This is a genomic window from Stenotrophomonas maltophilia, from assembly GCF_023518235.1.
Lineage (GTDB): Bacteria > Pseudomonadota > Gammaproteobacteria > Xanthomonadales > Xanthomonadaceae > Stenotrophomonas.
In genome coordinates this window covers 3,084,982-3,141,309 of the sequence record NZ_CP090423.1, presented here as the reverse complement: position 1 = coordinate 3,141,309, position 56,328 = coordinate 3,084,982, and the positions used below count along the sequence as shown (strand labels likewise).

General features: G+C 67.7%; 50 protein-coding genes and 1 riboswitch (1 of these 51 only partly in view). Of the genes, 30 read left to right on the top strand and 20 right to left on the bottom strand.

Annotated features, from left to right (window positions below):
• The 6 genes from LZ605_RS14790 to LZ605_RS14765 all read left to right on the top strand — a co-directional run.
• Positions 1-3 carry the end of a hypothetical protein gene (locus tag LZ605_RS14790; protein ID WP_249842276.1) on the top strand. 1,374 nt of this gene lie to the left of the window's left edge, so only the last 3 of its 1,377 coding nucleotides appear in the window; its start codon lies off the left edge, out of view; the stop codon is at positions 1-3.
• 632 nt (positions 4-635) lie between these two features.
• Positions 636-1,211, top strand: coding sequence for an Ax21 family protein (locus LZ605_RS14785; RefSeq protein ID WP_057496450.1), 576 nt, complete (start codon positions 636-638; stop codon positions 1,209-1,211).
• Positions 1,212-1,369: 158 nt separating this feature from the next.
• Positions 1,370-1,693: a hypothetical protein gene (locus LZ605_RS14780; RefSeq protein WP_249842275.1), complete on the top strand. Its 324-nt coding sequence runs from the start codon at positions 1,370-1,372 to the stop codon at positions 1,691-1,693.
• Positions 1,694-1,807: 114 nt separating this feature from the next.
• Complete coding sequence (locus tag LZ605_RS14775) at positions 1,808-2,782, top strand: Dyp-type peroxidase (protein WP_249842274.1); 975 nt, start codon at positions 1,808-1,810, stop codon at positions 2,780-2,782.
• A 30-nt stretch (positions 2,783-2,812) separates the two neighbouring features.
• Complete coding sequence (locus LZ605_RS14770; protein WP_249842273.1) at positions 2,813-3,157, top strand: hypothetical protein; 345 nt, start codon at positions 2,813-2,815, stop codon at positions 3,155-3,157.
• Positions 3,158-3,276: 119 nt separating this feature from the next.
• Positions 3,277-3,690, top strand: a complete 414-nt coding sequence (locus tag LZ605_RS14765; protein WP_249842272.1) for a TonB C-terminal domain-containing protein — start codon at positions 3,277-3,279, stop codon at positions 3,688-3,690.
• Between the two features lie 106 nt (positions 3,691-3,796).
• Here the strand turns inward: LZ605_RS14765 and pnuC are convergent, their stop codons facing one another.
• From pnuC to LZ605_RS14740, 5 genes are all read right to left on the bottom strand, one after another.
• Positions 3,797-4,366: a nicotinamide riboside transporter PnuC gene (gene pnuC / locus LZ605_RS14760; protein WP_249842271.1), complete on the bottom strand. Its 570-nt coding sequence runs from the start codon at positions 4,364-4,366 to the stop codon at positions 3,797-3,799.
• A gap of 8 nt (positions 4,367-4,374) precedes the next feature.
• On the bottom strand, positions 4,375-6,564 hold the full coding sequence (locus tag LZ605_RS14755) for a TonB-dependent receptor (RefSeq protein ID WP_249842270.1): 2,190 nt from the start codon (positions 6,562-6,564) through the stop codon (positions 4,375-4,377).
• 70 nt (positions 6,565-6,634) lie between these two features.
• Positions 6,635-6,730: riboswitch (TPP riboswitch) on the bottom strand.
• A 112-nt stretch (positions 6,731-6,842) separates the two neighbouring features.
• A complete protein-coding gene (locus LZ605_RS14750; RefSeq protein WP_249842269.1) occupies positions 6,843-7,967 on the bottom strand; it encodes a phosphotransferase enzyme family protein in 1,125 nt (374 codons plus the stop codon).
• A 127-nt stretch (positions 7,968-8,094) separates the two neighbouring features.
• Positions 8,095-8,487 carry a glycine zipper 2TM domain-containing protein gene (locus tag LZ605_RS14745; RefSeq protein WP_249842268.1) on the bottom strand — a complete coding sequence of 131 codons (393 nt, stop codon included), beginning with the start codon at positions 8,485-8,487 and terminating at the stop codon, positions 8,095-8,097.
• 188 nt (positions 8,488-8,675) lie between these two features.
• Positions 8,676-9,314, bottom strand: a complete 639-nt coding sequence (locus LZ605_RS14740; RefSeq protein WP_249842267.1) for a response regulator transcription factor — start codon at positions 9,312-9,314, stop codon at positions 8,676-8,678.
• A 75-nt stretch (positions 9,315-9,389) separates the two neighbouring features.
• Here LZ605_RS14740 and LZ605_RS14735 point away from each other — a divergent pair, with 75 nt between their 5' ends.
• Positions 9,390-13,004 (top strand): ATP-binding protein, encoded by a 3,615-nt coding sequence (locus tag LZ605_RS14735; protein ID WP_249842266.1) that lies wholly within the window; start codon positions 9,390-9,392, stop codon positions 13,002-13,004.
• On the opposite strand, the gene LZ605_RS14730 is transcribed toward LZ605_RS14735, so the two are convergent.
• Both LZ605_RS14730 and LZ605_RS14725 read right to left on the bottom strand, forming a co-directional pair.
• Entirely contained in the window at positions 12,998-13,399 is a 402-nt protein-coding gene (locus tag LZ605_RS14730; protein WP_249842265.1) for a c-type cytochrome, read from the bottom strand. The two genes, LZ605_RS14735 and LZ605_RS14730, sit on opposite strands and share 7 nt — an antisense overlap.
• Before the next feature lie 65 nt (positions 13,400-13,464).
• Positions 13,465-15,141: an electron transfer flavoprotein-ubiquinone oxidoreductase gene (locus LZ605_RS14725; protein ID WP_249842264.1), complete on the bottom strand. Its 1,677-nt coding sequence runs from the start codon at positions 15,139-15,141 to the stop codon at positions 13,465-13,467.
• Between the two features lie 315 nt (positions 15,142-15,456).
• On the opposite strand from LZ605_RS14725, the gene LZ605_RS14720 reads away from it, so the two are divergent.
• A complete protein-coding gene (locus tag LZ605_RS14720; protein WP_249842263.1) occupies positions 15,457-16,620 on the top strand; it encodes an acyl-CoA dehydrogenase family protein in 1,164 nt (387 codons plus the stop codon).
• A 99-nt stretch (positions 16,621-16,719) separates the two neighbouring features.
• Here LZ605_RS14720 and LZ605_RS14715 read toward each other — a convergent pair whose 3' ends face one another.
• Together LZ605_RS14715 and LZ605_RS14710 are read right to left on the bottom strand one after the other, a co-directional pair.
• Complete coding sequence (locus LZ605_RS14715; RefSeq protein ID WP_005407625.1) at positions 16,720-17,199, bottom strand: tRNA (cytidine(34)-2'-O)-methyltransferase; 480 nt, start codon at positions 17,197-17,199, stop codon at positions 16,720-16,722.
• Between the two features lie 69 nt (positions 17,200-17,268).
• Positions 17,269-17,745: a hypothetical protein gene (locus LZ605_RS14710; RefSeq protein ID WP_249842262.1), complete on the bottom strand. Its 477-nt coding sequence runs from the start codon at positions 17,743-17,745 to the stop codon at positions 17,269-17,271.
• 416 nt (positions 17,746-18,161) lie between these two features.
• Between LZ605_RS14710 and LZ605_RS14705 the strand changes: the two genes are divergently transcribed.
• The 4 genes from LZ605_RS14705 (at position 18,162) to LZ605_RS14690 (ending at position 23,620) form a co-directional block, all read left to right on the top strand.
• On the top strand, positions 18,162-21,011 hold the full coding sequence (locus LZ605_RS14705; protein WP_249842261.1) for a M16 family metallopeptidase: 2,850 nt from the start codon (positions 18,162-18,164) through the stop codon (positions 21,009-21,011).
• Between the two features lie 143 nt (positions 21,012-21,154).
• Positions 21,155-21,472, top strand: a complete 318-nt coding sequence (locus tag LZ605_RS14700) for a DUF4156 domain-containing protein (protein WP_057496977.1) — start codon at positions 21,155-21,157, stop codon at positions 21,470-21,472.
• Positions 21,473-21,573: 101 nt separating this feature from the next.
• Positions 21,574-22,590 carry a 3-oxoacyl-ACP synthase III gene (locus LZ605_RS14695; RefSeq protein ID WP_057496978.1) on the top strand — a complete coding sequence of 339 codons (1,017 nt, stop codon included), beginning with the start codon at positions 21,574-21,576 and terminating at the stop codon, positions 22,588-22,590.
• 139 nt (positions 22,591-22,729) lie between these two features.
• Positions 22,730-23,620: an alpha/beta fold hydrolase gene (locus tag LZ605_RS14690; RefSeq protein ID WP_107231437.1), complete on the top strand. Its 891-nt coding sequence runs from the start codon at positions 22,730-22,732 to the stop codon at positions 23,618-23,620.
• A gap of 72 nt (positions 23,621-23,692) precedes the next feature.
• Here LZ605_RS14690 and LZ605_RS14685 read toward each other — a convergent pair whose 3' ends face one another.
• Positions 23,693-24,124: a YkgJ family cysteine cluster protein gene (locus LZ605_RS14685; protein WP_046985344.1), complete on the bottom strand. Its 432-nt coding sequence runs from the start codon at positions 24,122-24,124 to the stop codon at positions 23,693-23,695.
• 104 nt (positions 24,125-24,228) lie between these two features.
• Here LZ605_RS14685 and oleC point away from each other — a divergent pair, with 104 nt between their 5' ends.
• The 3 genes from oleC (at position 24,229) to LZ605_RS14670 (ending at position 27,114) form a co-directional block, all read left to right on the top strand.
• Positions 24,229-25,887, top strand: coding sequence for an olefin beta-lactone synthetase (gene oleC / locus LZ605_RS14680; protein WP_249842260.1), 1,659 nt, complete (start codon positions 24,229-24,231; stop codon positions 25,885-25,887).
• On the top strand, positions 25,884-26,876 hold the full coding sequence (gene oleD / locus LZ605_RS14675) for a 2-alkyl-3-oxoalkanoate reductase (RefSeq protein ID WP_249842259.1): 993 nt from the start codon (positions 25,884-25,886) through the stop codon (positions 26,874-26,876). Before oleC ends, oleD begins: the two co-directional genes overlap by 4 nt.
• Positions 26,877-26,958: 82 nt before the next feature.
• Positions 26,959-27,114 (top strand): DUF1328 domain-containing protein, encoded by a 156-nt coding sequence (locus tag LZ605_RS14670; protein WP_107231440.1) that lies wholly within the window; start codon positions 26,959-26,961, stop codon positions 27,112-27,114.
• A gap of 102 nt (positions 27,115-27,216) precedes the next feature.
• On the opposite strand, the gene ddlA is transcribed toward LZ605_RS14670, so the two are convergent.
• Positions 27,217-28,302 (bottom strand): D-alanine--D-alanine ligase, encoded by a 1,086-nt coding sequence (gene ddlA / locus LZ605_RS14665; RefSeq protein WP_249842258.1) that lies wholly within the window; start codon positions 28,300-28,302, stop codon positions 27,217-27,219.
• A gap of 470 nt (positions 28,303-28,772) precedes the next feature.
• On the opposite strand from ddlA, the gene LZ605_RS14660 reads away from it, so the two are divergent.
• The 4 genes from LZ605_RS14660 (at position 28,773) to LZ605_RS14645 (ending at position 32,476) form a co-directional block, all read left to right on the top strand.
• On the top strand, positions 28,773-29,408 hold the full coding sequence (locus LZ605_RS14660; RefSeq protein WP_249842257.1) for a ubiquinone biosynthesis accessory factor UbiJ: 636 nt from the start codon (positions 28,773-28,775) through the stop codon (positions 29,406-29,408).
• Positions 29,405-31,060 (top strand): ubiquinone biosynthesis regulatory protein kinase UbiB, encoded by a 1,656-nt coding sequence (ubiB, locus tag LZ605_RS14655; RefSeq protein WP_249842256.1) that lies wholly within the window; start codon positions 29,405-29,407, stop codon positions 31,058-31,060. Before LZ605_RS14660 ends, ubiB begins: the two co-directional genes overlap by 4 nt.
• Positions 31,061-31,065: 5 nt before the next feature.
• Positions 31,066-31,644: an O-methyltransferase gene (locus LZ605_RS14650; RefSeq protein WP_249844922.1), complete on the top strand. Its 579-nt coding sequence runs from the start codon at positions 31,066-31,068 to the stop codon at positions 31,642-31,644.
• A gap of 100 nt (positions 31,645-31,744) precedes the next feature.
• The gene (locus tag LZ605_RS14645; protein ID WP_249842255.1) at positions 31,745-32,476 is read left to right on the top strand and encodes a pseudouridine synthase; all 732 of its coding nucleotides are present in this window, start codon (positions 31,745-31,747) and stop codon (positions 32,474-32,476) included.
• A 63-nt stretch (positions 32,477-32,539) separates the two neighbouring features.
• On the opposite strand, the gene LZ605_RS14640 is transcribed toward LZ605_RS14645, so the two are convergent.
• Positions 32,540-33,067 (bottom strand): DUF2059 domain-containing protein, encoded by a 528-nt coding sequence (locus LZ605_RS14640; RefSeq protein ID WP_249842254.1) that lies wholly within the window; start codon positions 33,065-33,067, stop codon positions 32,540-32,542.
• 134 nt (positions 33,068-33,201) lie between these two features.
• Between LZ605_RS14640 and arfB the strand changes: the two genes are divergently transcribed.
• The 3 genes from arfB to dcp all read left to right on the top strand — a co-directional run bounded on the left by arfB (position 33,202) and on the right by dcp (position 36,508).
• Complete coding sequence (gene arfB / locus LZ605_RS14635) at positions 33,202-33,633, top strand: alternative ribosome rescue aminoacyl-tRNA hydrolase ArfB (RefSeq protein WP_107231447.1); 432 nt, start codon at positions 33,202-33,204, stop codon at positions 33,631-33,633.
• A gap of 46 nt (positions 33,634-33,679) precedes the next feature.
• The gene (locus tag LZ605_RS14630; RefSeq protein ID WP_224329368.1) at positions 33,680-34,240 is read left to right on the top strand and encodes a lysophospholipid acyltransferase family protein; all 561 of its coding nucleotides are present in this window, start codon (positions 33,680-33,682) and stop codon (positions 34,238-34,240) included.
• Between the two features lie 111 nt (positions 34,241-34,351).
• Positions 34,352-36,508, top strand: coding sequence for a peptidyl-dipeptidase Dcp (gene dcp, locus LZ605_RS14625; protein ID WP_249842253.1), 2,157 nt, complete (start codon positions 34,352-34,354; stop codon positions 36,506-36,508).
• 116 nt (positions 36,509-36,624) lie between these two features.
• Here the strand turns inward: dcp and LZ605_RS14620 are convergent, their stop codons facing one another.
• Complete coding sequence (locus tag LZ605_RS14620; RefSeq protein WP_004153636.1) at positions 36,625-37,071, bottom strand: 3-dehydroquinate dehydratase; 447 nt, start codon at positions 37,069-37,071, stop codon at positions 36,625-36,627.
• Between the two features lie 3 nt (positions 37,072-37,074).
• Positions 37,075-37,476: a hypothetical protein gene (locus LZ605_RS14615; RefSeq protein ID WP_249842252.1), complete on the bottom strand. Its 402-nt coding sequence runs from the start codon at positions 37,474-37,476 to the stop codon at positions 37,075-37,077.
• Positions 37,477-37,723: 247 nt separating this feature from the next.
• Between LZ605_RS14615 and lepB the strand changes: the two genes are divergently transcribed.
• Together lepB and LZ605_RS14605 are read left to right on the top strand one after the other, a co-directional pair.
• On the top strand, positions 37,724-38,350 hold the full coding sequence (gene lepB / locus LZ605_RS14610; protein WP_249842251.1) for a signal peptidase I: 627 nt from the start codon (positions 37,724-37,726) through the stop codon (positions 38,348-38,350).
• A gap of 121 nt (positions 38,351-38,471) precedes the next feature.
• Positions 38,472-39,728 carry an MFS transporter gene (locus LZ605_RS14605; RefSeq protein WP_249842250.1) on the top strand — a complete coding sequence of 419 codons (1,257 nt, stop codon included), beginning with the start codon at positions 38,472-38,474 and terminating at the stop codon, positions 39,726-39,728.
• An 82-nt stretch (positions 39,729-39,810) separates the two neighbouring features.
• On the opposite strand, the gene LZ605_RS14600 is transcribed toward LZ605_RS14605, so the two are convergent.
• Positions 39,811-40,719, bottom strand: coding sequence for a LysR family transcriptional regulator (locus tag LZ605_RS14600; protein ID WP_249842249.1), 909 nt, complete (start codon positions 40,717-40,719; stop codon positions 39,811-39,813).
• Between the two features lie 219 nt (positions 40,720-40,938).
• Complete coding sequence (locus LZ605_RS14595) at positions 40,939-41,907, bottom strand: LysR family transcriptional regulator (protein WP_249842248.1); 969 nt, start codon at positions 41,905-41,907, stop codon at positions 40,939-40,941.
• A gap of 109 nt (positions 41,908-42,016) precedes the next feature.
• Here LZ605_RS14595 and aceB point away from each other — a divergent pair, with 109 nt between their 5' ends.
• The 4 genes from aceB to LZ605_RS14575 all read left to right on the top strand — a co-directional run bounded on the left by aceB (position 42,017) and on the right by LZ605_RS14575 (position 49,038).
• Positions 42,017-43,654, top strand: coding sequence for a malate synthase A (gene aceB, locus LZ605_RS14590; protein ID WP_249842247.1), 1,638 nt, complete (start codon positions 42,017-42,019; stop codon positions 43,652-43,654).
• 64 nt (positions 43,655-43,718) lie between these two features.
• On the top strand, positions 43,719-45,020 hold the full coding sequence (gene aceA / locus LZ605_RS14585) for an isocitrate lyase (protein WP_249842246.1): 1,302 nt from the start codon (positions 43,719-43,721) through the stop codon (positions 45,018-45,020).
• Positions 45,021-45,465: 445 nt separating this feature from the next.
• Positions 45,466-46,509, top strand: a complete 1,044-nt coding sequence (locus LZ605_RS14580) for a GGDEF domain-containing protein (protein WP_249842245.1) — start codon at positions 45,466-45,468, stop codon at positions 46,507-46,509.
• 15 nt (positions 46,510-46,524) lie between these two features.
• Entirely contained in the window at positions 46,525-49,038 is a 2,514-nt protein-coding gene (locus LZ605_RS14575; RefSeq protein WP_249842244.1) for a putative peptide modification system cyclase, read from the top strand.
• Positions 49,039-49,045: 7 nt separating this feature from the next.
• On the opposite strand, the gene LZ605_RS14570 is transcribed toward LZ605_RS14575, so the two are convergent.
• Entirely contained in the window at positions 49,046-49,330 is a 285-nt protein-coding gene (locus LZ605_RS14570) for an NHLP-related RiPP peptide (protein WP_107231458.1), read from the bottom strand.
• Positions 49,331-49,449: 119 nt separating this feature from the next.
• Here LZ605_RS14570 and LZ605_RS14565 point away from each other — a divergent pair, with 119 nt between their 5' ends.
• The gene (locus LZ605_RS14565; RefSeq protein WP_249842243.1) at positions 49,450-50,613 is read left to right on the top strand and encodes a putative peptide maturation dehydrogenase; all 1,164 of its coding nucleotides are present in this window, start codon (positions 49,450-49,452) and stop codon (positions 50,611-50,613) included.
• A gap of 51 nt (positions 50,614-50,664) precedes the next feature.
• Here LZ605_RS14565 and LZ605_RS14560 read toward each other — a convergent pair whose 3' ends face one another.
• The 3 genes from LZ605_RS14560 to LZ605_RS14550 are packed head-to-tail and all read right to left on the bottom strand — an operon-like array spanning position 50,665 to position 55,473.
• Positions 50,665-52,680: an acetyl-CoA carboxylase biotin carboxylase subunit gene (locus LZ605_RS14560; RefSeq protein ID WP_423172564.1), complete on the bottom strand. Its 2,016-nt coding sequence runs from the start codon at positions 52,678-52,680 to the stop codon at positions 50,665-50,667.
• A gap of 8 nt (positions 52,681-52,688) precedes the next feature.
• Positions 52,689-54,299, bottom strand: coding sequence for a carboxyl transferase domain-containing protein (locus LZ605_RS14555; protein ID WP_249842241.1), 1,611 nt, complete (start codon positions 54,297-54,299; stop codon positions 52,689-52,691).
• Positions 54,300-54,309: 10 nt separating this feature from the next.
• A complete protein-coding gene (locus LZ605_RS14550; protein ID WP_107231462.1) occupies positions 54,310-55,473 on the bottom strand; it encodes an isovaleryl-CoA dehydrogenase in 1,164 nt (387 codons plus the stop codon).
• 159 nt (positions 55,474-55,632) lie between these two features.
• Between LZ605_RS14550 and LZ605_RS14545 the strand changes: the two genes are divergently transcribed.
• Positions 55,633-56,250, top strand: a complete 618-nt coding sequence (locus LZ605_RS14545; protein WP_249842240.1) for a TetR/AcrR family transcriptional regulator — start codon at positions 55,633-55,635, stop codon at positions 56,248-56,250.
• The last annotated feature ends 78 nt before the right edge of the window (positions 56,251-56,328 follow it).

Here is a 56,328-nt window from a genome sequence, read left to right as displayed (position 1 = left end):
TAGTAAAAGCTACCTGATGCGTATAGACCGCAGGTGCTCAGCAGAGGCTCTATCTGGCATCGAACTCAATTTCGGTCCGCGCCGCGCGGGTCCCGCTTTCGGCCAGGACCAGACATGGCCTAGCTGAAGGACACAGCTTACGCGGCAACAGGCCCAAGGCCCGTGCTCGGGCCGGCCGCCGGATCGGACAGCGCCCAATATCGTGGCTTCCTCTGAAGCCTGCTCGCGGGCGCTAGACCAACGCTAGCGCTGCCTCGACATCCAACAGTGCCTGTGCGCATCGTGGTGGTCCAACCGACGCTGCCCACAGTAGCTACCAGGCCCCTCGCCGGGTATCCCAGAATGGTCACTCAGCTAGGATTCTCACCGCTCAGGTCAGGCGAGCCAGTCTGTACACCATAGTTGTGCAGGTCTCCCGTCACCATAGTCCCTCCAAAACTGCACCAACTATGGTGTTCGCCCCAAGCGGCCCGCGAAGAGTTCCCTGAACGCCAGCCTTATTTATATACCAGTCAGTTCAATATTCAGGGTCGATTAGACCCCCTAACGGATAATTCACACCTGTCGACCGCCTCCTCTCTCTCCCCCTCCCGGGAGGCGGTCGGCGAAACCAAAATAATTAAAGGTGTGTCCCGATGAACAAGAATTCGCTGCTCGCCCTGGGTCTTCTGGCTGCTCTGCCGTTCGCTGCATCGGCAACCGACGGCCTGTCGTACAACTACGTTGAAGGCGGCTACGTGAACACCGATGCCAAGGGCGGCGACGCCGACGGCTGGAAGGTGAAGGGTTCGGTGGCGGTGCATCCGAACTTCCACGTCTTCGGCGACTACAGCGCCCAGGAGACCGACAAGTTCAAGAATGACGTCGACCAGTGGCGCCTGGGTGTCGGCTACAACTACGGCATCGCACCGAACACCGACCTGGTGGCCCGTGTTGCGTACCAGAAGTACGACGAAAAGCGTGGCCTGGACTTCAACGGCTACTCCACTGAAGTGGGCGTGCGCACCGCGTTCAATCCGTACGTGGAAGGCTATGTGCTGGCCGGCTACGAAGATTTCAGCAAGAAGCACGGCATCAACCCGGACGGCGAGTTCTACGGCCGCGTCGGCGCCACCGCCAAGTTCAACCAGAACTGGGGCCTGAGTGGCGAAGTGAAGCTGGCCAAGGCCGGCGACCGCGAGTGGTTCGTGGGCCCGCGCTTCACCTGGTAACAAACGCCTGTCGTTAGTGCGTGTTGTGCTGGCGTGTGACTCTCTCTCCCACACGCCAACCGAAGCCCGGCCTCGCGCCGGGCTTCACTTTTTCCGGGGCCACTGAGGCATCGCTCATGCGCGGGCATACTGTCAGCCCACCGGATAGCGGATTCCGCATGCAGACCTCCCTTTGCGCTTACGTGCAGCAGGCCGATGGCAACACCGTGCAGGTGGTGCTTGTGGACACCACCGCGCAGCCGGCGCTGGGTGCGCTTGGTCTTCAGGGCGTGCCGCCAATCCTGCATGCCTGTGTCGCCGACGATGCTGCCAAGGCCCGCATGTTCGTCGCGTTGCGTGATCTGGGTGTGGCCTTCTCGGCGGGACGCGAGTGGTGCCCGGCCGAGGTGTTCGCCTGGCTGCGCGAACGCGGCCTGCTGGAAGGCGCGTACCTGCGCATCGCCTGGACGGGCCCGCAGCAGTTCCAGTTGACCCGGGCGTAGTGCGGCGCTGCTGGCAGCGGAACGAGAACCGCTCCGGCCGCGCGCAGGTGGTTCGGCTATGATCGCCCGCACATCGCCACGCGATGCGCCCGCCTCAAGCCAGCAGGAACAGCCGTGAACTCCCAGCCCGCACCGATCACCGCCCTCAACCACACGCTCGACAACGAGCCGCAGCAGATCACTGCGCCGCTGACCCACTCGGCCGCGTTCCTGGTGCTGAAGGTGAAGGATGACGAGGCCTCGATCGCGAAGGCGCGCGAGGTGCTGGCCAGCACCGATGACCTGATCAAGAACACCGCCATCCGCGAGATCGAGCGCACCTTCACCTGCAACGTGGCCATTGGTCATCGCGTGTGGCAGCCGCTGGTGGGCACCACGCCGCCGCGCGAACTGCACCCGTTCCGCGAGATCAAGGGCGCCATCCACACCGCGGTGTCCACCCCGGGCGACCTGCTGTACCACATCCGGGCGCGCACCATGGACCTGATCGTGGCGTTCGAGCGCAACCTGCTGATGGCCTTCGGCGATGCGGTGGAGGCGGTGGATGACGTGGCCGGTTTCCGCTACTTCGATGGCCGCGACCTGCTCGACTTCGTCGATGGCACCGCCAATCCGGAAGGGCTGTCGCTGCCGGAGGCGACGATCGTCGGCGACGAGGATCCGGACCACGCCGGCGGCAGCTACGTGGTGGTGCAGAAGTACCTGCACAACCTCGATGCCTGGCGCGCGCAGAAGACCGAGGCACAGGAAGCGATCATCGGCCGCACCAAGCACGACAACATCGAACTGGACGACGCGCCAGCCGACGCGCAGAAGTCGCACAAGACGCTGTGCACCATCGAAGACGCCGACGGCGAGCACGAGATCCTGCGTGACAACATGCCGTTCGCCAACCCGGGCCGCGGTGAGTACGGCACCTACTTCATCGGTTACACGCGCCGCCTGTGGGTGATCGAGACGATGCTGGAGCGGATGTTCATCGGCAATCCAGCACCGCTGCACGACCGCATCCTCGACTTCTCCACTGCCGTGACCGGCGGAACCTTCTTCGCGCCGGCGCGCAAGGTGCTGGCCGACCTGGGCGAGTGATCCACGCACGCGTATGCATCTGGAGGACGTATGTCTGTATTGAGAGGCCCTTTCCTGGCGGCGTTGTTCATGGGTATTGCTGGCTGCTCGACAGCACCTGGTCTGCTTGAACAAGCACCCGAGTCATTTGATTCTTCGAAATCGGTGCAGCAGGTCACCGTGTGCCTGTCCCAGACGTGGACCCAGCGCAACAAGGTTGTGCGCGTCCTGCCCACCGAATCCGGGCAGCGCATTGTCATCGACAACCCTGTAAACCATGGGGTGATTGCCATTGTCGAGCTTGCCTCTGCCCCGGCCGGTACGTCTGCACGCTACTGGAAGGGCGCAGGTCTCACCGGCTGGACGCGCGATGATCTGAAGACCTGCCTGGACTGATCAAAGGCAACCCTCCTCCGTCGGGTAAGCTCGACGCGCCCCATCATCACGGCCCGCCATCTGCCTGTCATCTACCGCGCCGACCATGACGCGCTGGATGCGAGTGGAGGAGGCCGGCGATGGCTGCAGCAGGACACAGGAACGGCGCACGCCGCTGGTGGCGGCCGCTGGCTGCTTTGTTCGGTGCGCTGGCACTGGGCAGCGGCAGCGTGTCCGCGCAGGAGGCACCTGCGCACTGGATGGCCTATGCCGCTGCCGTAGGTGGGCAGCTGCAGCAGCGCCTGCAGCAGGAACAGGACTCGCAGGCGCAGCGTGTGCTGGCGTGGCTGCAGGCGCACCCGGACATGCCGGCACCGCTGCCGGTAAGCCTGTGGATCACCGCCGATGGGCGCATTTCGAAGCTGGCATTCGACAGCCTGGGTGATGCCCAGGTGGATGCCGATCTGCGCGCGACGCTGCAGGCCAGCCCGTTGCCGGCGCCACCGGCGGACATGCGCCAGCCGCTGCGCCTGGGCTTGGTGCTTACCCGGTAGATCCACGCCACGCGTGGATGTGCTGGGTAGATGCCGACCTTGGTCGGCACGCACGCCAACCAAGGTTGGCAACTACCGGTAAACCCCATCCACGCATGGCGTGGATCTACCGGGTTGCTGCCTGCGGTGCGCGTGCCGCCGCCTGCCACGCGCGCAGGCCGAACACGGCCAGGCCAAGGAAGAACACGTACAGCGCGGCGGTCACGTGCAGTGACTTGAACAGATAGGCACCCACATACACCACGTCCACCGCGATCCACACCCACCAGCAGGCGGCGTGCCGGCGCGCCTGCCACCACTGCCCGACCAGGCTCAGCCCGGTCAGCAGGGCATCCAGCCACGGCAGCGCGGCGTCGGTGAAGCTGTGCATGACCGCCCCCAGCGCCAGGCCGCCACCCACGCCGATGGCCAGGTCGCGCAGCAGTTTGCCGCGCGCCAGTGGCACGATGCGGATGCTGCCTTCGTCGGCCGCATGCTGGCGCCAGTTGATCCAGCCATAGACCAGGAAGCCGCCGAAGATCACCTGCAGCAAGGTGTCCGAGTAGAGCTTGGCCTCGGCGAACACCAGTCCGTACAGCGCCACCGACAGCAGGCCCACCGGCCACGCGGCAAGCTGACGCCGGGCCATCAGCCAGACGCCCAGCACGCTGCACAGCGCGGCGGTCCACTCGAGCACGGCGCCGCTCACAGCGCGAAGGTCACCGACAGGCGCGCCTGCCTCGGTGCGCCGGGGAACAGGTAGTAGTCACCGCCGCTGCTGCCGGTATCGCGCCAGTAGAAGCGGTTGAACACGTTGTCCACCGACAGGTTCCAGGTCACCGCACGTTCGTGCAGGCGATGCTGGAAGCGCAGTCCGGCATCGAACACCGAGTAGTCCGGTGCACGCACGCCGCCATCGGCGCGGGCCACGTTGGCACCGGCGTAGCGCCAGCCGCCGGTGACATCCAGGCCCTGCGCGAACGGCAGCGCGTAGGCCACATGCACGCTGGCACGCACCTTCGGCACATTCACCAGCTGATGGCCTTCATAGGCCGGCGTGCCGGTGTCGCGCGCGCGCGCCTGCAGCACGCTGGCACTGGCGACGATCTGCAATGCATCCGTCAGCTGGCCGTTGGCGGTCAGCTCCAGGCCGGTGTGGGTCTGGGTGCCTTCTTCGACGAAGGTGTAGCCCACGTCGCTGTTGTCGGGCTGGGCGTACTGGTACGGCTGCGAAATGCGGAACACCGCCGCGCCCAGCGTCAGTGCTTCGACCGGCACGTACTTCACGCCCACTTCCAGCTGCCGCGACTGCACCGACGGCAGGAAGGTGTCGGCATTGCTGGTCCAGAACGGCGCTTCCTGGCCCAGCGAAATGCCGCGCACGTAGCTGGCATAGGCGTTGAGCTGGTCGGTGGCCTTCCACACCACTGCGGTCTGCGGCAGGAAGCGCGACAGGCGACTGTGCCGCTGCGGGACGCCGCGCTTGTCGTAGGCACGCTCGTCCAGGCGCACGAAGCGGCCACCGGCCAGCCACTGCCAGTCATCGCCGAAGCTCATCCGGTCCAGCGCGAAGAACGCGGTCTGGCGGCTGTCCAGGCGCCGTGCGGACGGACCCGGCATCTTCGGCGACGGCTCGAACACCGGCACCTGTGCGTCGTGGATGTTGCTGGTGCCGACGTACTCGTTGACGCTCGGGCGCTTGTCCACGGTGCGGCGGAAGTAGTCGGCACCGACGGTCAGCTGGTGACCGACGCTGCCGGTCTCGAAGCGGCCGCGCAGCTCGGCACGCGCCTGCTGGTTGCGGCGGGTGTCGTCCGGGCTGCGGTAGTCGTAGACGTCGTAGTCGCCGTTGGGCGCGAAGTAGTTGCCCGGCACGCTGCCGTCGGCACACTGCACGGCGTAGTAGCAGCCGTAGGCGAAGGCGACGTTGTCATCGATCACCGAGCGGCTGTGGCCAACCGAGACGCGCGACTGCCAGGCGTCATTGAAATCGTAGGTGTGCAGGGCGGTGATGTTGGTGCTGGCGATATCCACCGGGCGCTGCCACGGCTGGTAGCCCAGCAGGTGCTCGCGGTCGACGCCACGCGGCAGTTCGCGTGCGCCCAGCAGCTGGTAGCCCGAGACCGAGCGCTGCGAACTGGTCTGGTAGTTGGCGTCCACTTCCAGCTTGCCGCGTTCGCCGATCAGCCAGTCGGCGGCCAGCGAGTAGAAGTTGCGGCGGCCATCGGCGTGCTCGACATAGGCGTTGCTGGAATCCCACGCAGCGTTCAGGCGCAGGCCGAAGCGCGGGGTGATCCAATGACCGACATCGACGGCGACGTAGCGCGAGCCTTCCGAATCGGTGCCGAGCGTGGCGGTGCGCACTTCGGCCGGACGCTTGCCGATGTAGTTGATGATGCCGCCCGGCGCCATCACACCGGCAGCAAGCCCGGCTTCGCCTTTGAGGATCTCCACCGACTGCACGTTCTCCAGTGCCAGGCGCTGCTCGCCGGCGATGGACAGGCTGTTGAAGCGGTAGCCGGTGGCTGCGTCCAGCGCGAAGCCGCGGATGGCGATGTTCTGGTAGTAGCCCACCGGCGCATACGCATCGCCCAGTGAGGCATCGTTGCTGGCCAGCTCGGACAGCGTGCGCACCTGGCGACGGTCGAGGTAATCGCGTTCGAGCACGTTCACCGAGGCCGGCGTGTCTTTCCAGCTGCCGCCCCCGAAGGCGTTGACGCGCGAGGTATCGGTCTTCGGCTTGCCGGCCTGCACGCGCACCGCCGCCAGTTCGGTCGGCGAGCGTTCGGCGCCGGTGGCAGCCGCATCGGGGGAGGCATCGGCCTGGCTGGCATGCAGCGGCAGCGCGGCACAGAGGGCGAGGGCGAGCAGGGTGGGGCGCAGGCAGCGGTTCATTCGATTCGTCTTCGGACAACAAGGGAGACGAAGCGACGGCGCGCAGGTGCACCGGCCCGGAACGGGGGTGTGGCTGCGGCTCAAAGCTCCCTACGCCGGTGCAAACCGGATCAGGTTCCAAGGGACTCTCTCAGCCTGGCAGATCCAGGCACCCCCGCTTCAGATGACCATTTCACTACAAATGGTACGGATTTGCGAGCGCCGCCCGGGGTCGGATCCCTTTCCGCAGGAAAGGGCTCTGACCCCCATGATGGGTCCCCGGCGGTCCGTCAACCGGGTCACGCGGCGGCGTGCAGCGCCTGCAGCAGTGCCTGCCCGGGCGCGCTGTGGAACCACGCCGGATGCCCCAGCATGAAGGGCTGCCAGGCCACGTCGGCGTTCGCGGTGGAGCCGGTGACGCCTTCGAAATACTCCACTTCGGACAGTGCGAAGTCGAAATGGACCATCGGCAGCAGGTCAGCCAGCAGCTGCACGCGCGTGGCCGACAGCGGCAGCACCTGCCGATAGCCCTCGAGCAACGCCAGCGCGATATCAATGCGCACCGCGTCCCTGCCGCGTTCCAGCTCCAGCCATGCCACAGCGTTGCGCTCGATGGCGGTGGCAAGATCGAACAGTGCGCTGGTGGGTGAGGCCAGGCCGAAATCCAGCACGGTGCTGACCTGGCCGTCGCGCCACAGCAGGTTGGAGACATGCCAGTCGTTGTGCGCCCACAACGCGGGTTCGTCGCGCAGGCGTTCGGCCAGGCCCGCATGCCAGGGCAGTACATCGCGGCGCAGCTGCGCTTCCCACGGGATGCGCGCGAGATAGCGGGCCAGCCCCGGGCGTGCAGGCAGGTCGGCCTTGATCGCTGAGATTGGATCGTCGGCGCGGATCAGATCGTCACGTGCGACCAGCAGATGGGTGCTGCGCTGGGGTGCGTAGTAGCTGGCCGCAGCCCGGTGCAGCTGCGCGAGCGCGCGACCGGCTTCGCGGGCCTGTGCGACGTCGGTCAGCAGCGACCACGACACCGCATCGCGGTACAGGTCCTCGCCGACACCCACGGCGTGCAGTTCATACGTCCATTGACCGTGCTCGACGGCCGTCTGGCCATCGGCCGAGGCCAGCACCTGCACCACCGGCACGCCACCGGCGGCGAGATGGGCGATGAAGCGGTGCTCTTCTTCCAGGCAGGACGCGCTGCGCACGCTGTGGTGGTGGCGCTTGATGAACACCGGGCCATGCGGTCCGTCAACGATGGCGGCGGCCGACAGTGGGCGTGGGCTGTGCCAGCGCGGCACGCTGCGTTCGCCCAGCTGCGGGTAACGGGCGCTCAGCCATGCGATGTCAGCGGCGTTGATCGGTGGCCAGTCGGCGGCAACCTCGTCGTTGTTGAGGCCCTGCACGCGGTGGGAAGAAGAAGTCATGCCGCAGCCCATGGGGGAAGTCACATCCAAGGCTGCGCATTCAACGCGATGCCCGCCGGCAACGCAAACGGGCGGGTCATGGACCCGCCCGTCGTCAGGCGATCAGCCGCCGTAGCGCAGGGCGTGCTTACCAGCCGCGGTGACGGCCACGGTCGTGATAGTAGCGGTTGTCGTAGTAGCGCTCGCGCTGCCAGCGACGGTCGTCACCCCGGTCGTAGTAGCCGCTACGGTAATAGCCACGGTCGTAGCGGCGGTCGTAGCGGTTGTCGTAATAACGCCGGTCGTGGCGGTCGGAAGTGGTCAGGTTGCCGATCGCGCCGCCGGCCACGGCACCGCCGACGGTTGCGGCCGGGTCGCCATTGGACAGCAGGTTGCCGGCCACGCCACCGACCACGGCACCGACCAGGGTGCGCTTGTCCTTCCTCGACATCGCGCTGGCATCGCTGACCACGGCCACGCCGGCAATCAATGCCAGGGCCATCGCCAGACCACGGAAGCTGAGTGCGGAAGTACTGAGCATGTTCGGTTCTCCTGTGAGGTGCATGCCACGCGGGGCAGGGAGGGCGGGGCGCCCCGGCTGCCGTGGAGACCACGCTGACGTTCCCACATTGCCGGAACATTGCCTGGCCGACCGAGCGGCGTGCGCATTCATCTAGCGTCAGGCGCCATGAAGGCGGCCTGAAAGTTCCTGCGCCCGATGGCCGGTGTTCAGATTTTTCCGTCGCGCAGGTAGTCGAACAACTCGGCATCCCCCTTCAGCCCCAGCTTCAGCATGGCATCGCCCTTCTGACGGCTGATGGTGCTCACGCTTTTGTGCAGCTGCAACGAGATTTCCTTGACGGTCATGCCGGTGCCCAGCAGCCGCAGCACTTCCACCTCGCGTGGTGACAGCGGCTTGCCATCGCCTTCGCGCATGCGCCAGCTGCCGGCGGTCTCAACCCGCTCGCGCAGGCTGCGGCTGATGTAGGTCTGCCCACGGTAGACGGCCTGGATGGCCTGCGGCAGTTCGTCCATCGACGAGCTCTTGTCGACCAGGCCGAGTACGCCGCTGTCGAGCACCATGCGCAGGATCGCCAGATTGTTGGAGACGCTGAGCATGAGCACCGGCAGATCCGGATGACGGCGACGGATCATTCCGATCATGGCAAAGCCATCGGCCTGCGGGCTGCCCGGCATGGAGTAGTCGGTGACCAGCAGGTCGCAGGGTTGGCTGCCCAGCATGGCCATCAGCGCATGCGCGCTGTCAGCCTCGCCGACCACGCGGCCGACCCCGCTCGACTCGATGACGGCGCGGGTACCGATACGGACCACCGGGTGGTCGTCTGCGATGATGATGCGCAAGCTCATGCTCTAGTATGGCCGTCGGGCACGCCGGACCGCGACCTTCGCGGTTCCTGGCAGGATTCTGGGAGATCGACGCAGATGGGTAGGTGGGCTGTTCGTGGGCTGCTCCTGCTGCTGGCCATGCTGGTGGTGCCCGGTGCGTTGGCACAGGGGGCGTCTGGTCTGCTGCCACTGAGCCCGGTGCAGCGCCAGTACCTGGCGGCGCATCCGACCCTCGTCGTGGGGCAGTATGACAGCGGTTGGCCGCCCTTCGAATCCCTGCGCGAGGGCCAGCAGGTCGGCCTGGGGCCGGAGTACCTGGCGCTGCTCGCCGGTCAGCTTGGCGTGAAGGTTGAAGGCCGACGCTATCCGGACTGGCCTTCCGTGCTGGATGCGGCCTGCCGTGGCGAGATCGACGTGGTGATGAATGTCGGTCTCAGCGCCGACCGCACCCGTTGCATGGTCTATACCGCCGCCTACGGCGAAGCGCCGCTGGCGGTGGTCGGCCGCCCCCGTGACCTGCGTGCCTCCGAGGCGCCGGACCTGGACGGGCTGCGGGTGGTGATCGAGCAGGATTTCCTGACCGCCCCGCAGGTGCGGGCACGCTTCCCTCGTGCCCGCCAGCTTGTCGCAATCAACACGCTGACGGCCTTGCAGATGGTCAGAGACGACAAAGCCGATGTCTATATCGGCAATGCTTTTGTCGCTACCGAGTTGATCGCCAGCCAGCGCCTGCAGGGCGTGGTGCTGCTGCGACCCAGCGATCTGCCCCCCGAGCGGCTGCATTTCGGGGTGCCCAACAGCAAGCAACCCCTGGCCGAAGCACTGGATCTGGCCCTGGCCGCGACCAGCCAGGCCCAGCGCGATGCACTGGAACAGCGCTGGTTGATGCCGCCGAAGTGGTCGGCGTCGGCCCAGCTGGCATTGAGCCAGGCCGAGAAGCGAGTGCTGCAGCAACCGCTGAAGATCGGCTTCGCGCCGAACGCGGCGCCGCTGTCGTTCACCGGCGAGGATGGCCAGCCCAGTGGCCTGGCGGGCGAGTACCTGCGGCGGTTGATGCAGGCCGGGGCCAACCTGAAGACCCAAAGCAGCCACGACTGGTACGAAGTGCGTGAAAAGGCTCGTCGTGGCGAGCTGCAGGCGGTGATGGGCATCCCTTCGGACTCGCGCTACCTGGGGCCGGAGTGGGTGTTCAGCCAACCCTTCATCAGCGTGCCGAACGTGATCGTGACCCGCAGCGATGGCGGGGTCGTGCTGGGCCTGGCCGATCTGCAGGGCAAGCGGGTGCTGCTGTCTGACCCGGAGCGCGTGCGCGGCTATGTGCTGCAGCAGGCGCCGCAGGCCCGGATCATCGCCGCGCGCAGTGCCGAACAGGCCCTGCAGCGCCTGCTCGATGGCGAGGCCGACGCCTATATCGGCAACCTGGCGCTGGTGGACCACCTGCTGCGTGATCGCTTCCCGGGGCGGCTACAGGTGGCCGCGCCCGCCGGGTTCAATGACCAGCTGGTGCTGGCGGTCGAACGCCGCCATGCGGCGCTGGCCACCACCTTCGACCGCCTGCTGCTGCAGATGACCCCCGGCAGCCGGGAGGCACTGCGCAGCACCTGGCTGGCCGTGGAATACCGCAGCGGCGTCGACTGGAGCCAACTGTTGAGCTGGGGCATACCCGTGCTGCTGGTGCTGCTGACCGCGTTGCTGGTGCATGGGATCGGCTACTGGCGCCTGCGCCGCGAGGTGGCCGGGCGGCGCCAGCTGGAACAACGCCTGGCCGAGGTCACCGACAACCTGCCGGCGGTCGTCTACCAGGCGCGCCGAAGTGCCGATGGCATTCTGTCGTTCCCGTTCATCGCAGGCGATCTGCAGGCGCTGTTCGGCATCTCCCGGCAGCAAGCCGAGCAGGACGCGCGGGCGCTGCTGGCCTGTATCGAGGAGGACGACCGCGACGACATCGTGCGTGCGATCGAGCAGGCCGCGCGCCAGTTCGCGCCGCTGACGCTCGAGTTCCGCCTGTGCGGCGACGACGATCCACCGCGCTGGGTGCGCAGCCACGCCCATCCCTATGCCACCGAGGAAGGCGCGGTGACCTGGAGCGGATACTGGGTGGACGTGAGCGAGGCACGCCTGCAGGCCGATGCGCTGGCGGCGGCCAAGGCCGAGGCCGAGCAGGCCGCCGAGACCAAATCGCGCTTCCTGGCCACCATGAGCCACGAGATCCGCACGCCCATGAGTGGCGTGCTGGGCATGCTGGAGGTGCTGGCGCATTCGCCATTGGATGCCGAACAGCAGCGCATCCTGGGGGTGATCGATGATTCTGCGCAGATGCTGCGGCAGATCCTCGACGACATTCTCGACTACTCACGGCTGGAAGCCGGAGCGCTGCGCCTGGAGCCGGTGCCGCAACCGCTGCGGCCGCTGCTGGAGAGCGTGTGCCGGTTGCTTTCCGCGCAGGCCAGTGCACGTGGCCTGGCGCTGCAGGTGCAGATCGATCCGCAGCTGGCGGCGGCGCACGAAGTGGACGGTGTGCGGTTGCGCCAGATCGTGTTCAACCTGCTCAGCAACGCCATCAAGTTCACCACGCAGGGCGAAGTACGCCTGCAGCTGGATGTGCTGGGGCCGACCTCGGACGAAGGCGTGCAACCGCTGTGCCTGAGCGTGACCGATACCGGCATGGGCATTGCACCGGAGCAGCTGCAGCACCTGTTCGAGCCGTTCACCCAGGTCGGTGTCTATATCCAGCGCGACCATGGGGGTACCGGCCTGGGCCTGAGTATCTGCCAGCGCCTGGTGCAGATGATGGAGGGCGAACTGACCCTGCAAAGCGCCCTGGGTGAAGGCACGCGCGCTGAAGTGCGGGTATCGCTGGTGGAAGCCGGCAGCGAGGATGCCGCCGCGCTGGTGGCCGAGCAGGACCAGGCCGCGCTGCTGCCGGCCGCGCTGCGCCAGGCACGGGTACTGGTGATCGAGGACCACCCTACCAACCAGGCAATGATGGCCTGGCGCCTGCAGCAGCTGGGCGTACCCTACGTGCTGGAGGGTGACGGCCAGCAGGCCCTGGACCGGTTGCTGACCGAGTCGTTCGATCTGGTGATCACCGATTGCCGGATGCCGGTCCTCGACGGATTCGGCTTCACCCGGCTGCTGCGCGAACGTGAGGGCCGCAATGGCCAGCCACGGCTGACGGTGCTGGCCTTGACCGCCAGCGTGCTCGACGACGATGCGCGGCGCTGCCGTGAGGCGGGCATGGACGCGGTGCTGGCCAAGCCGTTGACGCTGGCAGCGCTGCGCGCGGCGTTGCTGCGCTGGTTGCCACAGGCCCAGGGACAGCGACGGGCCCAGCCACACGCGTTCGCTGCGCCGCTGCAGGAGTGTGCCGACGACAGCGCGGTGATGCCCGACCTGGCGGCGCTGGAGCGGCAGTTCGGCTCACGCGCGGTGGCCGAGCAGTTGCGCGACAGCCTGCTGCAGGCCAGCGAAAGTGATCTGGGCGCCGTGCTGCATGCGGTGCAGAGCGGCGACCCCGCAACGGCGGCGTTGCACCTGCATCGCCAGGCCGGTGGCCTGGGCGCGGTGGGTGCGGCGGCGCTGGCCAGCGAAGCCGGCGTGCTGGTCGAACGCCTGCACGCCGCCGGTGGATCCGATCCGACGGAGCTGTTCGCGGCGGTCGAGGCCTTCGTGGCACGGCTGCGGCAACAGCTGCAACGCCTGGCTCACTGAGCGGGCAGCTGCTGCAGATAGGCAATCACCAGCGCGCGGCGTTCGGCGCTGGGAAAGGCGTTGTACATGCGGGTGCCGGGTACCACATGGGTGGGCGATTGCAGGAAGGCATCCAGGGTCTGCGCGGTCCAGGTGAGGTCAGCGCGGCGCATGCCGTCCGAATAGCCGTAGTCGGGCAGGCTGCCGGCGCGACGGCCGATCACCCCGTGCAGGTTGGGGCCGAAGCGATGGATGCCGCCGGGCTGGACGGTATGGCAGCCGGCACACAGTTCGAACGCGCGCTGCATGGCCTGCTGGCGCGCCTGCTGCGGCGTGGCCGGCACGGCCGGTGGACGCTGGCAGGCGGTCCCGGCCAGGGCCAGGGCCATCACGATCAGGGCAGGGAGCTCGCGCATGGGCGGGCAGCATAGCGGTCTGCCCGAACGGCTGGGCTGCGACACGCGGTCGCAGCCCATGACGGTCACATGCCCGAGTAGTTCGGGCCGCCGCCGCCCTGCGGGGTCACCCAGACGATGTTCTGGGTCGGGTCCTTGATGTCGCAGGTCTTGCAGTGCACGCAGTTCTGCGCGTTGATCTGCAGGCGCGCGTTGTCGGCTTCGCCGACGAACTCGTATACACCGGCCGGGCAGTAGCGGGCTTCCGGGCCGGCGTACTCGGCCAGGTTCACCTTCACCGGAATGCTCGGATCCTTCAGGGTCAGGTGGCTGGGCTGGTTCTCGTCGTGGTTGGTGCTGCTGAGGAACACCGAGCTGAGACGGTCGAAGGTCAGCACACCGTCCGGCTTCGGGTAGGCGATGCGAGTGTGCTGGGCCGCCGGCTCCAGGCAGGCATGGTCCGGCTGGGTGCGGTGCAGGGTCCACGGCGGGTTGCGCACACCCAGCTTGGGCAGCAGCCACTGCTCCACGCCGGTCATCAGCGTAGCCACGGTCTGGCCCTTCTTGAACCACTGCTTGAAGTTCTTGGCCTGCTGCAGTTCGGTGAACAGCCAGCTGGCTTCGAAGGCCTTAGGGTAGGCGCCCAGCTCATCGTGCTGGCGGTCGGCGGCGAGCGCATCAAACGCGGCGTCGGCGCACAGCATCCCGGTCTTGATCGCCGCATGGCTGCCCTTGATGCGGCTGGCGTTGAGGTAGCCGGCCTCGCAGCCGACCAGAGCGCCACCGGGGAACACCGTCTTCGGCAGCGACAGCAGGCCGCCAGCGGTGATCGCGCGCGCGCCGTAGCCGATGCGGGTACCGCCTTCCAGGTGCTTGCGGATGTCCGGATGGGTCTTGAAGCGCTGGAATTCCTCGAACGGGCTCAGCCACGGGTTCCTGTAGTCCAGGCCGACCACGTAGCCGATGGCAACCTTGCCGCCGTCGGCGTGGTACAGGAACGCGCCGCCGTAGGTGTCGCTGTCCAGCGGCCAGCCAGCGGCGTGCACCACCAGGCCCGGCTCATGCTTGGCCGGGTCGATCTGCCACAGTTCCTTGATGCCGATGCCGTAGGCCTGCGGGTCCTTGCCTTCGTCCAGCTTGTAGCGGGCGATCAGCTGGCGGCCGAGGTGGCCGCGCGCGCCTTCGGCGAAGATCGTGTACTTGGCCTGCAGCGCCATGCCGCGCTCGAAGGCCGGGCCGATGCTGCCGTCCTTCTCGATGCCCATGTCGCCGGTGGCCACGCCGATCACTTCACCGTTGTCGCCATACAGCACTTCGGCGGCGGCAAAGCCCGGGAAGATCGCCACTTCCAGCGCCTCGGCCTGCTGCGCCAGCCAGCGCGTCACTTCACCCAGGCTGATGATGTAGTTGCCTTCGTTGTGGAAGCACTCCGGCAGCAGCGCGTTGGGCGTGCTGCGCGAACCGGTCTCGCTGAGGAACAGGAATTCGTCGCGGGTGACCTTCTGCTTCAGCGGTGCGCCACGCTCGGCCCAGTCCGGGAACAGTTCGGTCAGCGCGCGCGGGTCCATCACCGCACCGGACAGCACGTGCGCGCCCGGCTCGGAACCCTTTTCCAGCACGCACACCGACAGTTCGCGGCCGGCCTCGATCGCGCGCTGGCGCAGGCGGATCGCGGTGGCCAGGCCGGCAGGACCGGCGCCGACGATCACCACGTCGAATTCCATTACTTCACGCGGGGGCAGGGCGTTGGCTTCAGCGCTCATCGATTGCATGACTCGTGGGTAGGGCCGGCATCGGGGCCACCGGCGGTGCCTGGGAATCGCGCGTGCGGCCACGGGCGAAACGGTTGTTTGAATGTGTCAGGGTACCGGGACGCGCCGGATCCAGCTAGATCGCCGATGTTCACGTCCTGATTGCTGCAGTGCAGCGTACTGCTCGTGGCCGGGTAGGTGCCAACCTGGGTTGGCACATTGTTTCACCGCGCGGACCCGCATCCGTTTGGACCAAGGTCCACACCTACCAGACGCGATGCGTGCGGATGACCGACAATGGTCGGGTCCTGACTGCGTGTGAGTGCCATGGCTTTGCATCCGTACGATCTGTTCGATGTCCGTTCCCTGCTCAACGAGGAAGAGCGCGCGGTGCAGGAGAGCGTGGCCCGCTTCACCAACGAACGCGTGCTGCCGATCATCGGCGATGCCTTCGACCAGGCCCGTTTCCCCGCTGAACTGGTGCCGGAGATCGCTGCGCTGGGCCTGCTCGGCGCAACCCTGCCGGCGCAGTACGGTGGCGGCGACCTGGGTGCGGTCAGCTACGGCCTGATCTGCCAGGAGCTGGAGCGCGGCGACTCCGGCCTGCGCAGTTTCGTCTCGGTGCAGAGCTCGCTGTGCATGTACCCGATCTACGCTTACGGCAGCGAGGAACAGCGCCAGCAGTGGCTGCCGGCGATGGCACGCGGCGAGCTGATCGGCTGTTTCGGCCTGACCGAGGCGCACGGAGGCTCGGACCCGGCCAGCATGAAGACCCGCGCGGTGCGCGATGGCAGTGATTGGCGCATCAGCGGCAGCAAGATGTGGATCACCAGTGGCCCGGTGGCCGATCTGGCCATCGTCTGGGCGCAGACCGAGGACGGCATCCAGGGCTTCGTACTGGAAAAGGGCATGGCCGGATTCACCACCCAGGAGATCAAGCACAAGATGAGCCTGCGCGCCTCGTTGACCGGTGCGCTGTTCTTCGACGATGTACGCGTGCCCGACAGCCACCGGCTGCCGAATGTGAAGGGCCTGAAGGGGCCGCTGGGCTGCCTGACCCAGGCCCGTTACGGCATCAGCTGGGGCCCGATCGGCGCGGCCATTGCCTGCCTGGATGAAGCGCTGGGCTATGCCAAGGAACGCGTGCTGTTCGGCCGCCCGCTGGCGGCCACCCAGAGCGCGCAGATCAAACTGGCCGAGATGGCCCGCCGCATCACCACCGCGCAGCTGCTGGCGTTGCAGCTGGGGCGGTTGAAGGAAGCCGGCCAGATGCAGCCGCAGCAGGTCAGCCTGGCCAAGTGGAACAACTGCCGCATGGCCATCGACATCGCCCGCGAGTGTCGCGATCTGCTGGGTGGGGCCGGCATCACCACCGAGCACGTGGCGATCCGCCACGCGCTGAACCTGGAATCGGTGATCACCTATGAAGGCACCGAAACCGTGCATCAGCTGGTGATCGGTCGCGAGCTGACCGGGATCAGCGCTTTCTGACGCTATCCGGTTTCCGGACGAGATACGGGGGAGCCGAGCGCGGGCTCGGCTCTACAGGAGCGTACGTGTAGAGCCGAGCCCATGCTCGGCTGCTTTCTTTCACGCCCCGCCGGCAAACCCGTGCTGGCGCCACGCCTCGTACATCACCACGGCCACGGTGTTGGACAGATTGAGGCTGCGGTTGTCCGGCCGCATCGGCAGGCGCAGGCGACGGCCATCGGGCAGGGCATCGAGCACATCCTGCGGCAGGCCACGGCTTTCCGGGCCGAACAGGAACGCGTCGCCGTCTTCGAACGCCACGCTGTCATAGCGGACGCTGGCACGCGTACTCAGGGCGAACAGCCGCTTCGGTGCGATCCGCGCCAGCGCGGTATCCAGGTCGGGGTGCACCTGCAGGCGCGAATACTCGTGGTAGTCCAGCCCGGCGCGCTTGAGCTGCTTGTCTTCCAGTGCGAAGCCGAGCGGCTCGACCAGGTGCAGCTGCGCGCCGGTGTTGGCGCAGAGCCGGATCACATTGCCCGTGTTGGGCGGGATTTCCGGTTGGAACAGGATCACGTGGAACTGGGGCGCGGCATTCATCGGCGCAGTGTACCTGCGGCGGCCGCAGCCCATACGGCGCACGCCCTGCGCGAGGCAGGGCGGCACCGCTTACGGGCGCAGCAGGACCTGGGCGGTTTCGGTGGCCAGGGCCTGCAGGTCGGCGGCGCTCGGGCGCACCTGCAGGGCCGGCAGGTTGACGATCACCGAGTGGGCGACGTTGGTGGCGGCGGCAGCCAGAGTGGCGGCATAGCGCTGGGCTTCCAGTTCGGCGGCCAGGGCGACGCGCTGTTCCAGGCTGGGGCGCACTTCCACCGAGGCCAGCGTCGTGATCGGCATCGCGGCGGCAACCGGGGCGGCGACGTAGCCGTTGCGCTCGGCCAGCTGGTCGGCGCTCGGACGCACTTCCACGGTGGCCAGGGTCGGGATGCCGCTGGCGCGTTCCCAAGCCTGCTGGGCCAGCTGGTCGGCGGCCGGGCGGACCTGCACGGTGTCCAGGGTCTTGATGGATTCGGAGGCCTGCACCGACGAAACAACCGCGGTGCCGGCGATCAGGGCGATGGCGATGGCAATGGTCTTGGCGTTCATGACGGGGCCTGTTTAGTGTTGGTGAGCAGTGGTGTGGTAGTAAGGTAGTACACCGATTCTGGGCTTGCAAGGAAAATTTTCGATTTCCTGCGTTTGTTCAGTCTTCAGTCAGCTTTCGTCTGAAGCCCTTCGTGGCGCAGGAGTTACCAAGCAATCCCCGTGCCAACTTTTAATCGTTGATTTACAAGGAGTTTTGTCGGCCTGGAAAGTGTCCGCTGGGCGGACACCTGTCCATTCGACGGGCGGCGGACACTGTCCGGACGCCGCCCGGGGGTGCATGTGACCGCCGCTGCCCGGCCGCACAGGGCGCGCGGATGGCGCAGAGGGGCAAACACCCCCAGTGACTGCCGACCGATTCCTGCCGTTGCGCGCGCAGGCTAGGATCGGGGTTCACCTATGTGACCAAGGATCTGGATATGTCTTTCGCCGTTCGCCCGCGCGCTGCACTGCTGGCTGTCGCCCTCAGCACCGCCCTGGGCACGCTTGCGCCCACCTCCGCGCTGGCCGCCAAGCCGGCGGCACCGGCCAGGGTCGACATTCCGTATGAGCAGTTCACCCTGCCCAACGGTCTGCGCGTGATCGTGCATACCGATCGCAAGGCGCCGATCGTGGCGGTCAACATCTGGTACCACGTCGGCAGCAAGGACGAACCGGCCGGCCGCACCGGCTTTGCCCACCTGTTCGAGCACCTGATGTTCCAGGGCAGCGAAAACCACAGCGGCGAATTCTTCGAACCGTTCAAGCAGGTCGGTGCCACCAACCAGAACGGCACCACCAACACCGACCGCACCAACTACTTCGAGAACGTGCCGACGACCGCGCTGGACATGGCGTTGTGGATGGAATCGGACCGCATGGGCCATCTGGTCGGTGCGATCGACCAGGCCGCGCTGGATGAGCAGCGTGGCGTGGTGCAGAACGAGAAGCGCCAGGGCGAGAACCAGCCGTATGGCCAGGCCTGGGACCAGCTCACCAAGGCGCTGTACCCGGTGGGCCATCCGTACCACCACGGCGTGATCGGCTCGATGAACGATCTCAACGCCGCGTCGCTGGATGACGTGAAGACCTGGTTCCGCACCTGGTACGGCCCGAACAACGCGGTGCTGGTGCTGGCCGGCGACATCGACCTGGCCACCGCCAAGGAAAAGGTCGCCCGCTACTTCGGCAGCATCCCGGCCGGCCCGAGCATGGCGCAGCCGGCGGTGAACGTGGCCAAGCGCAGCGCCGATACGCGCGAGACGATGACCGACAAGGTGCCGCAGGCACGCATCTACCGCGCCTGGAACGTGCCGCAGGTCGGCACGACTGACATCGACCAGCTGCAGCTGTTCGCACAGGTGCTGGGCGGTGCCAAATCCTCGCGCCTGAGCCAGCGCCTGCAGCACCAGGACAAGCTGGTGGACAGCATCGGTTCGGGGCTGTCGTCGTCGCAGCTGGGCTCCAACTTCCTGATCGTGGCCACGGTCAAGCAGGGCCAGGATCCGGCCAAGGTCGAGAAGATCATCGATGAGGAACTGGACCGGCTGATCAAGCAGGGCCCGACCGCCGCCGAACTGGAGCGCGCCAAGACCGGCGCCCGTGCCGGCTTCATCCGCGGCATCGAACGCATCGGTGGCTTCGGCGGCAAGGCCGACGCGCTGGCCGAGTGCGCGGTGTTCACCGGTGATCCGGGCTGCTTCCGCACCTCGCTGGCCAACATCGAGAAGACCACCGCCGCCGATCTCACCCGTCTCGGTGCGCAGTGGCTGGACAAGGGCAGCCACACCCTGGTGATCGCACCGGGTGAGCGCGTGGCGCTGAAGGAAGAACCGAGCCAGGCGCCGAAGCCGTTCACCGTGCCGGCGGTGGACCCCAAGTACAGCACCCTGCCCGACCAGGTCGACCGCAAGGCGGGCGTGCCGCAGACCCGCGAGTTCCCGCAGCTGAAGTTCCCGGCGCTGCAGCGCGCCACGCTGAAGAACGGCACCCGGGTGATCCTGGCCGAGCGCCATGAGATTCCGGTGGTGCAGTTCAGCTACCAGTTCCCGGGTGGCTTCAGCGCCGACCAGGGTCGCAAGCCGGGCACCGCCAACTTCACCATGAGCCTGATGACCGAAGGCGCCGGCAAGCTGGGGTCGCTGGCCTTCGCCGACGCCGCCGACGCGCTGGGTGCCAGCCTCGATGCCTCGGCCGGGCTGGATTCGATGAGCGTGGATCTGTCGGCCCTGAAGGAGAACCTGGCGCCGTCGCTGGCGCTGTACCGCGACCTGCTGCGCGAGCCGCGCTTCGAACAGGGCGAGATCGACCGCGTGCGCGCCACCTGGATCGCCGGGATCCAGCAGGAGAAGGTCAACCCGGGTGCGGTGGCGATGCGCGTGCTGCCGCCGCTGCTGTACGGCAAGGGCCATCCGTACGCCATTCCGTTCACCGGCAGCGGTGATGAAGCCGCCATCAGCGGCCTGACCCGCGAGGATCTGGTCGACTTCCACCACGACTGGCTGCGCCCGCAGAACGGCACCCTGATCGTGGTCGGCGACACCACGCTGGCCGAGATCGTGCCGCTGCTGGACAAGCAGCTGGGTGACTGGAAGGCCGCCGGCGATGCGCCGCAGGTGAAGGCGGCCACCGATGTCGCGCTGCCCAAGGGCCCGCGCGTGTTCCTGATCGACCAGCCGGGTGCGGTGCAGGCCAATCTGTTCGCCGGCCAGGTGGTGCCGCCGTCCAGCGCCGCCAGTTCGACCCGCTTCGACATCGCCAACGGGGTGATCGGTGGTGACTTCACCTCGCGCCTGAACATGAACCTGCGCGAGGACAAGCACTGGTCCTACGGCGCGCGCAGCAGCGCGACCAGCTCGGTGGGCCAGCGTCCGTGGATGGCCAGCGCGCCGGTGCAGATCGACAAGACCGGCCCGGCGATGGCGGAAATGCGCAAGGAGATCGCCGCGTTCGCCGACGGCAGCAAGCCGGCCACTGCCGACGAGGTCAACCGCATCCGCAACATCCAGACCCTGAGCCTGCCCGGCGCCTACGAGACCGCCAGCGCGGTGGCGGCGACCATCGGTTCGATCGTGCAGTTCAAGCGCCCGGACGACTATGTGCTGCGTCGCAAGGCCGAGATCGAGGCGATGACCCCGGCACAGGTGCAGCAGGCCGCCGCCGAGATCAAGCCGCAGGCGCTGACCTGGGTGGTGGTGGGTGACCTGAAGCAGACCGAAGCGGCGGTGCGCGCGCTGAACCTGGGCGAAGTGACCGTGATCGATGCCGAAGGCAACCCGGTCAAGAAATAAGGGATGTGCCTGCCCGCCAAGGCGGGCAGGCCTCCCCCCCGGTAGTGCCGGCCGCTGGCCGGCAACCCGGTGACCCCGGCCCCGGCTACCCCCGATTCAGGCTGTTCAGGCAGAATCCCCTCAACCCCTTCCAGGATCTGCCCATGCGCATTCTGCTGCTCTCCTCCCTGCTGCTTACCGTCACCGCCTGTACCTGGGTGCCGATCGAACCGGCCGGCAAGGCGACCCGCGTGCTGCCGGCAGGGCCGGTTCCGGCTGGCTGCATCGCCAAGGGCGAGGTGGTGGTGTCGGTGAAGAGCAAGGTCGGCTTCTACAACCGCAACCCGCTGCGCGTTCAGGAAGAGCTGGAAACCCTGGCCCGCAACGAGGCCCCCAGTGCCGGTGCCAACGCCGTGCAGGCCGCTGCCGCCCCCGCCGACGGCAGCCAGCGCTTTGCAGCGTTCCAGTGCCCGCCGCGCTGAACGCTTCACCATACGGGCAAGGCTGAATTCGTAAAGATGCGGTGAAAGCCCGGGGGTTATAGAATAGCGCCCCCTTTGCCTGAGCCTTGGCGCTAACCTCGATGCTCTTCAAGAATGTCTCGATCGCCGGCCTGGCACACGTCGACGCGCCGCATACGCTGACGACCAAGGAAATCAACGAACGCCTGCAGCCGACGCTGGATCGCCTGGGCATCCGCACCGACGTGCTTGGCGATATCGCCGGCGTGCACGCGCGCCGCCTGTGGGACAACGGCGTGCTGGCCTCGGACGCGGCCACCATGGCCGGCCGCAAGGCGCTGGAAGATGCCGGCATCGAAGCGACCCAGGTTGGCCTGCTGGTCAATACCTCGGTCAGCCGTGACTACCTGGAGCCGTCGACCGCGTCGATCGTGTCCGGCAACCTCGGCGTGAGCGACGAGTGCATGACCTTCGACGTCGCCAATGCCTGCCTGGCCTTCATCAACGGCATGGATATCGCCGCGCGCATGATCGAGCGCGGTGATATCGACTATGCGCTGGTGGTGGACGGCGAGACCGCCAACCTGGTGTACGAGAAGACCCTGGAGCGGATGACCGCCCCGGACGTGTCCGCCGATGATTTCCGCAATGAGCTGGCGGCGCTGACCACCGGTTCGGGTGCCGCGGCCATGGTGATGGCGCGCTCGGAGCTGGTGCCCGACGCGCCGCGCTACAAAGGTGGCGTGACCCGCTCGGCCACCGAGTGGAACCAGCTGTGCCTGGGCAACCTGGACCGCATGGTCACCGACACCCGCCTGCTGCTGATCGAAGGCATCAAGCTGGCACAGAAGACCTTCGCTGCCGCCAAGATCGCACTCGGCTGGGCGGTGGAGGAACTGGACCAGTTCGTCATCCACCAGGTCAGCCAGCCGCACACCGCCGCGTTCATCAAGAACTTCGGCATCGACCCGAAGAAGGTGATGACCATCTTCGGCGAGCACGGCAACATCGGTCCGGCCTCGGTGCCGATCGTGCTGAGCAAGCTCAAGCAGCTGGGCAAGCTGAAGAAGGGCGATCGCATCGCGCTTCTGGGCATCGGCTCGGGCCTGAACTGCTCGATGGCGGAAGTGGTCTGGTAAACAGCCTGCTGCACGATCTCCTGTAGAGCCGAGCCCTGCTCGGCTCACGCGCGCAGCGCGGCTCTTCAGCAGCGGACGAGAAAGCAGCCGGGCATGGCTCGGCTCTACAGTGCGCCGCGACTCTCCTTAGGTGCTCCGCATGCGCGATCTTCCCGGTTACCCCGCCCACCCGCAGCGTTTCGAGGTTCGTCCCGGCCTGTCGATGAGCTATCTCGACGAAGGCCCGCGCGACGGCGAGGTGGTGGTGATGGTGCACGGCAACCCGTCGTGGAGCTATTACTGGCGCACGCTGGTGGCCGGCCTGTCGGACAGGTACCGCTGCATCGTGCCGGACCATATCGGCATGGGCCTGTCGGACAAGCCCGACGACCGCCGCTACGAATACACCCTGCAGTCGCGCGTGGATGACCTGGATGCACTGCTCAAGCACCTGGGTATCACCGGCCCGGTGACCCTGGCCGTGCACGACTGGGGCGGCATGATCGGCTTCGGCTGGGCGCTGTCGCACCACGCGCAGGTCAAGCGCCTGGTGGTGCTCAACACGGCCGCCTTCCCGATGCCGGCGGCGAAGAAGATGCCGTGGCAGATCGCGCTGGGCCGCCACTGGAAGATCGGTGAGTGGATCATCCGCACCTTCAACGCGTTCTCCTCCGGCGCCTCGTGGCTGGGCGTGGAGCGGAAGATGCCGGCCGACGTACGTCGCGCCTACGTGTCGCCGTACAACAGCTATGCCAACCGCATCAGTACCATCCGCTTCATGCAGGACATTCCGCTGTCGCCGGCTGACAAGGCGTGGTCGCTGCTGGAACGCGCCGGCAAGGCGCTGCCGTCGTTCGCCGACCGCCCGGCCTTCCTCGGCTGGGGCCTGCGCGACTTCGTTTTCGACCATCATTTCCTGAAGGGCTTCCAGGCCGCGCTGCCGCAGGCCCAGGTGCATGCCTTCGAGGACGCCGGCCATTACGTGCTGGAAGACAAGCACGAAGTGCTGGTGCCGGAAATCCGTGCGTTCCTGGACAAGAACCCGATCTGAGGGGGCGTGCCGACCGTTGGTCGGCACAGCGGCCGGGTTCATAAGGTTGCCGGCCAGCGGCCGGCACTACCACTACGCCGCTATCGGCGCCTGCGGTGGCGAGGACGGGCTGTTGCCGTTGTCGTCCGGATGATCGTCGTCGTTGCCCGCCTCGTCGCGCCAGCGCCAGTCGGCCAGGGTCAGCGGATCCAGGCCATAGGCAATGCGCGCCTTGTCGCACTGCGGGCTGGCCTTGCCGTACTCCCATGAGGCGTCCACCTCGCGGCACACGCTGGGCCGGTTGGGGTGGATGGTGCAGCGCGAATACACGCCGATCTGCGCATCCAGCGCCACACAGCGCACTGGCTTGGAATGGGTGCCGCGCATGCACAGGCGGTGCGGGTCGAGCACCTCGGTCAGCTGGTGCGGCACGCCGCCGGGGGTGACCTCGTCCGATTCCATCCAGTGGAAGGCCACGCGGTATTGGGTGCAGCAGGCGCCGCAGGTCATGCAGGGGTGTTGCATGGGCAAGCCGCCTCGGGCGGCAGTCGGAATCGGGAACGAGGCAGCGGATTTTCCACGAAGCGGGCCGCCGCGCAAGAAATTCCGTAAGCGGCGACAATGAACGGATGAACCGACCCTGCAATATCGCCGCGCGCCTGCCTGAACTGGCGCGTGAACGCCCCGACCAGATCGCCATCCGCTGCCCCGGCCGCCGCGGCGCCGGCAACGGCATGGCCGCCTACGATGTGACCCTGGATTACCGCCAGCTGGACGCGCGCAGCGACGCCATGGCCGCCGGCCTGGCCGGTTACGGGATCGGCCGTGGCGTGCGCACGGTGGTGATGGTGCGGCCCTCGCCGGAGTTCTTCCTGCTGATGTTCGCGCTGTTCAAGCTGGGGGCGGTGCCGGTACTGGTCGATCCGGGCATTGACCGGCGCGCGCTGAAGCAGTGCCTGGACGAGGCGCAGCCGCAGGCCTTCATCGGCATTGCGCTGGCCCATGTGGCGCGGCTGGCGCTGCGCTGGGCGCCCTCGGCCACCCGCCTGGTCACGGTCGGGCGCCGGCTGGGCTGGGGCGGGACCACGCTGGCCGCGCTGGAGCGCGCCGGTGCCAACGGTGGGCCGATGCTGGCCGCCACTGACGGCGAGGACATGGCCGCGATCCTGTTCACCAGCGGCTCCACCGGCGTGCCCAAGGGCGTGGTCTACCGCCACCGCCACTTCGTCGGCCAGATCCAGCTGCTGGGCAGCGCCTTCGGCATGGAAGCGGGCGGGGTGGACCTGCCGACCTTCCCGCCGTTCGCCTTGTTCGACCCGGCGTTGGGGCTGACCTCGGTGATTCCGGACATGGACCCGACCCGGCCGGCACAGGCCGACCCGTCGCGCCTGCACGACGCCATCCAGCGTTTCGGCGTGACCCAGCTGTTCGGCTCGCCTGCACTGATGCGCGTGCTGGCCCGACACGGCCGGCCGCTGCCGGGCGTGACCCGGGTGACCTCGGCCGGGGCGCCGGTGCCGCCGGACGTGGTGGCCACCATCCGCAGCCTGCTGCCGGCCGATGCGCAGTTCTGGACGCCTTACGGCGCCACCGAATGCCTGCCGGTGGCGGTGGTCGAAGGCCGCGAACTGGAACGCACGCGTGCGGCCACCGAGGGCGGTGCCGGCACCTGCGTAGGCAGCGTGGTGGCACCGAACGAGGTGCGCATCATCGCCATCGACGATGCGCCGCTGGCCGACTGGTCGCAGGCGCGCGTGCTGGGCGTGGGCGCGGTGGGTGAGATCACCGTGGCCGGGCCGACGGCCACCGACAGCTACTTCAACCGCCCGCAGGCCACGGCGGCGGCAAAGATTGCCGAAACCCTGGCCGATGGCAGCACCCGCATCGTCCATCGCATGGGCGATGTGGGCTATTTCGATGCGCAGGGCCGCCTCTGGTTCTGTGGCCGCAAGACCCATCGGGTGGAAACCGCCGCGGGGCCGCTGTACACCGAACAGGTCGAGCCGGTGTTCAACACCGTGGCCGGGGTGGCGCGCACCGCGCTGGTGGGAGTGGGAGCTGCCGGAGCGCAGCGGCCGGTGCTGTGCGTGGAACTGCAACGTGGCCAGTCCGACAGCCCGGCGCTGCAGGACGCGCTGCGCGCGCATGCCGCCGCCCGCCTGCCCGAGGCCGGCCTGCAGCACTTCCTGGTGCATCCATCATTCCCCGTCGATATCCGTCACAACGCCAAGATCGGCCGCGAGAAGCTCGCCGTCTGGGCCAGCGCCCAACTGGAGAAGCGCGCATGAAGATCCTGGTCACCGGCGGTGGCGGTTTCCTGGGCCAGGCGCTGTGCCGCGGGCTGGTCGAGCGCGGCCACCAGGTGCTGGCGTTCAACCGCAGCCATTACCCGCCGCTGCAGGCGCTGGGCGTAGGCCAGATCCGCGGAGATCTGGCCGATGCACAGGCGGTACTGCATGCGGTGGCCGGCGTCGATGCGGTATTCCACAACGGTGCCAAGGCGGGCGCGTGGGGCAGCTATGACAGCTACCACCAGGCCAACGTGGTCGGCACCGACAACGTGATCGCGGCCTGTCGCGCGCATGGCATCGGCAAGCTGGTGTACACCTCCACGCCCAGCGTGACCCACCGCGCCACCCACCCGGTGGAAGGGCTGGGTGCCGACGAAGTGCCCTACGGCGAGGATTTCCAGGCGCCGTATGCGGCCACCAAGGCGATTGCCGAACAGCGTGTGCTGGCCGCCAACGACGCCACGCTGGCCACAGTGGCGTTGCGCCCGCGCCTGATCTGGGGCCCGGGTGACCAGCAGTTGGTGCCGCGCCTGGCCGAGCGCGCGCGGCAGGGCCGCCTGCGCCTGGTCGGCGATGGCAGCAACAAGGTCGATACCACCTACATCGACAATGCCGCGCTGGCGCACTTTCTCGCTTTCGAGGCGCTGGCCCCCGGCGCGGCCTGCGCCGGCAAGGCGTACTTCATCTCCAACGGCGAACCGCTGCCGATGCGCGAACTGGTCAACAAGCTGCTGGCGGCCGTGGGTGCGCCGACCGTGGACAAGGCGATCAGCTTCAAGACCGCTTACCGCATCGGCGCGATCTGCGAGCGGCTGTGGCCGCTGCTGCGCCTGCGTGGCGAACCGCCGCTGACCCGCTTCCTGGCCGAGCAGCTGTGCACGCCGCACTGGTACAGCATGGAACCGGCACGCCGCGATTTCGGCTATGTGCCGCAGGTCAGCATCGAAGAAGGGCTGCGCAGGCTGAAGGCTTCATCTGCCGCATAGATCGCCGTCACTGGTTGCACACCGCCAGACCGGGAGGATGGACCCACGCCATCCAACGGCCCGGACATCTGCGAGGAGCGCCATGCTGCATTACGCCGTCATTTTCTTTGTCATCGCCATCATTGCTGCCGTGCTCGGTTTCTCCGGCATCGCCGGTGCGGCCAGCAACATCGCCTGGATCCTGTTCGTTGTGTTCCTGATCCTTGCTGTGATCTCGATGTTCCGCAAGCGCGGATAGAGTCGAGCCATGCTCGACTGACGCGCCTGTAGAGTCGAGCGATGCTCGACTACCCCAAAAGCAGTCGAGCAAGCTCGACTCTACAGAAGCGGGTTTCCCGGGTTACACCAGCGCCTTGTCAGCCGCATGGCGCTCCAGCGCCAGCTCGATCAACCGCGTGATCAGCGCGGTGTAGCCCAGCCCGCTGGCGCCCCACAGTTTTGGATACATGCTGATGCGGGTGAAGCCGGGCAGGGTATTGATCTCGTTGATGACGATCTTGCCCTCGGCGGTGAGGAACACATCCACCCGCGCCATGCCCGCACACTCCAGCGTCTGGTAAGCCTGCAGCGCGATCCGCTGGATGCGCGCCTGGGTATCGGCATCGATATCGGCCGGCACCACCACCTCGGCACCGTCGGCGTTGATGTACTTGGTGTCGTAGGCATAGAACTCATCGTGCAGCACCACTTCACCGCACACGCTGGCCTGTGGCTGCGCGTTGCCCAGCACGGCGCACTCGATCTCTCGGCCGACCACGGCCGATTCCACCAGCACCTTGTGGTCATGGCGCAGCGCCAGTTCCAGTGCGGCAGCAAAGTCATGCGCGTCCTTCACCTTGCTTACGCCTACCGACGAGCCCTGGTTGGCTGGCTTCACGAACAGCGGCAGCCCCAGCTGCGCGATCAGTGCCGCCACGTCCGCCTGCGCGGCCTGATGGCGGCGCAGGCATACCCAGGGCGCCACCGCCAGGCCGGCATCGCGCAGCAGGCGCTTGGCCACGTCCTTGTCCATGGCCGCCGCCGAGCCCAGTACCGATGACCCGACGAAGGGCAGGCCGGCCATGCGCAGCAGCCCCTGCAACGCACCGTCCTCGCCCAGCGGCCCGTGCACGATCGGCAGCACCACATCGATCTGGCCGAGCGCGGTGGACGCCTGCACTGGTTGCAGCGGCGCTTGCCCGGCCCCCGGCCGCAGCGCCAGCGTGGTGCCGGAAGGACGCAGCGCAATGCGTGCCGGATCTTCGGCATTGAGCAGGAAGGTGTCTGGCTGGCTCAGGTGCCACTGGCCCTGCTTGTCGATGCCGATCAGCACCGGCTCGAAGCGCTCGCGGTCGAGCGCGTCGAGGATGTTCTTCGCCGACTGCAGTGAAACTTCGTGCTCGGAGGAGGTGCCCCCGAAGATGATGCCGACCCGGGTCCGTGCCATGGGGAATGCGATGTCCTGTGCGTTGCGTGGCCGTACAGCATGAACCTTCCATTGCCACTCAGGTGAGGCACAGATGAATCACCGGGCCGCCGGCTCGGGCAGTGGCCAACCTTGGTTGGCCCCCGGAAAATCCAGCGCCGACCAAGGTCGGCATCTGCCAGAACGAGGTCCCAGCAGCATTGGGGTCAGAGCCCGTTGCGGAGCAACGGGATCCGGCCCCGGATAGTCCGACAGATCGCAGCAAACTGTCGAAGGCGGGGTGGGTCCGGTTGCGGGGGCGTGAGCCGCATGGATGCGGCGACCGAGCTTACATGGACGTACTTGCAGCGTCTCCCGCAACCGGACCCATCCCGCCAACCCACGGAATGCATGCTGTTGGTGTTGAGGTTGCCGGCCAGCGGCCGGCACTACCGCGGGTGCCGGGCGGCAGCCCGGCCCAAGCCCCCCACCCACGCAGGTAGAATGCGCACATGGCTCTTTCCCTGCTCAAGTCCCTCAAGCCGGCCGCCGGCCGTGCGCTGCAGATCGCCCTGAACCGCGCGCTGGCGCTGGATCCGGATACCCGTCTTGCGCTGACCGGTCTCGATGGCCGGCATATCGACCTGACTCTGGAGGCGCCCTCGCTGGCGATGCGCATCAGCGTCGAGGGCGATCAGCTGCGGGTGGGCCCAGTGGACGCGCAGGAAGCCGATCTGGCCGTGCGAAGCAGCCTGGCCGGCGTGCTGGCGCAGCTGCCGCTGCTGGCCAACGCACGGCGCGCCGACAGCCATGGCAAGGGCCGCGTACGCGTGGCCGGCGACGCCGAGCTGGCGCGGCGCCTGCAGCAGCTGGCCAAGGGGTTTGATCCGGACTGGCAGCAGCCGTTCGTGAGCGTGTTCGGCGAGGTGCTGGGCGTACAGGTGGCCAACACTCTGCGCAGCGCCCTGCAGCACGCGCGCCAGGGGGCGATCGATCTGGCCCACAGTGCCGCCGAATTCATCACCGAGGAATCGCGCGACGTGGTGCCGCGCGCCGAACTGGAGGCCTTCCACGATGACGTGGATGTGCTGCGCGATGATGTCGAGCGCCTCGGCGCGCGCGTGCAGCGCCTGCGGGGTGCCGCATGAAGGCGCTGTTGCGGGCCAGCCGTATCGGCCGGGTGATCCTGCGTTACCGCCTCGACGATCTGCTGCAGGGCACCCCGGCCGAGCGCTGGCTGCGCCTGGCCAAGCCGTTCGTGCCGCGCGCCTCGGCCGACATCGCCGCGCAGTCGCGTGGCGCACGCCTGCGTCTGGCGCTGCAGGACCTGGGCCCGATCTTCGTCAAGTTCGGCCAGATCCTGTCCACCCGTCGCGATCTGGTGCCACCGGACGTAGCCAACGAACTGACCCTGCTGCAGGACCGGGTCAAGCCGTTCGACGGCGATACCGCGCGCCGCATCGTGGAAGAAGCGCTGGGCCTGCCGGTCAGCGAGGCCTTCGCCAGCTTCGACACCGAACCGCTGGCCTCGGCCTCGATCGCGCAGGTACATGCCGCCAGCCTGGCCGATGGCCGCCAGGTGGTGGTCAAGGTGCTGCGCCCGGGCATCGAGAAGCAGATCGACGCCGACATCGCCCTGCTCAATTCGCTGGCCGCCCTGGTCGAGCGCACCCACCCGCGTGCCGACAAGATCCGCCCGCGCGAAGTGGTGGCCGAAGTGGAAAACACCCTGGCCGCCGAGCTGGACCTGCAGCGCGAAGGCGCCAATGCCAGCGTGCTGCGCCGCTTCTGGGAAAACTCCGACGACCTGTACGTGCCGGAAGTGATCTGGAGCCACACCGCCGAGCGCGCGCTGACCCTGGAGCGCGTGTGGGGCATTCCGTCCGATGACATCGCCGCGCTGGACAAGGCCGGCATCGACCGCAAGGCGCTCGCCGCCAAGGGCGTGCGGGTGTTCTACACCCAGGTGTTCCGCGACAACTTCTTCCATGCCGATGCGCACGCCGGCAACATCTGGGTCGATACCGATCCAGCGCGCCGTGCCAACCCGCGTTTCATCGCGCTGGACTTCGGCATCATGGGCCAGCTTTCGCAGGAAGATCAGTACTACCTGGCCGAGAATTTCATGGCCATCTTCAACCGCGATTACCGCCGCATCGCCGAGCTGCATGTGCAGGCACGCTGGATGCCCGACCACGTGCGCATCGATGATCTGGAAGCGGCGGTGCGTTCGGTGTGCGAGCCGTACTTCACCCGCCCGCTGTCGCAGATCTCGCTGGCCGAAGTGCTGATGAAGCTGTTCCGCGTGGCCCAGCGCTACCAGCTGACGTTGCAGCCGCAGCTGATCCTGCTGCAGAAAACCCTGCTGAACATCGAAGGTGTCGGCCGCCAGCTGGACCCGCAGATCGACATCTGGGCGGTGGCCAAGCCGGTGCTGGCCAGGATCCTGCGCGAGCGCTACAGCCCGCGCCGGGTGGTGCGCGAGATCGGCAAGCGGCTGCCGGAAATCATGACCCATGCGCCGGACATGCCGCGCCTGGTGCATGCCTGGCTGACCCAGCAGGTGGAGGGCCGACACGAACTGGCGATGCGCTCGCGCGATCTGGTCGCGCTCGATGCCAGTGTGCAGCGGCTGCAGAAGCGTGCGGTCGGCGCGATCACCGGGGTCGGCCTGCTGGCCATCGCCGCGCTGATGTACGTGTTGCAGCCGCCGGGCTGGTACTGGGGCGACCTGCCGATGTGGAGCTGGCTGTCCGGTGCGATCGGTGCGGTGGCGCTGGCGCGCGCCTGGTGGAAGTAGACGCTATGCTGCAGGCGCTCAAGGATGAGCTGGCGCGCTTTGGCGCCGACAACGACGCGCGCGAGATCGAGCGCGGTCGGCGCATGCTCAACATCACGCCCGATACCGGTGAATTCCTGTCGGTGCTGGTGCGCTTCGGCAACGCACGGCGGGTACTGGAGATCGGCACCTCCAACGGCTATTCCACGCTGTGGCTGGCCGAGGCCGCCGCTGCCGTCGAGGGCCATGTGACCACGCTGGAGTTCGCCGAGGACAAGGCGGCGATGGCGCGTGCCACATTCGCACGCAGCGGCCTGGAGCAGCGCATCACCCTGGTCCACGGCGATGCCGGTTGCTGGCTGGCGCAGGCGGCCGAAGCCAGCATCGATCTGCTGTTCCTCGATTCGGACCGCGAACAGTACGCCGGCTGGTGGCCGCAGCTGCGCCGTGTGCTGCGGCCGGGTGGGCTGCTGGTGGTGGACAACGCCACCTCGCATGCAGCACAGATGGAACCGCTGCGGGCGCTGCTGGCCGCGGACGTGGACTTCAGCACCAGCCTGGTGCCGGTGGGCAACGGCGAACTGCTGGCCGTGCGCAACGCCTGATCCCGAACCGTCGTAGAGTCGAGCTTGCTTGACTGCTCTTCGCAAGGTGCCCGTCGAGCAAGCTCGACGCTACCGGGACGGCCCCCCGTATAATCCCGCGGTGAGTGCCGATACCGAAACCGCCCCCGAAACCGCGCCCCTGCAGCTGCTGCACCTGGATGAACGCCTGGCCGTGGTCAACAAGCCGGCCGGGCTGATGGTTCACGACAGCAAGCTGGCCCGTGGCGAAGACGACTTCCTGGCCGACCGTCTGCGCGAGCAGCTGGGCCGCCCGATCTTCCTCGTGCATCGCCTGGATCGGGCCACCAGTGGCTGCCTGCTGCTGGCCTTCGACCGAGACACCGCCAGCACGCTGGGCAAGGCGCTGATGGGCGGCGACGTGCTGAAGGACTACCTGACCGTGTGCCGCGGCTGGCCGGCCGAGCTGTCCTGGCAGGTCGATCACGATCTGGACGGTGGGCCGGGCAAGCCGGTGAAGAAGCCGGCGATCACCGACTTCCAGCGCCTGGCCACCGGCGAGCTGTCGGTGCCGATCGGCGAATTCAGCAGTTCGCGTTATGCGCTGCTGCGCTGCCAGCCGCAGACCGGACGCTTCCGGCAGATCCGGCGGCACCTCAAGCACCTCTCGCACCACATGATCGGCGACACCAGCCACGGCGATGGCCGCCACAACCGCATCTTCCGCATGCAGGGTGTGCATCGCATGCTGCTGCACGCCGAGCGCCTGCGTTTTCCCCATCCAGAGGGCGGCAGCGTGGATGTGCGTGCGCCGCTGGACCGTGAGTTCCAGAAGGCGCTGGACCTGTTCGGCTGGCAGGTGGACGCCGTTTGACGCCCACGCGGCCGAGGGGTCAGAGTCCTTTCCCGCAGGGAAAGGGATCCGACCCCGCCGAGGTCATTTCTTTTCCGGCTCGTTGACGATCGCGTCCAGGTCCTTCTGCAGGTCCGCAAACAGTGGCTGCATGCGTGCCTGGATGGCCACCATCACGTTCTGCATCAGCGCCGGGGTCTTGTCCAGCAGGCTCTGGCCGGCCGAACTCTCGTAGAACTCGGCCATCGCCAACACGTCTTCCTTGCTGAAGGTCTTCTTGTACAGGTCCACGTACATCGGCCGCAGCTGCTGCCACGACAGGGCCTGGCGCAGGGTCTGGCTGGTGCGGGCCTGGATCCGCTTGAGCTGTTCCTGCTGCTGTGCGTTGAGCTGGCGCTGAGCGGCCACCTGCTGGAACTGCTGCTGCTGCATCGCCTCGATCTGCGGCAGCATGGTGTCGATCATGCTCTGCGCGCGCGAGGCCGACAGCAGGCGGTTGATGTCGCCGTCGGTCGGCGGCGCGGCCAGGGCCGGGGTGCTGACCACGGCCAGCGCCAGCAACAGGGCGGCACGGCGCAGCAGGGACGGCAGGGCGGGTGCGAAGCGGGTCATGCGAAGCTTCCTGCGGTACATGGGACGGCCAGCATACCCGCAGCCAAGGCGAAGGCGGCGTGTTCGGTGCCTGATCGGCGGCATACGGTGCGCGATGTCGCACTCCGGTGCGTGGCTGCCGCTACAATGCGCGGATGGGCAGTGGACCGGTCACCATCAACGCGCAGCTTGAAATCCCCGACGGCGAGATCGTCGAGCGGTTCGTGCGCGCCAGTGGCGCCGGTGGCCAGAACGTCAACAAGGTGTCCACCGCGGTGGAACTGCGTTTCGATGTGGCCAACTCGCCCTCGTTGCCCGACCCGTTGCGCGAGCGCCTGCTGGCGCGACGTGACCGGCGGGTGACCGGCGAAGGCGTGCTGGTCATCGATGCGCAACGTTTCCGGACCCAGGATCGCAATCGCGAGGATGCGCGCGAGCGGCTGGCGGCCTTCATCCAGGCCGGGCTGAGCGTGCCCAAACCGCGCAAGGCCACCAAGCCGACCCTCGGGTCGAAACTGCGTCGTCTGGACGCCAAACGCGGGCGCGCGCAGATCAAGCGCGGGCGCTCATCACGTGACTGGGAGTGATTGCTTGAACAAGCCGACTTCGTTGCTGCCGGCCGTGCCGCCGCAGATGCCGCAGGTCAAACCCAACGCCTTCCTGCGCTGGCTGGCGCGCTGCACCCTGCGCATGGGCGGCTGGAAGGTGACCGGCACCCTGCCTGACATTCCCCGGCTGGTGTTCATCATCGCGCCGCATTCGTCCAACTGGGACGGCCTGTGGGGCATGGCCGCCAAGATCGCGCTGGGCATGAAGGTGAAGGTGCTCGGCAAGGCCTCGCTGTTCTGGTGGCCGCTGGGCCCGCTGCTGCACAAGCTGGGCGTGATCCCGCTGGACCGCAGCTCGCCGCAGGGCACGGTGGGCCAGGCGGTGGACCTGCTGCGCAACAACGAGAAGATGTGGTTCGCCATCACCCCCGAGGGCACCCGCAAGGCGGTGAAGGACTGGAAGGCCGGCTTCCTGAAGATCGCCCGGATGGCCGACGTGCCGATCCTGGCCGCCTATTTCCACTACCCGGAAAAGACCATCGGCATCGGCCCGCTGTTCACCCCCAGCGGCGATGATGCCGCCGACATGGCCGCCATCCGCGAGTTCTACCGGCCGTGGATGGGCAAGACCCGCGGCACGGTCTGAGCCGCCTGCGGGCTGCCGCCTAGACGCCACGTCCGGCACATGCCGGGCGTGCGCGACAGGAGTAGGGTGGAGGGCTGGTATCCCGTACCGTCTGCCCAAGGAGCGTTCCACATGTCGCGTACCGTAGTCCTGGCCGCCGCCATCAGCCTGGCGCTGGCGGCCTGTTCCGGCAAGGAGTCCACCCCCGTGTCCGATGCACAGAAGACCCCGGCCCAGCAGCCGGCCGAAGCGTCCACCAATCCGCTGCTGAGCGCCAGCACGCTGCCGTTCCAGGCGCCGCAGTTCGACAAGATCAAGGACAGCGACTACCTGCCGGCGTTCGAAGAAGGCATGCGCCAGCACCTGGCCGACGTGCGCAAGATCGCCGACAGCAGCGAGCCGGCCACCTTCGACAACACCATCGTGGCGATGGAGCGCAGCGGCGAGACCCTGAACCGCGTGTCGCGCATCTTCTTCGGCCTGGTCCAGGCCGATACCAACGATGCGCGCCAGAAGATCCAGGAAGAAGTGGCGCCGAAGCTGGCCGCGCACCAGGACGAGATCAATCTGGACCCGAAGCTGTTCGCGCGCGTGAAGTCGATCTACGACCAGCGCGACACGCTGGAACTGGACCCGGTGCAGAAGCGCCTGGTCGAGCATTACTACGATGGCCTGGTGCGCGCGGGCGCGCAGCTGTCCGACGCCGACAAGGCCTCGCTGCGCAAGCTCAACGTGGAAGAGACCACCCTCTCCACCCAGTTCCACACCCGACTGGTGGCGGCCACCGCCGCTGCGGCCGTGGTTGTCGATGACAAGGCCAAGCTGGCCGGCCTGGACGAAGACGCGATCAACAACGCCGCCGCTGCCGCCAAGGACCGCAAGCTGGACGGCAAGTTCCTGCTGCCGCTGCAGAACACCACCCAGCAGCCGGTGCTCGGTTCGCTGAGCGACCGCGACCAGCGCGCTGCCGTGCTGAAGGCTTCGGAAACCCGCGCCGAGCGCGGCGATGCCAACGACACCCGGCAGACCGTGCAGCGCCTGGCCCAGCTGCGTGCGCAGAAGGCCAAGCTGCTGGGCTTTGACACCTTCGCCGACTACCAGCTGGGCGACCAGATGGCCAAGACCCCGGCCGCCGCGCTGAAGCTGCTGACCGACACCGTGCCGGCGGCCACCGCCAAGGCCCGCACCGAAGCCGGCGAGATCCAGAAGGTGATCGACGCGCAGAAGGGCGGCTTCCAGGTTGCCGCCTCGGACTGGGACTTCTACGCCGAACAGGTGCGCAAGGCCAAGTACGATCTGGACGAATCGCAGATCAAGCCGTACTTCGAACTGGACAACGTGCTGCAGAACGGCGTCTTCTACGCCGCCACCCAGCTGTACGGCATCACCTTCAAGCCGCGCACCGACATTCCGACCTACAACCCGGACATGAAGGTGTACGAAGTGTTCGACAAGGACGGCACCTCGCTGGCGCTGTTCTACACCGACTACTTCAAGCGTGACAGCAAGTCCGGTGGCGCCTGGATGGACGTGTTCGTCGAACAGGACGGCCTGACCGGTGCCAAGCCGGTGGTCTACAACGTCTGCAACTTCACCAAGCCGGCCGCCGGCCAGCCCGCGCTGATCAGCTTCGACGACGTCACCACGATGTTCCATGAGTTCGGCCATGCACTGCACGGCATGTTCTCCAACGTGAAGTACCCGTCGATCGCCGGCACCGCCACCTCGCGCGACTTCGTCGAGTTCCCCTCGCAGTTCAACGAGCACTGGGCACTGGATCCGAAGGTGTTCGCCAACTACGCCAAGCACTACAAGACCGGCGAGGCGATGCCGCAGGAACTGGTCGACAAGATCCTCAAGGCACGCAGCTTCAACCAGGGCTATGCGACCACCGAGTACCTGTCGGCCGCACTGCTGGACTTGGCCTGGCACACGCAGAAGGCCGACGCGCCGCTGCAGGATGTCGGCGCCTTTGAAGCCAGCGCGCTGAAGAAGTTCAAGGTCGACCTGCCGCAGGTGCCGCCGCGCTACCGCACCACCTACTTCGACCACATCTGGGGTGGCGGTTACTCGGCCGGTTACTACGCCTACTTCTGGGCCGAAGTGCTTGACCATGACGCCTACCAGTGGTTCACCGAACACGGTGGCCTGACCGCCGCCAACGGCCAGGAGTTCCGCGACAAGATCCTCTCGCGCGGCAACAGCGTGGAGCTGTCGACCCTGTACCGCGATTTCCGCGGCAAGGACCCGTCGGTGGAACCGCTGCTGAAGTTCCGCGGCCTGAAGTAAGAAACAGAAAACGGCGGGGGCAACCCCGCCGTTTTTCCTTCTGTAGAGCCGAGCCGATGCTCGGCTGCTCTTCCGGGAAACATCAGCCGAGCATGGGCTCGGCTCTCCAAACAGCATTACGTCCCCACGTGCACGCGATTGGCCTGCTCGGCCAACCCCAGGTGGTCCAGCGCGATATCCAGCGCCAGCACGTAGCTCTGCGCACCATACCCGGCCGCAATGCCCAGGCGCTGTCCGACACCGGCCGGCAGGCACGGCTCGGCCACCGCACCGTCGTCATGCACTTCCACGTAGGCGTTGTGCAGGTATGGCAGCAGGCGCTGCAGGCGCAGGCTGTTGGCACACGCACCCGGATCGAGCAGGGTCACTTCGCCGCGGCTGTGGTCGGCCACGCGCAGCGCATCCAGCAGTTCCTGTTCCGAACCGCAGGCGCGGATCGCCACGCTGGTGCCGGCGTCGATCGCACGATGCACCAGCGATTTCAGTACCGGTGCCGGCAGCGGCATGGCCGTGCGGATCAGCGCGCCGGCGGCTTCCGGGCCACGGATGATGAAAATCGACATGGCTCAGCCCTCCTGCGCCAGGCGACGGCCGACAATGGCCAGCGACAGCGGATAACCGGCCTGCTGGCTGCGCTGGTCGATCACCACCGCGGCCGGGCCATGCTGCAGGTGCAGGCGCGCATCCAGGCCAGGCTCGCTCGGGGCCTGCAACTCGATGTACTGCGCCGGCAGCCGTTCCAGCGCCGCCTGCAGTGCGCCACCTTCGGCCTGCCACTGCGCTTCGTCGGCCACGCCGACGTCCAGCAGCACCCAGTCGGCCGAGCGCGCCTGCGGCTGGCACAGGCATTGGCGCACTTCGGACAGGCTGGCGCAGTCGCTGCACAGCACGCGGTGGCCGGACAGCTGCGCCGGCAGCTGCGGGCGCGGTGCCGACGCAGACGCGTGGCGGATCACCAGGAGGGTCATACAACACCTTGCGGAATGCGCCCTGCGGCGCGGTAGGCACACGATGCGCGCGACCGCCGTAAAGGTGCGATGCCCGGAGCCGGCCCCGCGCGTAAATCCTGCGTAACCCCTGTTGTAGAGCCGAGCCCATGCTCGGCGAACGCGCTGCGACCCCGTTTCCATCGGCCGCCGGGCGAGGCCCGGCGCTACCGGGAACCTCTCCCCCCATGTGTGGTCTGATGCAGCTACCACCCACCCGGAGCCTGACATGGATGCTGTTGCCCGCCCTCCCTTTTCCGAACGCGCGCTGGCCTGGCTGAAGAAGGAGGCGCTGCCGCTGCTGGTGATGCTCGGCCTGCTCGCCGCCGCGCGCGATACCCTGGCCAACCACTACGTGGTGCCGAGCGGTTCGATGCAGCCGACCCTGCAGCCCGGCGACCGGGTGGTGGTGGACATGCGCGCCTATGGTCTGCGCCTGCCTTTCACCGGCAAGGCACTGCTGGCCACCGGCACCCCGCAACGCGGCGAAGTGGCGGTGTTCGACTCGCCGGCCGACGGCACCCGCCTGATCAAGCGCATTGCCGCGGTGGCCGGTGACCATGTGCAGATGCGCGAGGGCCACCTGAGCATCAATGGCCAGCCGTTGCAGATGGCCGACCTGCAGGACGTGGAAGCTTTCGGCCAGCGTCGCGCCCGCCTCGACCTGGACATGGGCGGCGGCCCGGACATCGCCGATCTGGTGGTGCCGGCCGGCAAGCTGCTGGTGCTGGGTGACCACCGCGGCAACAGCTTCGATGGCCGCTTCTTCGGGTTTGTCGACGCCGACAAGGTCTATGGCCGCGCGGTGGCGGTGTACTACCGCCGTGGCGACGGTTTCGAGTGGCAGCGCTTGTAAGCTGAATTGATACTTTTCATGTATCAATCATGACCCAACAGGTTATGGATCGACTGGATGGACGGGCCTAGTCTGGGCCCGTTCCTCTCCACCCGGCCGCCCCCACCGGCCCATCGATCCCATGACTGGCGAAACCGCGGCGGCCGTTCAAGGCCGTCCTTCCATTCTCGAAACCGGCACCGACACCCGCATCCAGCAGGGCACGCCGGCCTTTCGCCGCACTGCGCTGGCGCTGTTCCTGGCCGGCTTTTCCACCTTCGGCCTGCTATACACGGTGCAGCCGCTGCTGCCCGAGTTCAGCCGCCACTTCGGGGTGTCCGCCGCCGGCAGCGCGATGTCGCTGTCGCTGACCACTGGCACCCTGGCCGTGGCGATGCTGCTGGCTGGCCTGCTGTCCGATGCGGTCGGCCGCCGCCCGTTGATGATCGCTGCGCTGCTGGCCTCGGCCATGCTGTCGCTGAGCACGGCATTGGTGGATGACTGGACCACGCTGCTGGTGCTGCGCACCCTGCTGGGGCTGGCGCTGAGCGGCGTGCCGGCGGTGGCGATGACCTATCTGGTCGAGGAAATGGACAGCCGCGCGCTGGGCCTGGCGATGGGCCTGTACATCGGCGGCAACGCCATCGGCGGCATGAGCGGGCGCCTGCTGGCCGGCATCATCGCCGACCACTGGGGCTGGCGCTGGGGCATCGGTGTGGTCTCGATCATCGCCATTGCCAGCACCGTGCTGCTATGGCTGCAACTGCCGCCGTCGCGCCATTTCCAGGCCCGGCGCGGTGGCCTGCGCCACCTGCCCTCGCGTTGGCGCACGTTGTTTGCCGATCCCGGCCTGCCGTGGCTGTTCGCCACCTCGTTCGTGTTGATGGGCGTGTTCGTCACGCTCTACAACTACCTCGGTTACCACCTGCTGGCGCCGCCGTACCACCTCAGCCAGACCGTGGTCGGGTTGATCTTCAGCGTCTACCTGGTGGGCACCTTCAGTTCGGCGTGGATGGGCCAGCAGGCCACGCGCTATGGACGTGGCCGCATCCTTTCGATCTCGTTCGCCCTGATCGGCGCCGGCATCGTGCTGTTGGCGATGCCGTGGCTGAGCACGATGGCCCTGGGCATCGCACTGGTCACGTTCGGATTCTTCGGCGGCCACTCGGTGGCCAGCAGCTGGGTGGGGGCGCGCGCCGGTGCGATGCGTGCGGAAGCCTCGGCGCTGTACCTGTTCGCCTATTACCTGGGGTCGAGCGTACTGGGCGGCGTGGGTGGCTTGGCCTATGCGGCCTGGGACTGGCGCGGCGTGTGCGCGTTTGCCGCCATGCTGACCCTGATCGGTGGCGGCATCGTCTGGGCGTTGCAGCAGCGTGCGCCGCAGCCGGTCACGGCCTGATCCTGTTCTGGTAGATGCCGACCTTTGTCGGCGCTGTGGCCGTGGGCCAACCAAGGTTGGCCACTACCGGGTGGGTTGTACCTCAGCCCTCGGCAAACGCCCCGCGCAACAACCCGGCGAAATTGCGGATCAACGGCGTCACCCGTTCGCGATGCCAGGCCAGCTGCACTTCCGAATGCGCACCGGCATCGGCCAGCGCTACGAAGCGCGCGCCTTCCACGCGGATGTGATCGCACGAGGAGGGCAGGATGGCCGCACCCAGCCCGGCGGCGGCCAGGCTGATCAGGGTCGAGGCTTCGCCCGCTTCCTGCACGATGCGCGGGGTGAATCCTGCGGCCGTGCACAGCGCGATCATGTGGTCGTGGATGCCGGCGCCGGCCCTGCGGCGGAATGCCACGAACGGCTCCTGCGCGAAGTCGCGTAGCGACAGCGTGCCCTGTTTCGAGAGCCGATGCAGGGCAGGGTGGTCGGCATGCACGATCAACGCCAGCGGATCGACGAACAGGCTGTGCGCCACCAGTTCCGGGGGCAGCGCACGCTTGCGGATGATGCCGACGTCCAGTGAGCCGTCGAGCAGCGCATCGATCTGCTGCAGCGTGTTCATCTCGCTCAGCTGCAGTCGCACCTGTGGGTATTGCTGGCGGTAATGCAGAATCGAGCGTGGAATCTGTGGCGACAGCGGCGTGGCCCGGGTCAGCCCGATGTGCAGCTCGCCCTGCTCGCCGCGCTGCGCGCGCTGCACCTCGTCCACCGCCGCTTCCACCTGCTGCACGATCGCGCGCGCACGTTCCTGCAGCAGCTCGCCGGCGGCGGTCAGCTGCACGCGGCGATGGCTGCGCACGAACAGGCGCGCACCGATCAGTTCTTCCAGCTGGCGGATCTGCTGGCTGAGCGGCGGCTGCGCCATGCCCAGCCGCTCGGCCGCCTGGCCGAAGTGCAGCGTATCGGCAACGGCGAGGAAGTAGCGCAGGTGGCGGAGTTCGATGGACATGGGTGCAGTCTAGCCAGACCGGCACCGTGCCTGGCGTCTTCTTCGATCGTTTTTCCGCCAGTCGAGCATGGCTCGACTCTACAAAAGCCCATATCGCTCATTGATGACGTCTCGACCAAGGTCGACACCCACCCACAGCGCACCGCCATCCCACGGATAGCCCGCTGTCGCCGTTGCTTCGGCCTCGGCAGGTGCAGGGCGCAGCCCTGCCGAACCCACTCACCGCTCCGAATGCCCGCTCTGGTCGTAATCGCGCGGGCTGAACAGCTCTGGCTGGATCAGCTCGATGAACGCCCGCGCCTGCGCCGACAACGCCTTGCCGCGTCGCACGATCACGCCATAGCTGCGCTCGGGGAACCAGCGCTTCATCGAGCGCGCTGCCAGCCGCTCGCGGTCGGCCTCGTTCAGGCACAACGCCGGCACGATGGAGATGCCCATGCCCATCGCCACGTACTGCTTGATCACTTCCCAGCCACCCACTTCCAGCGCCACGGTGTAGGCGATGCGGTGGCGCTGGAAGACCTGGTCGACCAGGCGGTAGGTGATCTGCCGCTTCGGTGGCAGCACCAGCGGATAGCGCGCGATGTCAGCCAGCTCCAGCTCCCCCCCGCTGGCCAGCGGATGATCGTGCGGGGCGATCAGCACCTGCTCGAAACGGTAGGCCGGGGCATAGCTGAGATCGGCCGGCACATCGGTCATCGAACCAATGGCCAGGTCGGCGGCGTCCTCGCGCAGCAGGTCGGTGCCGTCGGCGCTGATGGCGTTGTGCAGGGTCAGGCGCACGTCCGGGTGATGCAGGCGGAAGCGTTCGACGATCTTCGGCAGCAGGTACAGGATGGTGGAACTGTTGGCGGCGATGTTCAGCTCGCCCGCGTCCAGGCCGCGCACCTTGTCGCGGAAGCGTGCCTCCAGACCATCCAGGTTCTCCACCAGCGGCTGCGCCATCTCGTACAGCAGCTGGCCCTCGCGGCTGGGCACCAGGCGCCGCCCGCTGCGTTCGAACAGCGGCACGCCCAACTCCCGTTCCAGCGCCTGCAACTGCAGGCTGATGGCGGGCTGGCTGACGAACAGCGCCTCAGCAGCCCGTGAGACCGAGCCCAGACGCACCGTCTGGCAGAACGCGCGCAGCGGCTTCAGCCGGTCGGATTTGTAGGAAAAACGAGGACTTGGCGAGGAGCGCGTGGTCATGGCGTCACAAGTATTAGCACAATTTATGTAGAGCATTGCAAAAACTGTTTTGCCAAATACTCGGCCCCGGCGGCACCGTGGAGACGTTCCCCACCGCTGGAGTCGCCCCATGTCCGCCGTCGCTTCCGCTGTTCCCACCCCTGCCAGCAAGGCCACCCCCGGGATCGCCCTGGCGACCCGCGTGGCCGGCCAGGACACCGTGCTGCCGGCACCGCTGCTGGCCTTGCTGGTGTCGCTGCACCGCGCGGTGGAACCGGGCCGGCAGGCACGGCTGCAGGCCCGGCGCGAACGCCAGGCGTTCTTCGACCAGGGCGGCCTGCCGGATTTCCGCGAAGATACCGCCGCCATCCGCAGCGGCGACTGGACCGTCGCGCCGCTGCCGGCTGCGCTGCAGGACCGTCGCGTCGAGATCACCGGCCCGACCGACCCGAAGATGGTCATCAACGCGCTGAACTCCGGCGCCAAGGTATTCATGGCCGACTTCGAGGATTCGACCTCGCCGACCTGGCGCAACCTGCTGGCCGGGCAGCAGTCGCTGGCGGCGGCGGTGCGCGGTGATCTGGAATTCACTGCGCCGGCTGCCAATGGCAAGCCGGGCAAGCACTACCGCCTGCGCCCCTACGAAGAGCAGGCGGTGCTGATCGTGCGCCCGCGTGGCTGGCACCTGGACGAGAAGCATGTGGCCATCGATGGCCAGCCGCTGGCCGGCGGCCTGTTCGATGCGGCCGTGTTTGCCTTCCACAACGCGCGCACGCTGCAGGCCAAGGACCGCGGCCCGTACTTCTACCTGCCCAAGCTGCAGAGCATGGAAGAGGCCGCGCTGTGGGAGACCGCGCTGTCGCACATCGAAGGCATGCTCGGCCTGCCGCACGGCCAGATCAAGGTGACCGTGCTGATCGAAACGCTGCCGGCGGTGTTCGAGATGGACGAGATCCTGCACGCGCTGCGTGATCGCATCGTCGGCCTGAACTGCGGGCGCTGGGATTACATCTTCTCCTACCTGAAGACCTTCCGCCGCCATGCTGACCGCGTGCTGCCCGAGCGCGGCCAGGTGACCATGACCCAGCCGTTCCTGAAGGCCTATTCGGAGCTGCTGATCCAGACCTGTCACCGCCGTGGTGCGCATGCGATGGGCGGAATGGCCGCGCAGATCCCGATCAACAACGATGCGGCCGCCAACGAACAGGCGATGGCCCGCGTGCGCGCCGACAAGCTGCGCGAAGTCACCGCCGGCCATGACGGCACCTGGGTCGCGCACCCGGCGTTGATTCCGGTGGCGATGGCGATCTTCGACGAACACATGCCTACCGCGAACCAGCACAACGTGCTGCGCCAGGACGTGCGCGTCGGCCGCGATGAGCTGATCGCACGACCGCCAGGCAGCATCACCCGCGCCGGTTTCGACGGCAATGTGGAAGTCTGCGTGCGCTACCTGGCCGCCTGGCTGGACGGCAACGGCTGCGTGCCGATCCATCACCTGATGGAGGACGCGGCCACCGCCGAGATCAGCCGCAGCCAGCTCTGGCAGTGGCTGCACACGCCGGGCCAGCAGCTCGACGATGGCACTGCGATCGACCTGGCCCTGCTCGACGCCACGCTGGCGCAGCTGCCGGCGCGGCTGGGTGATACCGCCGCGTTGCCCGGTGGCGCCCGCATCGGCGAGGCCATCGCCCTGCTGGGCGAACTGAGCCGCAGCAACGAACTGACCGATTTCCTGACCCTGCCGGCCTACGCGCGCATCGACTGACTGCCGCCCGCGTCCACCGCCGTTTCCCTCCCCGCTGCACGCACGAACCGAACTGGAGAAAGACATGAGCAAGCTGCCCACTGCCGAACAGATCCAGCACGACTGGGATACCAACCCGCGCTGGGAAGGCATCCAGCGCAACTACAGCGCCGCCGATGTGGTGCGCCTGCGCGGCACCGTCCACATCGAACACTCGCTGGCCCGGATGGGTGCAGAGAAGCTGTGGGCGTCGCTGCATGAGCGCGAGTTCGTCAACGCGCTGGGTGCGCTGACCGGCAACCAGGCCATGCAGCAGGTCAAGGCCGGGCTGAAGGCGATCTACCTGTCCGGCTGGCAGGTGGCGGCCGATGCCAACCTGGCCGGGCAGATGTACCCGGACCAGTCGCTGTACCCGGCCGATTCGGTGCCGGCGGTGGTCAAGCGCATCAACAACACGCTGCTGCGCGCCGACCAGCTGCATCACGCTGAAGGCAAGGATGACATCGACTTCCTGCAGCCGATCGTGGCCGATGCCGAAGCCGGTTTCGGCGGCGTGCTCAATGCGTTCGAACTGATGAAGGCGATGATCGAGGCCGGTGCCGCCGGCGTGCACTTTGAAGACCAGCTGGCCTCGGTGAAGAAGTGCGGCCACATGGGCGGCAAGGTGCTGGTGCCGACCCGTGAGGCGATCGAGAAGCTCAACGCCGCGCGCCTGGCTGCCGACGTGCTGGGCGTGCCGACCCTGCTGGTGGCGCGTACCGATGCCGAGGCGGCCGATCTGCTGACCAGCGACATCGACGGCAACGACAAGCCCTTCGCCACCGGCGAGCGCACCGTGGAAGGCTTCTACAAGACCCGCAACGGCCTGGACCAGGCGATCAGCCGTGGCCTGGCCTATGCGCCCTACGCCGACCTGGTGTGGTGCGAGACCGGCAAGCCGGACCTGGAATTCGCGCGCAAGTTCGCCGAGGCGATCCATGCGAAGTTCCCGGGCAAGCTGCTGGCCTACAACTGCTCGCCCAGCTTCAACTGGAAGAAGAACCTGGACGACGCCACCATCGCCAGGTTCCAGCGCGAGCTGGGCAGCTACGGCTACAAGTTCCAGTTCATCACCCTGGCCGGTTTCCACGCGCTGAACTACGGCATGTTCAACCTGGCCCACGGCTATGCGCGCCGCCAGATGAGCGCGTTCGTGGAACTGCAGGAAGCCGAGTTCGAAGCGGCCGAGCGTGGCTTCACCGCGGTCAAGCACCAGCGCGAAGTGGGCACCGGCTACTTCGATGCGGTCACCCAGGCGATCCAGCAGGGGCAGTCGTCCACGACTGCATTGACCGGTTCCACCGAGGAAGAGCAGTTCCACGGCGGGCGCAGCGAACGCGCGGCGTGATCGGTAAACGCTGATGCGCCGGGCAACGGATCTGACGCGGTAGTGCCGGTCGCTCGCCGGCAGCCACGTGGACTCCGGGACCATCGACGGGTTGCCGGCCAGCGGCCGGCACTACCGGGTCTGATCAGGGTGGCCAGGGAAGGGCCAGACAACGCCGGCCGGTCGGGGGACCTGCCGGCGTTGTTGTATCCAGGCAACGGCGCGCGCGGCGCACCGCGTCAATCCGGCGCACCCGCGGGATCGCAACTTGGCCGAAACCCTGTGAAATCCGCCATCGGCTTGATCCAGCAGGGGTTTTGCGCGGACAGGCGTGACCAGAACGGGCCACGCCGGATCTTCACATCACGAACGTGCGGCCAAAGGCTCAAAATGAGATAGGGCGCACACTTTAAAGCGGTGCTATGCTCCGCGGCTCACCAGGGGACGCTGGCGGCGGGTGCAGGGAATGACCGGCAGGGGTGCGGCCGAGAACAGTGATGTGACGACAGGTATCGCCCGCGTGGCGATGGCCGAGATCGTGCATGCGCTGCTGTCCGATGCCGAGGTTGCATTGTTCGCCAGATTCGCCCGCCCATGCAAGCTTCATGCCGGACAGTGGTTGTTCCAGCGTGGACACCGTGGCGAGCGCATGTATGTGATCCTCCAGGGCCAGATCGAACTGGACTTCGGCGAGGACCTGGTGATCAAGACGCTTGGCCAGCACGAGTTCTTCGGTGAGCTGGGCCTGCTGGTCGGCGATCACCTGCGCAGCGCCAGTGCGCGCGCGCTCGATGACTGCGAAGTGCTGGAGCTGGGCCCGCGCGATTTCCATCGGCTGGTCGAATCCGATCCCGGCCTGGTGGCCTACTTCCTGCGCCGCACGATCATGCGCGTGCTGACCAACGAACAGGCCCTGATCAGCCAGCTGCGGCGGCGCAACCACGACCTGGAAACCGCGCTGGACAACCTGTACATCACCACCCACCAGCTCACCCACACCCGCGAGCTGGTGCGCACTGATGAGCTGACCGGGCTGCACAACCGCCGCGGCCTGACCCTGTACCTGCAAGAGTGCCGCGCCCACGTCGATGGCCCGCCGCAGGCGCTGCTGCTGATCGACTGCGACCGCTTCAAGCAGATCAACGACCGCCACGGCCACCAGGCCGGCGACCGCGTGCTGCAGAGCATGGGCAACATCCTGCGTTCGATGGCCGGTGAGCAGGACCTGGCCTGCCGGCTCGGCGGCGATGAGTTCTGCCTGATCCTGCGCCGTGGCAACCACGAGATCGTGCAGCACGCCGCCGAGTTCATTCTCAGCGCGGTGCACGGCCTGCTCGAACGCAGCCATGGCACGCCGCACGTGAGCCTGGTCAGCATCGGTGCCAGCCTGCTGGTGGCCGAGGCGGATTGGAGCGAGTGGTACGCCAGCGCCGACCGCGCGCTGTACCAGGCCAAGCGCGATGGCGGCAATTGCCTGCGCTGGGGCGATGGCCCCGACAACGGATCATGAGCGGCAGAGGTGGCAATGGACGGCATCCAGGATTCCCTTCCGGTGCAGAGCCCGCAGGTGCGGACCCTGTTGTTCACCGACCTGTGCGACTCGCTGCAGCTGGTCGAGCGCATCGGCGACATCAGCGCCGCTGAGCTGTTCCAGCAGCACGACCGGCTGGTGCTTGGCCTGCAGCAGCGCTGGAACGGCCAGCTGATCGATCGCTCCGACGGCCTGTTCATGCTGTTCGAGCGCACCATCGATGGGGTCGGCTTCGCCCTGTCCTACCAGAGCGCGGTGGATGCGCTGGGCCGCGAACGCGGCATCGTGCTGCGCGCGCGCGCCGGGCTGCACGTGGGCGATGTGCTGCTGTGGAACAACAGTGCCGAGGCCATGGCCCACGGCGCCAAGCCGGTGGAAGTGGAGGGTCTGGCCAAGCCGATGGCCGCGCGGCTGATGCAGCTGGCGTGGCCGGGGCAGGTCCTGCTGTCGGCCAGCGCGGAAAAGATGGCGCGCCGGGCCAGCGGCGAACTGCCGTGGGCGGCCGATGAGCTGCGCTGGAAGGACCATGGCTGCTGGCGGTTCAAGGGTATCAGCGAGCGCCAGGAAGTCTTCGAGATCGGCCTGCGGGGCAGTGCGCCGCTGCGCAGACCGCGTTCGGGCGAAAAGGCCTGGCGTGATCTGCCGCTGTGGCGGCGCCCGGCCGCCCTGGTGACCGAGGCTGCGCTGGCGTTGGCGCTGGGCGTGCTGCTGTGGACGCTGCTGCGGCCGGCACCGGCCATCGCCTTTGCCGAGCGTGACTGGGTGATCGTCTCGGCCGTGCACAACGCCACCGCGTACCCGCAGCTGGACAGCAGCCTGGAGCAGGCGCTGTACATCAGCCTGGGGCAGTCTCGGTTCGTCAACATCCTCAGCGAACTGAAGGTGCGCGACACCCTGCAGCTGATGCAGCGGCCGCCGCAGGCGCGTCTGGACCGCAGCCTGGCCATCGAAGTGGCGCTGCGCGATGGCGTGCGTGCGGTGCTGGTGCCCAGTGTGCTGGAGCTCAACGGCAAGGTGCGGGTCAGTGTCGAAGTGGTCGATCCGCGCAGCGGGCAGACCGTCTACACCCGCTTTGCCGACGGTCGCGGGCTGGATTCGATCCTGGCCTCCACCGACCACGTGGTCGCGGCGCTGCGCACGGACCTGGGCGAGGCCCTGCGCGATGTCGGCCGCGACCAGCGGCCGCTGCCGACCGTGGCCACCGCGAACCTCGATGCGCTGCATGCCTATGCCAAGGGCGTGGACGCCACGGCGGCAGCGCGCTATGACGACGCGCTGATGTTCTTCGAACAGGCCACCCGGCTCGACCCCGGGTTCGCCTTTGCCTATGTCGGGCAGATGAACATCCAGCACGCCAAGGGCAACCTGGAGCAGGCCGCCGCGCTGTACCAGAAAGCGGTCAGCCAGCGTGCGCACCTGACCGCGCGTGACCAGCTCTACCTGGACGCGTGGGCCGCCGATTTCCAGGGAGCTCCGCCGGCACGCATCGCCGACCGCTGGCGGATGCTGACCGAGCTGTACCCGGATGATCCGGCCGGTTGGATGAACTACGCCAAGATCCTCTACACCCAGGGTGACTACGACGGCGCCCTGGCCGCGGCGCAGCCGTTGCTGGCCCGGCAGCATTCTCGCCGTGCACTGGTGCTGGTGTTCGTGGCGCGGGTGCAGCTGGCGCGTGGCGAGATGGCCGCCGCCGAAGCCGCCCTGCGTGGCGCACGTCTGCATCCGGGTTGGAACGGGGATGCGATGGAACCGCTGCTGCTGGCCCTGTCGGGTGATTTCGATGCGGCCAATGCCGGCTTTGCGGCAATGCGGTCCTCCGGGCTGGGAGCGCGCATGCTGCGTGCGGCGGTGCTGGGCATGCAGGATCACCGCAGCGAAGCGGCCAATGACATGCAGCAGGCGGCTGCGCAGTGCACGACCGGCTCGGGTCTGTGCGACATCCTGGCGTTGCAGGCGCTGGCCTGGCGTGGCCAGCAGCCGGTGTCCGCCGCGTCGCAGGCCTACCAGCAGGTGCTCGACCGGACATTGCAGGCGGTTGATCGTTCGCAGCCGGCGCCGGCACGGCGCAACGCATTCATCGCGCTTGCCGCGGCCTACCACGCCGTGCGCGCCGGTCAGGGCGCGGTGGTGGCGCAGCGACGGGAGGCGTTGCAGGCGCTGCCCGAACGCGATGCAGACCCGCGCCTGCGCGAGCTGTGGAACCTGTTGCAGGCGCGCATCGCGCTCGACCAGGGCCGGCTGGCGCAGGCCCAGTCGCTGCTGGCCCAGCAACCTGCTGCGAGCCTGTTCCAGTGGCGGGTGCTGCAGATGGACCTGGCCACGGCCAGCGGCGACCACGCCACGGCCCTGCGCCACGCACAGTGGCTGCAACGCCACGTAGGCCTGGCATTTGCCGAGGATGTTGGCGACTACGCGCTGCTTCCACTGAACGCGATGGACGTGCAGCGGTTGACGGCGATCCGGCCCGCGCCGCTGGCGGACAAGGGCGCGTCAGCCGCGCCCTGAGGCCGGTTTACTGATCCAGGCCCGGCAGGCCATCTTCGAACAGGAACGGCACGGTGAACGCGGCGCGCACGTCCAGCAGCTGGTGCATGCGCGCAGCGGCCTTGGCGAACTCCGCCTTGCCGCCCAGCGAGGCCAGGGGTGTATGGCAGGCGCGCACGGTTTCCTCGTCGGCGCCGAGCGCTAGCAGCGCCTGGCCCGGATCCCTGGCAAATTCGGCACGGAAGGCATCATCGCTGGACAGCCGGTCCAGCAGCTGCCGGACAACGTCGGCGGAGAGGGGCGAAGCAGACATGGGATACGACCGCAAGGTTGGGAAAATGGAAATATCGGCGGCAACGCCGCGAAGTTGATGGGCGTGCGCGCGTGCCACGCTATGATCGGCGCCCTGCACAACCGTGGGATGCCATCGCGATGAGATTCCGTCGTTGCCGGACGCTGTTCGTCGAGCCGGTGGAACGCCCCGCCTTCAACCTGGATGCGCTGCTGGCCGGTGGTACGGGCGTGCAGCTGCAACCGGTGCTGCAGGTACACGCCGCGCATCTGCCGACCGTGCAGGTGATCGATGCGGCCAGTTGTGCATGGTTGCTGGCCTGCAGTGCCGAACGCTGGCAGTCGTTGCCGCAGGCGCCGGAGGCACGCAGCCGCGTGCTGGCGCTGCTGCAGCAGGGGCTGCTGGTCAGCGATGACCCGGCCCACGCCGAGGTGTTCGCGGCCGAGCAGGAGCTGCGCGACAGCCACTGGTGGCCGCTGTCGGCCCTGCATTACCAGCAGTCGTGCTGGGACGGCGTGGACAGCGTGCAGGACATGGAGCAGCACCAGCTGGTGACGGCCCGCGATCTGGTGCGCAGCTTCGGCCACCCGCCGCCGGAAGCGCCGCCGCGGTTGCCCGACGCGGTGCCGCTGCCGCATTGTCAGGATGACCCGCTGCAGCCGCTGTTGCAGGCACGGGCCACCTGCCGCAACTTCGATCGTGCCCGCGCGTTGCCGCTGCCGTTGCTGGCGCGGGTGCTGCAACAGGTGCTGATGGCCCAGGCACAGGTGGAAACCGATCCGGGAGTGCGCTTCCTGAAGAAGAACGTGCCCTCGGCCGGCAGCCTGCATCCGCTGGAAGCCTATCTGCTGGTGCGCAACGTGGAGGGGCTGGCGCCGGGCCTGTACCACTACCACGCGCTGGCGCATGAGCTGGGGCGGCTGCCCGGCCCGGTGGACGATCCGGCAGCATTGGGCCTGCGGCTGCTGGCCGGGCAGCACTGGTTCGCCGATGCGCCGGTGCTGCTGGTGCTGGTGTGCCGGTTCGAACGCAACTACTGGAAGTACCGCAACCACGCCAAGGCCTATCGCGCGGTCACGCTCGATGCCGGGCATGTCTCGCAGGCGCTGTATGCGGCCGCGACCGCACAGGGTCTGGGCGCGTTCGTCACCGCCGCCATCAACGAAGCCGAGGCCGGGCGCGCGTTCGGGCTGCGGCCGATGGCCGAAGGCGCGCTGGCCATCTGCGGGCTGGGCTGGCGCAAGGCCGAAAAGACCACCGCGGAACTGGATCCGGGTGGCCACGTGTGGCCGCTGCCGGGCTGACGGCCAGCGGCCTGCGCTGTCGCCGGGCCACAGGGCCCGGCCACGCCACCCTCAGGCGGCCTCGAAGTCCACCAGCACCGCACCATCACCGACCTGGTCGCCGGCCTTGGCGCGGTAGCCCTTCACCGTGCCATCGGCCGGTGCCTGCAGGGTGTGCTCCATCTTCATCGCCTCCAGCACCACCAGCGGCGTACCGCGCTTGACCTCGGTGCCGGCCGCGACCAGCGTGGCCACGATCCTGCCGGGCATCGGTGCCAGCAGGCTGCCAGCGTCGGCCACGGCATGGTCCGATTCACCCACCGGATCGTGCAGGGTGAAACGATGCTGGCCATCGGCACCGAACAGGTACAGCTGGTCACCGTCGCGCAGCAGCTGCAGTGTCCAGCGGCGCCCGCCCAGCTGCACGGTCAGTGCGTGCGCGTCGGCCGTGCCGATGGCCAGTACCGGCGCGGCGTCATCGCACTGCACGCGCCAGCCGTCAGCCTGCGCCCACACCTTCAGGCTGTGCCGGCGCTCGCCCTGCTGCACTGGCAGCACGCGTGGCGCACGGGCACCCAGGCGCCAGCCGTCCTGTGCCTGCCACGGCGAATGCGGATCGCGTGCGTCGGTGCTGGCGCCCGCGGTGCTGGCCACCGCCGCCACCGCCGCCAGCAGCCAGAGTGCGTCGTCGCTGTCGCCCAGCACGCTCAGTGCCGCCTGTTCGCGTTCGATCAGCGCGGTATCCAGCTTGGCGTGGGTGAACGAATCGGTGTTCACCAGCCGGCGCAGGAAGCCGGCATTGGTGGTCACGCCCACCACCTGGCAGTCGGCCAGGGCCTGGCTCATGCGGCGCAGCGCGGCATCGCGGTCCACGTCCCAGACGATCAGCTTGGCGATCATCGGATCGTAGTACGGGGTGATGCTGTCGCCTTCCTCCACGCCGGTATCCACGCGCACGTTGGCCGACGGCGTCGGCAGGCGCAGACGGCGCAGGGTGCCGGTGGAGGGCAGGAAGCCGCGGTCGGCATCTTCGGCGTACAGACGCGCCTCGATTGCATGACCGTGAATCGCCAACTGTTCCTGGCGCAGCGGCAGCGGCTGTCCGGCCGCCACGCGCAGCTGCCATTCCACCAGGTCGGTACCGGTGATGTACTCGGTCACCGGGTGCTCGACCTGCAGCCGGGTGTTCATTTCCATGAAGTAGAAATCGCCCTCCGGGCCGGCGATGAACTCCACCGTGCCCGCACCCTCATAGCCCACCGCGCGCGCGGCATCGACGGCGGCCTTGCCCATCGCCGCACGACGCTCGGCGCTCATGCCCGGTGCGGGGGCCTCTTCCAGCACCTTCTGGTGGCGGCGCTGCACCGAGCAGTCGCGCTCGAACAGGTACACCGCATCACCGTGGGAATCGCCGAACACCTGGATCTCGATGTGGCGCGGGCGCTCGACGTACTTCTCCACCAGTACGTGATCGTTGCCGAACGCCGAGGCCGCCTCGCGCTGGCAGCTGGCCAGTGCATCGACGAAGTCCTCGCTGCGCTCGACCTTGCGCATGCCCTTGCCACCGCCACCGGCGCTGGCCTTGATCAGCACCGGGTAGCCGATGGCATCGGCCTGTGCACGCAGGAAGTCCGGCGCCTGCTGGTCGCCGTGGTAGCCCGGGGTTAGTGGTACGCCAGCCTGGGCCATCAGTGCCTTGGCGGCGCTCTTGTCGCCCATCGCGCGGATGGCGCTGGCCGGCGGGCCGATGAAGGTGATGCCGGCGACGGCACAGGCATCGGCGAAGTCCGCGTTTTCGGACAGGAAACCGTAGCCGGGGTGAATGGCCTGTGCGCCGGTCGCGCGTGCGGCGTCGAGCAGGGCATCGCCGCGCAGGTAGCTCTCGCGTGCGGCGGCCGGGCCGATGTGGATGGCTTCGTCGGCCAGCCGCACGTGGCGCGCGTTGCGGTCGGCATCGGAATACACCGCCACGGTGGCGATGCCGAGGCGACGGCAGGTGGCGATCACGCGGCAGGCGATTTCGCCGCGGTTGGCGATCAGGATCTTGGTGAACATGGCAACGGGCTTCATGGGAGCGTGCTCGGTCATGGCATGGGTTACATGCGGAACACGCCGAAGCGCGTCTGCTGCGGGGCGGCGTTGAGGCTGGCCGACAGCGCCAGCGCCAGCACCCGGCGGGTGTCGGCCGGATCGATCACGCCGTCGTCCCACAGGCGGGCACTGGCGTAGTAGGGATGGCCCTGGTGTTCGAACTGCTCGCGGATCGGCGCCTTGAACGCATCTTCCTCCACGGCCGGCCATTGCCCACCCTTGGCTTCGATGCCATCGCGCTTGACCGTGGCCAGCACGCTGGCCGCCTGTTCGCCACCCATCACGCCGATGCGCGCGTTGGGCCACATCCACAGGAAGTTCGGCGAATAGGCGCGGCCGCACATGCCGTAGTTGCCGGCACCGAACGAGCCGCCGATCACTACGGTGAACTTGGGCACCTTGGCGCAGGCCACCGCCATCACCAGCTTGGCCCCGTCCTTGGCGATGCCGCCCTGTTCGTACTTGCGGCCGACCATGAAGCCGGTGATGTTCTGCAGGAACACCAGCGGGATGTTGCGCTGGGTGCACAGTTCGATGAAGTGCGCGCCCTTCAGCGCCGACTCGGAGAACAGGATGCCGTTGTTGGCGATGATGCCGATCGGGTAACCGTTCAGATGCGCGAAGCCGGTGACCAGCGTTGCGCCGTAGCGCGGCTTGAACTCATCAAAACGCGAGCCATCGACCAGCCGCGCGATCACTTCGCGCACGTCGTAGGGCTTGCGCGTGTCGGCGGGAATCACGCCATACAGTTCATGCGCCGGCAGCAGCGGCTCTTCGGGCGCCTGCACCGCCATCGCCGGTTCCGGCTTGCGCCAGTTCAACTGCGCGATGATCGCGCGCACCCGGGCCAGCGCCTGCAGGTCGTTGTCGGCCATGTGGTCGGCGACGCCGGAAATGCGCGTGTGCACATCGGCGCCGCCCAGTTCCTCGGCCGTCACCACTTCACCGGTGGCCGCCTTCACCAGCGGCGGGCCGCCGAGGAAGATCGTGCCCTGTTCGCGCACGATCACCGTTTCATCGCTCATCGCGGGCACGTAGGCACCACCGGCGGTGCAGCTGCCCATCACGCAGGCGATCTGCGGAATGCCCTGCGCCGACAGGTTGGCCTGGTTGTAGAAGATGCGGCCGAAATGGTCGCGGTCGGGGAAGACCTCGTCCTGCAGCGGCAGGAAGGCGCCACCGGAGTCGACCAGGTAGATGCACGGCAGGTGGTTCTGCTCGGCGATCTCCTGCGCGCGCAGGTGCTTCTTCACCGTCATCGGGTAATAGGTGCCGCCCTTGACCGTGGCGTCGTTGGCCACGATCACGCACTCCACGCCGCTCACCCGGCCGATACCGGCCACCACGCCCGCCGCAGGCACGGCATCGTCGTACATGCCATGGGCGGCCAGCGGCGCGATTTCCAGGAAGGCGCTGCCCGGGTCGAGCAGGGCGTCGATGCGGTCACGCACCAACAGCTTGCCGCGTGCGGTGTGCTTGGCGCGCGCCGCCTCGCTGCCGCCCAGGGCGGTGCGGGCCAGGGTGGCGTGCAGGTCGTCGACCACCGCCTGCATCGCTGCGCGGTTGCCTTCAAACGAATCGCTGCCCGGTTGCAGCTGGCTGTTCAGTACGGTCATCGCGGTGGCCTTACAGGGTGCGCTGGAACAGTTCGCGGCCGATCAGCATGCGGCGGATCTCCGAGGTGCCGGCGCCGATTTCATACAGCTTGGCGTCGCGCCACAAGCGGCCGGTCGGGTACTCGTTGATGTAGCCGTTGCCACCGAGGATCTGGATCGCTTGGCCGGTCAGCCAGGTCGCCTTCTCGGCGGCGTACAGGATCGCACCGGCTGCATCCTGGCGGGTGGTACGGCCCTGGTCGCAGGCGCGCGCCACGGCATAGACATAGGCGCGGCAGGCGCCCAGGCCCACGTACATGTCGGCGATCTTGGCCTGGATCAGCTGGAAGCTGCCGATCGGTTCGCCGAACTGGTGGCGCTCGTGTACATAGGGCATCACCACGTCCATTGCCGCGGCCATCAGGCCCAGCGGGCCACCTGACAGCACCACGCGCTCGTAGTCCAGGCCGGACATCAGCACGCGCACGCCGCCGCCCACCGCACCGAGCACGTTCTCTTCGGGAATCTCGCAGTCCTGGAACACCAGTTCACAGGTGGGCGAGGAGCGCATGCCCAGCTTGTCCAGCTTCTGTGCGGTGGAAAAACCCTTCATGCCCTTCTCGACCAGGAAGGCCGTGATGCCCTTGGCGCCGGCCTCCATGTCGGTCTTGGCGTAGACCACCAGCACATCGGCGTCCGGGCCGTTGGTGATCCACATCTTGTTGCCGTTGAGCACGTAGCGGTCGCCGCGCTTGTCCGCGCGCAGCTTCATCGACACCACGTCCGAACCGGCGCCCGGTTCGCTCATCGCCAGCGCACCCACCTTGGCGCCGCTGCACAGGTCCGGGAGGAAGCGCTGCTTCTGTTCCTCGCTGCCGTTCTTGCGCAGCTGGTTCACGCACAGGTTGGAGTGCGCACCGTAGGACAGGGCGATGCCGCCGGAGGCGCGCGAGATCTCTTCCATCGCCACCACGTGGGCCAGGTAACCCATGCCGGTGCCGCCGTATGCTTCTTCCACGGTCAGGCCGAGCAGGCCCTGTTCGCCCAGCTTCGGCCACAGTGCCAGCGGGAACTGGTTGGTCGCATCGGCCTCGGCGGCGAGCGGGGCGATCTCGGCGGCGGCAAAATGGGCCACGCTCTGGCGCAGCAGGTCGATGTCTTCGCCAAGATCGAAGTTCAGGGATGGCACGTGCATTGTGGTGGCTCCACGGCGGGATGGCGGGAAATGGACGCACCCGGCGGGGGAGTGGATGGCGGTGTACAGGACCGCCATCCACACGGGCGATGGCCCCAGCGTAGCGGGGTTCGGGTAAGAAGTGAATACGAATTCAAAAATTGAAACTAGAATCAGAACATGGCCTACAAACGCTCTGCATTGATGGAAGAACGCCTGGCGGGCGCCCGTGAACGGATCCTGCTGGCGACCCGCGCGCTGGTCGCCACCGGCGGCTGGCGCAACGCCCCGGTGACCGCCGTGGCGACCCAGGCGGGGGTATCCACCGGGCTGATCTACCGCCATTTCCCGTCCAAGGCCGAGCTGTTCGTGGAAGTGCTCAACGCCGCGGTGGCCCATGAAGTGGCGATCATGGAGCGCATCGCGCAGGGTCCGGAGGCCGCCAGCGAGCGGTTGCGGCTGGCGATCACCGCCTTCGTCCGTCGCGCCCTGGCCGGGCCGGGGCTGGCACATGCCTTCATCGTCGAACCGGTCGACCCGGATGTGGAAGCCGAGCGCATGCGCGGCCGGCGCGCGTTCGGCGATGTGTTCCTGCGGCTGGTGGAAGAAGGCGTGGCGGCCGGTGAGCTGCCGGCGCAGGACGCACATGTGGCCGCCGCCTGCTTGGTCGGTGCATTCACCGAAGCGATGGTCGGCCCGACCGCGCCCAGCCGCGAAGCGCATCGCGACGAGGACGCACTGGTGGACGCGATCTGCAGCTTCTGCCTGCGCGCGATCGGCGCCCCCGCAAGCCGGTAGAGCCGGCCGCTGGCCGGCTGCTGTTGCCGGGGTCAGATCCCATTTGCATGGCAAAAGCGATCTGACCCCGGCCCCTGC

What these genes read in the sequence shown, in the direction of transcription:
- LZ605_RS14745 (WP_249842268.1), bottom strand. Translation starts at nt 8,487, where the DNA reads ATGCTCAGTACTTCCGCACTCAGCTTCCGTGGTCTGGCGATGGCCCTG.
- aceB (WP_249842247.1), top strand. Translation starts at nt 42,017, where the DNA reads ATGTCCGCCGTCGCTTCCGCTGTTCCCACCCCTGCCAGCAAGGCCACC.
- LZ605_RS14650 (WP_249844922.1), top strand. Translation starts at nt 31,066, where the DNA reads ATGCTGCAGGCGCTCAAGGATGAGCTGGCGCGCTTTGGCGCCGACAAC.
- ddlA (WP_249842258.1), bottom strand. Translation starts at nt 28,302, where the DNA reads ATGGCACGGACCCGGGTCGGCATCATCTTCGGGGGCACCTCCTCCGAG.
- LZ605_RS14740 (WP_249842267.1), bottom strand. Translation starts at nt 9,314, where the DNA reads ATGAGCTTGCGCATCATCATCGCAGACGACCACCCGGTGGTCCGTATC.
- LZ605_RS14715 (WP_005407625.1), bottom strand. Translation starts at nt 17,199, where the DNA reads ATGAATGCCGCGCCCCAGTTCCACGTGATCCTGTTCCAACCGGAAATC.
- LZ605_RS14695 (WP_057496978.1), top strand. Translation starts at nt 21,574, where the DNA reads ATGCTCTTCAAGAATGTCTCGATCGCCGGCCTGGCACACGTCGACGCG.
- LZ605_RS14560 (WP_423172564.1), bottom strand. Translation starts at nt 52,680, where the DNA reads ATGACCGAGCACGCTCCCATGAAGCCCGTTGCCATGTTCACCAAGATC.
- LZ605_RS14730 (WP_249842265.1), bottom strand. Translation starts at nt 13,399, where the DNA reads ATGCGCGAGCTCCCTGCCCTGATCGTGATGGCCCTGGCCCTGGCCGGG.
- LZ605_RS14700 (WP_057496977.1), top strand. Translation starts at nt 21,155, where the DNA reads ATGCGCATTCTGCTGCTCTCCTCCCTGCTGCTTACCGTCACCGCCTGT.
- oleC (WP_249842260.1), top strand. Translation starts at nt 24,229, where the DNA reads ATGAACCGACCCTGCAATATCGCCGCGCGCCTGCCTGAACTGGCGCGT.
- LZ605_RS14570 (WP_107231458.1), bottom strand. Translation starts at nt 49,330, where the DNA reads ATGTCTGCTTCGCCCCTCTCCGCCGACGTTGTCCGGCAGCTGCTGGAC.
- arfB (WP_107231447.1), top strand. Translation starts at nt 33,202, where the DNA reads ATGGGCAGTGGACCGGTCACCATCAACGCGCAGCTTGAAATCCCCGAC.
- LZ605_RS14550 (WP_107231462.1), bottom strand. Translation starts at nt 55,473, where the DNA reads ATGCACGTGCCATCCCTGAACTTCGATCTTGGCGAAGACATCGACCTG.
- LZ605_RS14770 (WP_249842273.1), top strand. Translation starts at nt 2,813, where the DNA reads ATGTCTGTATTGAGAGGCCCTTTCCTGGCGGCGTTGTTCATGGGTATT.
- LZ605_RS14620 (WP_004153636.1), bottom strand. Translation starts at nt 37,071, where the DNA reads ATGTCGATTTTCATCATCCGTGGCCCGGAAGCCGCCGGCGCGCTGATC.
- LZ605_RS14735 (WP_249842266.1), top strand. Translation starts at nt 9,390, where the DNA reads ATGGGTAGGTGGGCTGTTCGTGGGCTGCTCCTGCTGCTGGCCATGCTG.
- LZ605_RS14750 (WP_249842269.1), bottom strand. Translation starts at nt 7,967, where the DNA reads ATGACTTCTTCTTCCCACCGCGTGCAGGGCCTCAACAACGACGAGGTT.
- LZ605_RS14685 (WP_046985344.1), bottom strand. Translation starts at nt 24,124, where the DNA reads ATGCAACACCCCTGCATGACCTGCGGCGCCTGCTGCACCCAATACCGC.
- LZ605_RS14600 (WP_249842249.1), bottom strand. Translation starts at nt 40,719, where the DNA reads ATGTCCATCGAACTCCGCCACCTGCGCTACTTCCTCGCCGTTGCCGAT.
- LZ605_RS14705 (WP_249842261.1), top strand. Translation starts at nt 18,162, where the DNA reads ATGTCTTTCGCCGTTCGCCCGCGCGCTGCACTGCTGGCTGTCGCCCTC.
- lepB (WP_249842251.1), top strand. Translation starts at nt 37,724, where the DNA reads ATGGATGCTGTTGCCCGCCCTCCCTTTTCCGAACGCGCGCTGGCCTGG.
- LZ605_RS14755 (WP_249842270.1), bottom strand. Translation starts at nt 6,564, where the DNA reads ATGAACCGCTGCCTGCGCCCCACCCTGCTCGCCCTCGCCCTCTGTGCC.
- LZ605_RS14785 (WP_057496450.1), top strand. Translation starts at nt 636, where the DNA reads ATGAACAAGAATTCGCTGCTCGCCCTGGGTCTTCTGGCTGCTCTGCCG.
- LZ605_RS14605 (WP_249842250.1), top strand. Translation starts at nt 38,472, where the DNA reads ATGACTGGCGAAACCGCGGCGGCCGTTCAAGGCCGTCCTTCCATTCTC.
- LZ605_RS14575 (WP_249842244.1), top strand. Translation starts at nt 46,525, where the DNA reads ATGGACGGCATCCAGGATTCCCTTCCGGTGCAGAGCCCGCAGGTGCGG.
- LZ605_RS14725 (WP_249842264.1), bottom strand. Translation starts at nt 15,141, where the DNA reads ATGAGCGCTGAAGCCAACGCCCTGCCCCCGCGTGAAGTAATGGAATTC.
- LZ605_RS14595 (WP_249842248.1), bottom strand. Translation starts at nt 41,907, where the DNA reads ATGACCACGCGCTCCTCGCCAAGTCCTCGTTTTTCCTACAAATCCGAC.
- LZ605_RS14615 (WP_249842252.1), bottom strand. Translation starts at nt 37,476, where the DNA reads ATGACCCTCCTGGTGATCCGCCACGCGTCTGCGTCGGCACCGCGCCCG.
- LZ605_RS14630 (WP_224329368.1), top strand. Translation starts at nt 33,680, where the DNA reads ATGCCGCAGGTCAAACCCAACGCCTTCCTGCGCTGGCTGGCGCGCTGC.
- dcp (WP_249842253.1), top strand. Translation starts at nt 34,352, where the DNA reads ATGTCGCGTACCGTAGTCCTGGCCGCCGCCATCAGCCTGGCGCTGGCG.
- LZ605_RS14765 (WP_249842272.1), top strand. Translation starts at nt 3,277, where the DNA reads ATGGCTGCAGCAGGACACAGGAACGGCGCACGCCGCTGGTGGCGGCCG.
- LZ605_RS14545 (WP_249842240.1), top strand. Translation starts at nt 55,633, where the DNA reads ATGGCCTACAAACGCTCTGCATTGATGGAAGAACGCCTGGCGGGCGCC.
- LZ605_RS14690 (WP_107231437.1), top strand. Translation starts at nt 22,730, where the DNA reads ATGCGCGATCTTCCCGGTTACCCCGCCCACCCGCAGCGTTTCGAGGTT.
- LZ605_RS14580 (WP_249842245.1), top strand. Translation starts at nt 45,466, where the DNA reads ATGACCGGCAGGGGTGCGGCCGAGAACAGTGATGTGACGACAGGTATC.
- LZ605_RS14710 (WP_249842262.1), bottom strand. Translation starts at nt 17,745, where the DNA reads ATGAACGCCAAGACCATTGCCATCGCCATCGCCCTGATCGCCGGCACC.
- LZ605_RS14660 (WP_249842257.1), top strand. Translation starts at nt 28,773, where the DNA reads ATGGCTCTTTCCCTGCTCAAGTCCCTCAAGCCGGCCGCCGGCCGTGCG.
- LZ605_RS14555 (WP_249842241.1), bottom strand. Translation starts at nt 54,299, where the DNA reads ATGACCGTACTGAACAGCCAGCTGCAACCGGGCAGCGATTCGTTTGAA.
- LZ605_RS14565 (WP_249842243.1), top strand. Translation starts at nt 49,450, where the DNA reads ATGAGATTCCGTCGTTGCCGGACGCTGTTCGTCGAGCCGGTGGAACGC.
- LZ605_RS14780 (WP_249842275.1), top strand. Translation starts at nt 1,370, where the DNA reads ATGCAGACCTCCCTTTGCGCTTACGTGCAGCAGGCCGATGGCAACACC.
- LZ605_RS14720 (WP_249842263.1), top strand. Translation starts at nt 15,457, where the DNA reads ATGGCTTTGCATCCGTACGATCTGTTCGATGTCCGTTCCCTGCTCAAC.
- oleD (WP_249842259.1), top strand. Translation starts at nt 25,884, where the DNA reads ATGAAGATCCTGGTCACCGGCGGTGGCGGTTTCCTGGGCCAGGCGCTG.
- LZ605_RS14670 (WP_107231440.1), top strand. Translation starts at nt 26,959, where the DNA reads ATGCTGCATTACGCCGTCATTTTCTTTGTCATCGCCATCATTGCTGCC.
- ubiB (WP_249842256.1), top strand. Translation starts at nt 29,405, where the DNA reads ATGAAGGCGCTGTTGCGGGCCAGCCGTATCGGCCGGGTGATCCTGCGT.
- LZ605_RS14640 (WP_249842254.1), bottom strand. Translation starts at nt 33,067, where the DNA reads ATGACCCGCTTCGCACCCGCCCTGCCGTCCCTGCTGCGCCGTGCCGCC.
- aceA (WP_249842246.1), top strand. Translation starts at nt 43,719, where the DNA reads ATGAGCAAGCTGCCCACTGCCGAACAGATCCAGCACGACTGGGATACC.